We start from the raw sequence: 57671 nt of genomic DNA, 5'->3' as shown, positions 1-57671 counted from the left end.
CATCCCCTCCTAAATTCGATGTTTTTACCTGAGCAGATCCATCTGTAGCACCATCACTTCCAGTAGATACTGCAGCATCTACTGGAGTATCTGAAACGCCGATTACGTTAACGGCAGCAATAATAGACTTTGTTTTTGGGGGAAGGCAAACCCGGTCATCACAAACCTGATAATAAACTTCAATATCCAGATTTTGCTTTCCAGTTTGATCAGTTTTAATAGCAACGGGGATCGTAAAGCTAGCAAAGCTGCTGTGCCAGCCTAGTTCAGCTTCAAAGTTAGGATCGTATTCGATATCTGCTTCGGATTCAACTACATCACCTGCAATTACAAAATTGCTGGATTTTGCCGAGAATTCAGTTGGGAAAGGACCTGCGTCTTCAGCGTTGAGAATAGAATAAAGGTGCCAGTCACCCTCAATTGAAGCATCAATCTTAATTTCAAACACATCCCCAGCGAGAACTTCTTCCGGTGATTCAGAAACACTGAATTTAACAGGGTCAGGAATTTGTGCTTGAATAAAAAATGGGGATAACATCAAAATGATGATCCCCACTAAAACTGTATTAAATGATTTCATGAATCCTAATTTCATTGAATAAACCAAGTGCGTGTTAACAGTTACCACTAATCAAATCTTTACCTTATCCGTTTCATATTGAATCCGGTAACCTTTAGATGATTGCTTCGCTGCTTTTCTTACGAGTAGCAACCCAGTTTATTCGAAATCAGAATTTAAAATCTGAATCGACCAGTTATCACTCGTCTTTAACTACCCAGAACTTAACCTGTGGATTTAGATCTCCAACCAGGTTAACTGTTGCTGTGTATTCACCAAGAGCTTTAACGTCTTGGTCAAGGCTAATGTCTTTTTTGTCAACCATGATTTCACGTTCTTCTAATGCGTCTGCAATATCAGCATTAGTTACTGTTCCGTGAATCTTGTCTTCTTCACCGGTTGTTACCGGAATTGTAAGTGAAGTAACTTCAAGCAACTGAGCCAATTCTTTGGCTTCTTGTACTGTAAATTCAGCTTGTCGAGCAGCTTCTTTTTTCAGTCTGCTAAGTTCTTGTACGGCACCTTTAGTTGCCATAACAGCTTTACCTTTTGGGATCAGGAAGTTTCTTCCATAGCCGTCTTTTACATCAACAACTTCACCAGATTGTCCTAATTTTTCTACGTCTTCTCTAAGAATGATTTTCATAATTCTGTCAACTTTATTTTATCGAAGGTTTTCAGCTACATACGGCAGAAGAGATAAAAAACGAGCTCTTTTAATTGCAGTAGTTAATTGTCGCTGATGTTTTGCGCTAGTGCCGGTTACACGACGAGGGAGGATTTTACCCTGATCGTTTGTAAAACGCTGAAGTGTTTCAGTGTCTTTGTAATCAATATACTCAAGGCCGGCACGGGTAAATTTGCATTGCTTTACCTTACGTTGACCTTTTTTCGGATGTGATGGATTCTTAATCATAATTCAAATTCTTTGTATGAGTGTTATACTTAATCGTCGTTCTCTTCTGAATCGTCGTCTTCATCTTCAATTGCGAAGACATCAGGAACTTCATTTTTCTTTTGAAGTTCGCGATGACGCAACATTTTAGCGTCGTACTTGAGAGTCATAAACCGAAGAATATCATCATCGATTCTTAACTGACGCTCAACAGAAGCGATCGCTTCAGCAGGTGCATCGAAGTACATGTTCACATAATAGCCACTGCCTTTTTTGTCAATGTTATATGCAAACTGACGTAAGCCCCACTCATCAACTTCATCAATTTCTCCACCGTTTTTTTCGATCAGCTTGGTAACTTTATCGACGGCTTCTTTGAACTTATCCTCTTCGAGAACAGGATTTATGATATAGGTAAACTCGTAATAGTTCTTGCTCATTTTATATATGTTTCTTTGGTTGCTTCCTAAGATGAAAGCAGTCGCCCTGGCACTTTGCCGAGCAACAGAGAGCCCAAAGATACACTTTTTTTGTAGTCTATTCCAACTTCTCGAGTATGATTATTCTGACCCAGTCAATAAATTGGAAAGTACTTCTCCATTATTCAATGTGTACACAGAAAAATCACTGTCTAATGAAATAATTGAGTCCAGATTCTTAGTTTCAGCAGCTACCAGTAAAGACGCATCTGCAAAATCAGCAGGTAAATCTGAGTATTTATTCATCCATTCCCTCACATTAACCAGTTGCCACTGTTCCAGATTAAATATTTCAATACCACCTTCCGAAACCCATGAAATAAAATCGAGTTGAGTTTCTTTGTTGAAGTCAAGCATATAAGAAGCTTCGGTTAAAACAGGCCAGGTCGAAATAAGTCTCCCCTGGAAATTCTTCATGAATTCCATCATCAGAACATGGTGCTGATCGCTTTTATCAAACAGGGCAATTATGGGTCCGGCATCAATCAGAGTGCTTATCACGGATCTTGTCTTTTATGCGGGATTTATAACTTGCAGACCGGTCTTTTTCACCACTTCCATGCTTTCCAAAATAACGGGAACCACTTTCAAAGGGCTGATTATATTTTTTCTCTTGTGCCATATATTCTACCAAGGCTTCTTTTATGATTTCTGAACGAGAGACCTTCTTTTGATTGGCAAGGTTCTCTAACTCTTTGTCGATATCTTCAGGTAATCTTACTGATCTCATACTCGTAATTGATTGTTTTACAAAATGTATTACATATTTAGTAAAACCACAAATACCTGAATTGAGTCAAAAAACTAGCTCAGATCCTATCAGGGAGCTACTGAAATGGCCGGAGTTGTGTATCCGCCAAAAGTATTCAGGATATCCATCAACCCACCAGTTGGCAATAGTGGTTCAACTCCGTAATACAGTGTTAGAATAGCGAGTATTGCAATGGTTCCCTTATAAAGCAGTGTTGGATTGAATAGTTCGATTGGCTGATGCTCTTCACGGAAGTATAAGTAAACCATTACCCGGAGGTAATAATATACACTAGCCGCACTGGCCAGTACTCCTACAATGGCTAAACCAACCATATCCGCACTGATTGCAGCTGCGAAGACATAATACTTACCAACGAAACCAACTAAAGGTGGAATTCCAGCTAATGAGAAAAGAAATACAGAAAGTGATACCCCCATTAATGGATTTTTATAACCAAGACCTGCAAGATTTTGAACCTGAGTGAAATCAAGCCCTTTATTGCGCTCGTAGTATGCAATAACTCCGAAAGCCCCGACATTCATAAGGGTATAAGCGAACAGATAAAAGAGTACTGCACTAAATCCTTCAAATGTTCCAGCCGCCAAACCAACCAGTGCGTAACCGGCATGTGCTATACTTGAATAAGCTAGCATTCGCTTGACGTTGTCTTGAACGAGAGCAATGATGTTACCGAAAATCATCGTTACGATAGCAACGGCACTGAGCACCAACTGCCAGTTTAAACCCTCCATAATTGGGAAGGCTCTCGATAGTATCAGAATAAAAGCCACAAATGTACCAGCCTTGGAAGCTGTTGCCATGTAGGCTGTGAGTGTGGTTGGGGTTCCCTGATACACATCCGGTGTCCACATATGAAATGGAACCGCAGATATTTTGAATAAAAATCCTATCAAAAGAAGAGCTGCACCAGCTAAAAAGAGTAGATTTGTACTTGCAGCAGCTCCAATTTCAGGAATACTCGTTGTTCCTGTTGCTCCGTATAGTAGCGCCATTCCGTACAGCAAAAAACCTGTAGAAAATGCGCCTAACAAGAAATACTTAAGAGCTGACTCAGCACCTGCTTTTTCATTTTTAATCAACCCTGCCATCACGTATAAACAGATAGACATGGTTTCCAGACCAACGAAAAGTGTAATCAGGTCATTAGAACCGGCCAGGGCAAGCATACCCGTGGTAGCAAATAAAATGAGTGCGTAAATCTCACCATAATAGTGATCAATACCGCGCAGATAATCCTCCGAAATAAATACACAGAAAAGTGTACCGGTAAGAATAATTAAGTTGCCAAACGCCACAGGTCCGCCAAATACAAGCATTCCAGAGAATGCAGTATCGAGTGTAGTGCCCAGGGACTGAACTGTTAACAGCAATGCAGCTACTAATGATAGTACAGTAATCCAAAAGTTAAGTGGACTGTCTTTTTTGAGAGCTTCCACAACAATTACTACTAAACCAGCTACGGCTGTGATAACTCCGGGTAAAAAAGCTTGTATATCGCCTAAATAATCCATTCGGTAATTTTATAAAATGCTTTCTATTGCTTTGGCCAGGTCTACATCTTTTTGGGTGACCTTATCCCCTGCATCGTGTGTATTCAGGCTGATTTTAACCGTATTGTACACATTAAATAACTGTGGGTGGTGAACCTGTTTTTCAGCTTGCAATCCTACTTGAACTATAAATCCAAGGGCTTCGCTGAAATCGTTAAATTCAAATTCTTTTGAAATGGTGTCATCGCTAAACTCCCATCCATCTAAGGAATTCAAAGCTGCGCTTATGTCCTTTTCTGATAGTGGTTGTGCCATATTATTTGGATACCATTTGTGATTCAACTTGATCTACGTCATAGAATTTTGCGGTCCAGTCAGGTAGCTCTTCAAGCTTAGACTGTTCAATAACAGCCATGCTTTTTGCTTCAGAAGCCTCAATCAATTCGGTTACCTGAGTTTCAGAATACTTTGTGAAATCTACAGGGTGGACTCCAATCCAGAACATGAAAATTACTAATGGAACTAGTAACCCAATTTCACGGCCGTTTAAATCTACTAATTTTTCATTCTCTTCATTAGTCAATGGACCGAACATTACACGCTGGAACATCCATAGCATATAAACGGCGGCTAAAATCACGCCGGTTGCAGCGAGTATAGCAAACACTTTGTTATCGTAGAGTTCAGAGAAAAATGAACCGTTAAGAATCAAAAATTCACCTACAAATCCGTTTAGTCCCGGTAGTCCTATAGAAGCAAATGTTGCAATCATGAACATTACGGTGAAGATAGGCATCTTCTTAGCAATGCCACCAAAGTCTTTGATCATGCGGGTATGTCGGCGATCATAAATCATTCCAACAATAAGGAAGAGTGCTCCTGTTGAAAGTCCATGGTTGATCATTTGAATGATCGCACCCTGAACAGCTACCGTATTTAGCGCAAAAATTCCAAGCACTACAAAACCAAGGTGACTGACTGATGAATAAGCAACAAGCTTCTTCACGTCTTTCTGAACCATGGCTACCAAAGCACCATAAATAATACCGATTACTGCAAGTGTTGCCATCCATGGAGCAAACTCCATAAACGCATTTGGAAAAATTGGAAGACAAACACGGATCAACCCATAAGTACCCATCTTCAACATTATGGCAGCAAGAACTACAGAACCAGCAGTTGGCGCTTCGGTGTGAGCATAAGGCAACCAAGTATGGAATGGGAATAAAGGCACTTTGATACAAAAAGCTAATGCAAAAGCCAGGAATAAATAGGTTTGCTCAACAAGGCCGATGGTGTATATATCACTGGAAAGGAATCTCCAATCGGTTGTGAAAGTTGTTCCAGCTCCCATGGCTGCGCCGGCATCATATCCTAAATAAATCAACCCAACCAACATGATGAGTGAACCCACCAAGGTATAAATGAAAAACTTAATAGTGGCTTGAATACGTCCTGCTCCACCCCAAATTCCAATTAGGAAATACATGGGTATAAGTGAAAGCTCGAAGAAAACATAAAAGACCATTAGGTCAAGCGATGCAAATACTCCAAGCGAGGCTGTTTGTAGCAAGAGGAGCATGCTCAAATAACCGGCCATATGCTTCTTCACAGAATTCCATGAAGACATGATGACGATCGGCCCCATAAAAGTGGTAAGCATGAACAGTAGTAAGCTCAATCCGTCAAGGCCAACCAGATATTTAATATCCAGGGACTCCATCAGGCGGCCACCTTCTGTCAAAAATTGAGGGGTGCCAGATGCGGCAACATCAAAACCAAACATAAGTGGTAATGAGGCAACAAATGTAAGTGCAGTCACCAGCAATGCGATCCACTTTCGGGAAGTTTCACCCTTAATCAATAGGATCAGGGGAATGCCTAACAGTGGTAAATAAATAACGATGTTTAAGAGAGTTTCCATCAACTAATCAGTGACAATTACATTACCATTAAATAGAGAATTACAATAACGCCAATCACATAGGCCAGCGCATAACTGGATACAACACCAGTTTGTACATATCGGAATAAGCTACCAAACAACCGAACGGTTCCAGCTGTGGCATTTACAATACCGTCTACTACTTTCATGTCGAAGACAGCGAGTACTTTATCTGAAAATTTAACTATCGGGTTTATAATCAAGCCTTCGTAAACCTCATCGAGGTTGTATTTTTCTTTCCAGGTTTGGTATAGACCACCAAAGCGAACGGCAAGCTTTGCGTCAGATTCTTCCTGCTGGTTATCATTATACATTCGGAAAGCGACCATAGTCCCTGCAACTGCAATAACAATTGAGAAAACCATAATGCCCCATTTGATTGGCTTGCCGAGTATCAATTCGTAGTCGGCATTTATGTTATAAAGCCAGTCGTGTAGCAAGTTGACGTGTGCAGTTTCCCCGGTGAAAGTCTCAACAATGAAATTCGGCACGCCTAAAAAACCACCTACAGCTGCTAATCCTGCCAAAGTCCACAGAGGAATCGTCATAGTAGCAGGACTTTCATGTAAATATTTTTCTGCGCCTATTGCCTCTTTAAATCTTTGACCTAACTTAAATTCACCATGGAAAGTAGTCAGAGTAAGTCGGAACATGTAAAATGCTGTGAGGAACGCGGTAATCATCCCAACACCCCAAAGTGCCATATACATATAGCTTCCAAATTCTCCCGCACCAGCGTTAGCGGTCATCGCTAGGATTTCATCCTTAGAAAAGAATCCTGCTAATGGCGGTATACCTGCAATTGCTATCGTTGAAATCAAAAAGGTTTTGTAGGTGGAAGGCATATATTTTCTAAGCCCACCCATATTCCTCATGTCTTGAGGATCGAAATGAACATCCTTGCCTTCATGCTCCAATTCATGTTCAACATGATGCATAGCATGAATAACAGAACCGGAACCCAAGAATAAACAGGCTTTAAAAAATGCATGAGTAACTACATGAAACATCGCGGCTGTAAATGCACCGGAACCCAGTGCAAGGAACATATATCCCAGTTGAGATACAGTAGAATAAGCCAGAACACCCTTAATATCGTTTTGGGTGATGGCGATAGTTGCTGCAACAATTGCGGTCAAGGCTCCAATTACGGCGATAATCAGCATCACTTCCGGAGTCATTACAAACATCGGAGACATCCTGGAAATCAGATAAATACCCGAAGTTACCATAGTAGCGGCATGAATGAGTGCGGACACAGGAGTAGGACCCGCCATCGCATCAGGTAACCAAACAAATAATGGAATCTGTGCCGATTTACCGGTAGCACCAATGAACATCAGTAGGCCTATGGCAAAAATGTATTCACTTGAAAAAGCATCAAGATTGCCAAGGATGGCATCAAAGTTCAAACTCCCTACCGTCTGAAAAACCATAAACATGGCAATCAGAAAGGCAAAGTCACCAACGCGATTGTAGATAAAAGCTTTTTTGGCTGCGTCGGATTTAGCCATGTCGGTATACCAGAAACCGATCAAGAGGTAGGAACAAACCCCCACTCCTTCCCATCCAAGGAATAACAGTAATAGGTTATTACCCAGAACAAGATTCAACATCGCAAAGATGAAGAGATTCAGGTATGCAAAAAACTTCCAGTAGCCGTCGTCATCAGCCATGTATCCCATTGAATACAAGTGGATTAGAAAACCAACACCGGTTACAACCAGTGTCATCATGATAGAAAGCTGATCTAAGCGATAGGCAACATCTACACTGAAGCTACCTACATCCATCCATGTAAACAGTTTGAATACAACTGCTTCGGATTCAGCATTCATATTAAGGAAGAAATAAACCGCTATAGCAAACGGTACAAAAACAGCTAGATTGGCGATTAAGCCAATAAGTTGCTTCTTATTTCTATAGTTCTCTGCGAACAAGCCGATAAGTCCGTTGATCAGAAAACCAGCTAATGGAAGAGCAATAATGAGAGAAAACAGCGCCGTAGCGGATTCCATTTATTAAACTTTGTTTTGATTACGATAAAAAACAAAACCGCGACTCGCACGGCTCCGAAATGGTTGGCAAAGATACAAAAAACTATAGGAAGGTAAAGACTGTTTTCTGTGATTTTTACACTAAAAACTATAACCATCGGAAAGTCGGTTCCAGAAACCCAAATTAAAAGCATTGCTGGCAGATCACTCTTCGTCTGCCCTCATTTACAATCTTTAAACGCTGTTAGTTAAAAACTTCAGAAAATTCATTTTAAATATATATTGGGGCTCTTATTTTCAGCGCTCAAATTCCAATGACATACTCCAAAGAAACGGTCTCCAGAATTTACACATTTAAAATCTTGTGTTTTCCACGAACACTCTCTGCTCAAAGTAGTAGCAGACTGTGAATAATCTTGGCATTGCATATAATATAGTATCGCGTTTGTCCCAATTTATATTTCGGCTAATACACAGAATTTGTATGTTTGTAACCATTCGATTTTCAATAACCATATAAACCAGAATCTTGAAGTCTTTTTCTGCTCAAAGTCCGATTGTATCTTTCCTAACCCTGATGGGTTTTTGGTATATCATGAGTGGTTTTTTTGATATTACCCATACCATAATGGGTATTATCAGCGTGTCTATCGTCATGGCGATTAATTACCGGCTGAAGGCTTTTAATTTCTATGAGGATGAAAAGGACGTCATAAAAGACCTGCGATTCCTTTATCTGCCCTGGTATTTTATTTGGTTGTTTTGGCAGATAGTAGTTTCCGGAGTTCATGTAGCTAAGATCTTACTGAGCCCTTCACTTCCAATTGAAACATCATTGGTCAGGTTCAAAGTAAATTACCCTAATCCCCATGCTAAAATGATATTGGGAAATTCCATTACCCTTACCCCCGGTACACTTACAGTAGATATAAATGGTGATGAGTTTATTGTTCATTCAATTTCTCCTGTTTCATTTGAAGGAATTGCCAGTGATAAAATGCCAAAACAGGTTCTAAAATTGTTTACCACAGATCTTCACGACGTGGTATCAGATTTTGAAGTCATTCACAACAAGGAGAACTTATAATGAATGCCTTCTTCCTATATAGCGCCGTCATTTTAACTATTATTATCGCCGTACCGGCTTATCGGGTCATTAAAGGACCTACTGTATTTGACCGACTGGTGGGAACCAACGCTATTGCAACCAAGACCATCGTGCTTATTTGCCTGATTGGATATGTCTTTGACCGCATTGGTATGTTTATAGACATTACTCTCGCTTATGCAATTCTTGGGTTCATCGGTTCTCTGACTATCGCAAAGTACTTCTCATCCGAAAAAACTGATGTCCGATTTGATGATTGATTTTACTTCCATATTGACCATTATATTTGTGGTAGCTGGCATCTTTTTCCTATTAGTGGGAAGTGTTGGAATCATCCGACTGCCCGATTTTTACTCCCGCACCCACGCCACCAGTAAAAGCGATACGCTTGGTATGATCTTAATTATTGTTGGGCTGATTATCTTTGAAGGTTTGACGATCAACAGCGGGAAATTGATGCTTGTTTTGTTATTCATTCTATTGGCCAACCCGATTGGGGCTCATGCAATGGCCCGTGCAGCATATAACTCCGGACTTAAACCTATGTTTCCGGATAATAAAAATGATAAAACTGAAGGCTAGTTAATGTACTGGGAACTTGAACTCATATTATTCATCTTTTTGTTGATTACAGCATATATAGCGCTTGAAGCTAATGACCTTCTTATTTCGGTAGTTATGTTAACCATCTTCAGTTTTTTGATGGCCCTCTTATTTACCACTATGGGCGCTGTTGATGTAGGTTTTACTGAAGCTGTAGTTGGAGCCGGGGTCACCGGAATTTTGTTAATCGTAGCAATTTATCAAACCACATATAAAACAGAAGATTGAAATATCTTAAGCTACTTATCATTATTGCCTTTACCACCGTGCTGCTTTTTGCGGCAACGGACTTGCCATACCGTGGAGACGCTGACAACCAAATGAATCAGGAAGTTAGCATGACGGGCACAGAGGTTCCTGGTAATTATTACATACAGGAAGCCTACAATGATGCCCATACCCCAAATATTGTAACCGTTATTTTAGGTGACTATCGTAGCATTGATACCCTGGGTGAGCAAATTGTAATATTTACAGCCGGACTCATCACTTTTTTACTGCTAAGAAATCGTAAAGAAGGAGAAAGCGATGACGAATAAAGAACAAAGCCCTATTATTTTATTAGGCTCACGCTTTTTGAGTCCCTATATCATGCTGTTCGGTTTTTATGTGATATTTCACGGACACTACTCCCCGGGCGGTGGCTTTCAAGGTGGAACTTTGCTTGCAGTCTCTCTTTTGTTAGTACGAATTGCCAGCGGTACTGAAATTGCCAGCCTTCAATTTAAAGATTATCTGGCCACTCCCTACGCAGCCCTTGGAGTACTTATTTATTTTGGAACCGGGCTCGTGGCCATTTTTACCGGAGGCTATTTTCTTGATTATGAACAACTACCAATCCCTGGTCTGGAAGCAGCCGATTTACGTTACTGGGGAATATTAATCATCGAGTTGGGAATTGGACTTACAGTTATGACAGTACTTGTTCTTATTTATGACAACATGGTTAAAGGAGAAGATTATGCTTGAATTCTTTTTAGGGCATTATGCTTATTGGTTTACCATTATCCTGCTGGCACTGGGGCTTTACGGGATGCTTCTCAAAAAAAACCTCGTGAAGAAAACTATTGGACTTTCCATTTTCCAAGCCGGCGTTATTTTATTTTTTGTTTCCGTGGCAATGAAAGAAGGAGCTACGGTACCTGTTAAAGCATACAACCTACCTGTTAGTGAGGTATCAAACTATATGAATGCGCTTCCTCACACCTTAATGCTCACAGCTATTGTAGTTGGTGTAGCGACACTGGGTGTTGCTTTTGCCTTATTGATCAACATTTATAATCGATATGGCACCCTTAACGAAGAAGAACTTTTAGATAAGATTCAATGATCGGATCCGAAATACCGGCGTTAATACCCGTTACTTATATCCTTTTTGCGATTCTGATTCCCGTAGTTGGACTCTGGAAACGTGAACTCACCTGGCAACTGAGTCTGCTGGGTACTGGAATTGCGACCTTTCTTTCTGCTTGGGGATTCTGGCACCTGATCCAAACCGGCGAAACCATCCGTTACTTTTTTGGTGGATGGGCTCCTCCTATCGGTATTGAGTTCGTTTATGACGGATTGGCCGCATTTATCGTTTTAGTAATTAATGCTATTGCTTTCTTGGTGCTCATTCATTCCAAAGAAATTAGCAAGGTTGAATTCCCCGGAAAAAAAATGGCGTACTACACCGTTTCCATGCTGCTGATGCTCGGCTTCAACGGGATGGTGCTAACCGGCGATCTTTTCAACCTTTATGTATTCCTTGAAATATCTTCCCTGTCTAGTTATGCCTTGATTGCTATTGGAGAAAAACGAGCTCCATATTCAGCCTTCCGGTATTTGATCATTGGAACCGTCGGTGGTTCGCTGTATTTGTTGGGGGTAGGATTTTTATACACCGTTACAGGCACGCTCAACATCATAGACATGCATGCGATGTTGCCACAAGTGATCGGGCATTCTTCAGTCATAGCTGCCCTTGTCTTAATGGTAGTTGGTGTAGGGGTGAAAGCAGCACTATTTCCGCTACACGGTTGGTTACCTGATTCTTACACCTTCGCGTCATCCACTTCATCGGCTCTTATTGCCCCCATTGGAACCAAGGTCGCAGCCTATATTTTACTCCGGGTTGTTCTTTTCTTATTTGGCGTTGAACTGGTGGACGATCAGCTTCCGCTTACCACCATCCTTGGTGCTTTTGCGGGAATTGGGATTTTGTATGGATCCATCATGGCCATCGCCCAAAGCGAATTGAAGAAAATGCTGGCATACAGTTCCGTTTCACAAATTGGATATATCATAATGGGAATAAGTCTGGCAAACCCTTTTGGTTTTATAGGTGCCGTGCTGCACATTCTGAATCATGCCCTGATGAAAGCCCTGCTTTTCCTTGTCTCTGGTAGTATGAGGTTGAAAGAAGGTCATTCTCTGATTACAAAATTTGATAACAGTTATCGCAAGAAATACCCTTGGACTATGGCCGCTTTTACAACAGCCGCTATTTCCATGGTTGGGCTGCCTCCGCTTGCCGGTTTCTTCAGCAAGTGGTATCTCGCCCTTGGTACTATTGAAAACAGCAGCTGGATGCTTCTTGCAGTTATATTGATAAGCTCACTGCTTAATGCCGTGTATTTCTTCCGCATCATAGAAAAAATATATCTCAATAACCCTGAAGCTGAAGAGTCTTCTGAAGAAGAAACCATTCAAAACGACGAAGTGGGTTTCAGTATGATGTTCCCTATGGCTGTAATGGCTATCGGACTATTGCTGGTTGGTATTTTTAATGTCTATATCGTAAATGTAATTTTCACAATGTTTCCGGCAGGATTTTAAACAAGTAATTTACTCAACACATGGAGCTTACGTACATCCCTTTATTTGCTGTTCTTGTATCGCTTGCTGCGGTGCCGTTCATATTGCTGAGTTCAAAGAAGCCGAACTTACGTGAGTTTTGGACGATACTGGCTGGTGTGATTAAGTTTCTGTTGGTACTCACATTATTACCATCCGCATTGCAGGGGAATGTAATAGAGTTAGAGTTATTCGAGATTGCCCCTAACCTTCCATTGGTTCTTAAAGCAGATACTTTTGGAGTTTTCTTTGCCCTGATTGCATCCGGACTTTGGATCTTTACCTCGTTCTATTCTATTGGATATATGCGCGGTCATCACGAGAAAAAGCAGACCCGCTATTTTGCCAGTTTCGCAATTTGTTTGAGTTCCACCATTGGGATCGCTTTCTCCGGTAACCTGCTGACCTTCATCATTTTTTATGAGATGCTGACTCTGGCAACCTATCCTTTAGTTATCCATAGCGAGACTAAGAAAGGAATCGCTGCCGGACGAAAATATCTGACCTACACATTAACTGCCGGACTCCTTTTAATTGCTGCTGCTGGAATCACCTACTCTCTCACCGGAACCCTTGACTTCCAGGCCGGAGGTATCTTTGAAGGCGTTGAGCTTTCCCAAACCATGGCGGTTACTATTTTCATTTTGTTCCTTGGCGGCGTTGGGGTGAAAGCCGGCATCATGCCCTTACACAGTTGGTTACCTTCTGCAATGGCAGCACCAACTCCTGTTAGTGCATTATTGCATGCGGTAGCAGTTGTTAAATCCGGAGTGTTTGGTGTAATCCGTGTAGTTGGCTATATCTTTGGCCCAGAGGTGATGGCTGAATTTGGTCTTAATGAAATCTTAATGGTATTGGCCGGAATTACCGTAATTGTAGCATCCCTCCTCGCCTTCGCACAGGATAATTTGAAGCGCCGGCTTGCGTATTCAACGGTTGGTCATCTTTCTTATATCGTGTTAGGCGTAGCTCTTTTAACAGAAACAGGATTGATAGGAAGTATTATGCATATTTCCTTCCACGCTACCATGAAAATTACTCTGTTTTTCTGTGCCGGAGCTATTATGGTGAATCTTCATAAAAAAGACATCAGCGAACTGAATGGAATTGCCAAGGTTATGCCGTGGACCATGGCTGCCTTTACAATTGGTTCTATGGGATTGGCCGGAATTCCCCCTGTAAACGGATTTGTAAGTAAGTGGTATCTTGCCTCCGGAGCACTTGAGGGCGGCATGATGCTCCCTGTGATTATATTAGTCGTAAGTGGTTTGTTAAACGTGGGCTATTTTTTCCCCATTATACACCGAGCTTACTTCCGCAAAGGTGGTCCCGAACTTGAAGGACACACGGAAGCCTCGCCATTTATGGTAGTTCCGCTATTCAGCACAGCAGTTCTATCTATTTTATTTGGGCTGAATCCCGATTTATTCTTCAACTTTTTTGATATGGCTACCTCTGTAGCATCAAGCATTTTTAATCCTTTATAATTATGAAGAACTGGCACTGGACTATACTTGGTATTTTATTGATTGCGAGCCTGATTCTGGAATTTACTTATCTGGCCGACTACGATTCCCATTGGTGGAATAGCGTCCCTGCGTTTTATGCACTTTGGGGCGGTCTTGGTTGTGCAGCTCTCATTTTTGTTTCTAAGGGATTAGGCAAATTTTTCATCTTAAGCGAAGAAGACTACTATGATGCTTGAGCTTTTTTCTATTCCTGCTGTAATTTTGATATTGGGAGCTTTTGTGCTCCCTCTACTGCCGAAAAGTGTTCGCAGTTCGGCTTTTATCACCTTTGGGGTAATTGCATTGGCTATGGTTTGGACTATGCCCGAAGGCAATCTTATTCAGGTACCCTTTGCAAGCTACGAACTTGACCTTCTTGCTGTTGATGGACTCAGTCGTATCTTCGGAATTATCTTCGCACTCATCACCGTAATCGGTGGTATCTATGCTTTTCATATAAAAGATATCGGTCAGCAGAGCTCTGCACTGGCTTATGCCGGCGGGGCTTTAGGCGTTACCTTTGCGGGTGACTTCTTTACCCTATTTATTTTTTGGGAAATTATGGCAGCGACTTCTTCCTACTTAATCTGGGCAAGAGAAACTGAAGAGTCGGCTAAAGCAGGAATGCGTTATTTGCTTGTACATATTTTTGGCGGCGGTTTATTGTTTACAGGTATCCTTTTGCATCTAAGTAGTGGAGGCTCTCTTTATATAGATAGCATCGAACCGGCTTATACTGCAGCGAATATTTTCATGTTACTGGGTGTAGCTCTGAACACAGCTGTTCCTCCCCTGCATGCATGGCTTGCTGACGCTTATCCAAAAGCTACTATCACCGGTGCTGTTTTCATGTGTGCTCTTACTACAAAATCTGCCGTTTATGTTATGATACGCCTCTTCCCCGGTTGGGAAATCCTGATTTGGGTTGGAGTAATCATGGCTATTTATGGAACCATTTATGCACTGCTTGCCAATGATATTCGTGAAATTTTAGCATACAGTATCATTAGCCAGATTGGATACATGGTTACGGTTATTGGTATTGGAACTGAACTTGCGTTAAATGGAGCAACCGCTCATGCTTTCAACCATATTATTTATAAGTCCTTGCTATTTATGGCTGCAGGCTCAGTTATTTATGCAACTGGCACAAGCAAATTAAGTGAGCTCGGTGGATTAGCCCGAAAAATGCCACTGGTATTAGGTTTATATATGGTGGGTGCCCTGTCTATTTCAGGAATGCCCTTTTTAAATGGTTTCATTAGTAAAACTATGATCTCCGGAGCTCTTGGTGATGCTCACCTGGAATGGCCCATTTTACTGCTTCTTTTAGCAACCGTTGGTACTTTCCTTCACACGGGACTTAAACTTCCCTACTTCACTTGGTTCAAAGAGTCCAAACAAGAGCTTCAACTTTCGGATATTCCAATGAATATGAAAGTGGCCATGGGAATTGGTGCTTTTTTCTGCATCCTATTTGGAGTAGCGCCGAATCTGCTATATAGCCAACTTCCATTCCCAACCGACTTCCAGCCATTTTCTGTGTACAATTTTGTTGAAATGACTCAAGTTCTGGTTTTAGCTTTTGCAGGTTTCTGGTTTCTTAAAAACCATCTTAACGTTTCTTCAACCATTTCGCTTGACACGGATTGGTTTTACCGACGTCCTGCCGCTATTGTTAATACCGTTTTTGTCCAGTTTCCGAACAACCTGTTTGGTATTGCAGAAACGGTTTCTTTAAATCTTGCAAACAGGCTCTCAGCGCTTTTAAAAAACCCAATGAAGATCATACTCCCTTCTTTCGTGATGGGCGGGCGTGAGATTAAATCTGATGGTTTTACCGCCACAATGGGCGCTGCCTTATCATTCATATTATTCGGATTTATCGTTGCCGCCCTGTTTGTATTGTTATAATTACTTTGTCTTCACTTAGTAATGCCTTTTCTTTATATCTTCGGAACACAATAAACAATCGCATAAAACTAAGTGGTTAATCTTTTGAAGGAAGTATCCGCACCAACATTCCTGCTTTTAGTACTTTTTTGTGCTACTCTAATCACTACTAACACATCAGCACAAAATCAGGCTGTTAAGGATTCAACTGAATACGCCTTTTTACCAGCTATAGCTTACGACAGTGACTTGGGGTTAATACTTGGAGGAATTGGTAGCAGGTACCGCTATCAGGATGGAATGAAACCTTTCTATTCTTACATCAACACCTCATTAATTGTAACTACAAAAGGATTGCTATCTTTTTTTGTGGCCTATGACAAGCCCTATTTTCTTAATACCGAAAACCGACTCCAATCTGAGACTTTTATTTCTCGGTTTACAGGGAATCAGTTTTATGGTATTGGGAATTACAGTGAGCTTCCTGAAGCTTTAGTTGACAGCGCTGAGTATTACTTTTTCAATTCCTTCTCAGCAGGTGCAAAATTCACCTTGAGAAAGCCTCTATTCCGCAATATAAATGACTCACAACTTGATGTATTTGGGGTGGCAGGCTTCGAATATCAGACTCCGTGGGGCAATGACTCAACCCAGCTGATTATTGCTGATCAACCGGATGGGATTGATGGAGCATACACCACAAACATTGGAGGAGGATTAGTTTGGGAAGCACGTAATAACGAATTCAATCCAACCAAAGGTGTGTATGCAAAAGCTGGTTTTCAGGTTGCTAGTACATTCTTAGGCAGTTCGTCCAGCTATTTTATGCTTGAAACGGATACGCGTTCATACACTTCTTTCACTATTCTTAAAGAAATCACCTTCGCAAATCGTCTGCTTTTCAGAAATACTACTGGAGACCTTCCTTTTTGGAAACTTCCTGATTTAGGAGGAGCTGATCTTTTAAGAGGTTATCCAGAATATCGTTTTCGGGATGATAATGCCATCCTCCTTAACTCCGAACTAAGGACCTGGTTATTTGAGTTTCCATCTGTTGATGTCAGGCTTGGAGGAAGCCTCTTCACAGATATCGGACGAACATTCCCAAATGGAGAATCCATAGAGAATATTTATAATGATCTGAAGTACACATTTGGCTTTGGAGCGACTGCCTCCTTCTTCACTAACGACTTCATCATGCGGGGAGATGTCGGCTTCTCTAAGGAAGGATATGGGATTTACTTTACCGCTGGTTATTTATTCTGAGTCCAACTCAAAAACTTCACGGAAATAGAAAAACCTTCCTGAGAGAGAAAGGCTTTATTCTAAAAACAATAAGCTGACTTACTTTTACCAGCGAAGTAAGTTAATCTTGCTAACATCAACTGTAAGATTATTACGGAAAATTGCGATGATAATAGCCAATCCAACTACCGCTTCAGCTGCTGCTACCGCTAAAGCAAAAAACACTAAAATCTGCCCGTCAATATTGCCGTGGTAACTCGCAAAAGACACCAGAGAGAGGTTCACGGCATTCAACATCAATTCCACACACATAAAAATCACAATGGCATTGCGGCGTATTAATACACCAACAAGACCAATGGTAAACATGATTGCACTAATTCCTAAAAACCAATCGATTCCTATCATAACTAAATCTCGTCTGTTCTTTTAATTTTATGCTGCGCAATCATTAAAGCACCCACAACTGCCGCTGTTAGCAATATTGCCGTTATCTCGAACGGAAGAAGGTATTTGGTAAAGAGCACGTCTCCTACTGCTTCAACGGTACCAACCGTTGCCATCTCTTCAGATATTGCAGGAAGCATATCGGTTACGCCAGCTAGGCTGTAAAAAATCTGCCCAACTACACCAATAGCCAACAGAACTGCCAGAATATATTTTACTCTGAATTTATCGAAAAGCTTCTCTTCATCCTCTACATTCAGTAACATGATTACGAAGAGGAATAAAACCATGATGGCTCCGGCGTATACCAGAATTTGAATTACGGCAAGAAACTGAGCATTCAGAACGAGAAAAATTCCCGCCAGTGATACCATATTCAAAACAAGGAAGAGAGCACTGTTAACTACATTTTTGTTGATGACCATAGCTAAGGCTGAACCTATTGCTAACGCTGCCAGCATAAAGAATAAATAAACGATCATAAATAATCTGTTTTGTGAGCGCCAAAGGTAGCCATATTTGCTTCCGGCTTCAAGAACTGGGCCCGCAATTTTTGTTAATTATTAATTTTTTTTCAATCAATCTTAAGCCAAAAAGTAAAAAAGACCAATTCCACCAACCATCCAGCAGTAATAAGCAAAATAATGGAATCCTTTTTTCTTAAGAATCAGGATCAGGTACTTAAGTGCAAAATATCCGGAGATAAATGAGGTCAGAAATCCTACGGTTAGGCTCATCAGTTGAGCATCGCTTACCCCCACTTCCAACATCTCTTTAAATTGAAGTAACATGGCTCCAGCAATTACCGGAATAACCATCAGAAAAGAAAAATTAGCGGCATCCTCTCGTTTCACTCCTAAATATAAAGAAGCTGAGATAGTAGATCCGGCCCGACTCACTCCCGGAATCATTGCGAAGGCCTGCGCTAAGCCAATCACAAAGCTCTTGGGAAGGTTGATTTCTTTCGTTGTATCACCTACAAATCGGGTAAGGAACAGAATGAAACCCGTAACTATCAGCATAATGGATACCAGCAGCGGATCCATAAAAATATCTTCAATGTAATCTTTGAGTGTAAAGCCAATGGCCATAGCCGGTATCATACTCACTAAAATGAACCCAATTGTTTTAACTTGTGGGTCATCTTTCTTCTGAGACGGGGATTTTAAGAATCCAATGCCCGACATTAATAAATCACCTAAAAGTTTGCGATAGTAAATGAGTATCGCGCACAAACTTCCAAAGTGAACCACTACTTCGTAGGTTATGCCGGCCTCAAGATCGCCGCCTAAAATATATTTACCTAAAACAAGGTGTCCAGAGCTGCTGATAGGTAGAAATTCAGTGATCCCCTGAATAAGTCCTAATAAAAAAGATTGTAAAACGTCCATTTATTATATTTGTTCACTTTTTGAAGGCGAGAAAATAATCATATCATCAGCTAATACTAAAAAAAGAATTTAGAAAATGAGTGAATACGCAGTAGACATGGAAGCGCTGGGTGAAAAAATTCAGAAAACCAGTGCTTTTATCGAAGACATCAGGATTGAATTAGATAAAGTAATTATCGGTCAGCGTTATATGATTGACCGGCTTTTGGTGGGATTACTCACTAACGGGCACGTTTTACTTGAAGGGGTTCCCGGTTTGGCTAAGACGCTAACGGTCTCAAGTTTGGCCACCGTATTAGATACAGCTTTTCAGCGTATACAGTTTACGCCTGACTTACTCCCTGCCGATCTGATTGGTACGCTCATCTATAACCAAAAAGAAGCGGAATTCTTAGTTAAGAAAGGACCCATTTTCGCAAACATCATTCTCGCAGATGAGATTAACCGTTCTCCCGCTAAGGTGCAAAGTGCTTTACTTGAGGCCATGCAGGAAAAGCAGGTTACCATCGGGGAAAACACATTCAAGCTGGAAGAACCTTTCCTGGTACTGGCTACTCAAAACCCGGTTGAGCAAGAAGGAACGTATCCACTCCCTGAAGCACAGGTTGATCGTTTTATGCTGAAATTAAAGATTGGCTATCCTACCGAAAAGGAAGAGATGCAGATTATGCGTATGCAGGCCAAAACCGGCGAAAAAGTACAGCTTAAAAAAGTGGTTACCGTTGACAAAATTATGGATGCTCGTGCTACCATCAATGATATATATATGGATGAGAAAGTAGAGCAATATATCGTTGATCTGGTTTTTGCCACCCGTAAGCCCAAGAATTACAACCTCGATGATCTGGAGGACTTAATTAGCTTTGGAGCCTCTCCACGAGCTACTATCAACCTCAATCTTGCTTCCCGGGCGCAAGCCTTTATGGAGCACCGTGCATACGTTACACCGGAAGATGTGCGGACTATAGCGATGGATGTATTACGTCACCGTATTATTCCAACCTTTGAAGCGGAAGCGGAAGACATTACCCCGGAAGATATCGTAACGAAGATTATGAATAACGTTCAGGTTCCGTAGGAATATTGAACACTCAATATTGATTTCAGAACATTGAATTTTTAGAGGCGCTTTCGAGCGCCTTTTTTTATTGCGACTGGTAAATCAAAAATCGGTCATTCGATCTATCGGTTAATCGTAAATCAAGCTCTTCGTTATGAACTGGACATTGGGAACCGGAATTTGGTATCAGATTTGTTAAACAATAAAAAAGCCTCGCTCAAATTAATGAACGAGGCTTTAAATTTATCTAAGCTTAGTTAGAGAATTACTCTTCTTCGTCTGAAGATTCGTCTTCCTCTTTTTTCTCAGCTTTAGTGTCTTCAGCTGCCTTTTTCTTGGCTTTAGCTGCGTCTGCTTTTTCCTGAGCTTCAGCTTTTTCTTTCTCTTCCATGTCCGCTTTCAAAGCAGCAAGTCCTGACATTTCACCAAGCGTAGGAGCTCCGGTTTCCATGTTTGAGGTATCTACTTTCTTCTTCGCTTTCTTGGCTTTGTCCTTGTCAGAGTCAAGCTGACTAATTTCGATGTTTTTGCTGTTCTCATCGAAATTCAGAACAAATGCATCTTCTACCTTGTCGCCTTCTTTGTATTCGGCTTCAGTAGATTTGCTGTAGTTCAAGAAGGCTTCAGCGCCTAATGGAAGCTTAACAAATACGCCTTTGTCGGTTGTTTTAACAACTTCCCCTTCAACAGTATTTCCGGGAGCGTACTCTTCAGCATATTTTTTCCAAGGATTGTCTTCCACTTGTTTGTGGCCAAGGGTGATTCGACGGTTGTCGAAGTCAACACCAAGGATAACAACCTCGATTTCCTGATCTTTGTCAACCACTTCATTTGGATGGTCAACTTTCTCAGTCCAGCTAAGGTCAGAAACGTGAATCAAGCCGTCAATACCTGGCTCGAGCTCAACGAATACGCCAAAGTTGGTAAGGTTGCGAACAATACCTGTGTGCTTGGAACCAACCGGGAAGCGGTCCAGGATATCTGCCCATGGATCGTCCTCAAGTTGCTTAACACCAAGAGAGATTTTCTTCTCTTCTTCGTTGATGTTCAGCACTATACATTCTACAATATCATCCTTCTCAACTAATTGAGATGGGTGCTTAATGTGTTGTGTCCATGACATTTCAGAAATGTGAATAAGACCTTCAACACCTTTTTCAAGTTCAATAAATGCACCGTAATCAGCGATAGAAACAACGCGCCCCTGAACTTTATTTCCTTCAGGATATTTCTCGTTGATGCCATCCCATGGATGCGGCTGTAATTGCTTAAGACCAAGAGAAACTCGTTTGCTCTTCTCGTCAAAGTCGATAACAGCAACGTTCATGCGCTGGTCGAGGGATACAATCTCGTGCGGATCGTCAACACGTCCCCAAGATAGATCGGTAATGTGAAGAAGTCCGTCAACACCACCAAGATCGATGAATACACCGAAGTCTGTAATGTTTTTAACAGCACCTTCAAGAACCTGACCGGCTTCAATAGTTTCAAGAATTTCTTCTCTCTGCTCTTCAAGATCAGACTCAATAAGAACACGGTGAGAAACAACTACGTTTTCTGCAGCCATGTTAAGTTTCACAACCTGGAATTCCATGGTTTTGCCTACATAGGCATCAAAGTCACGAACAGGTCGTACATCAATTTGCGATCCAGGTAGGAAAGCATCAATTCCTAATACATCTACAACCATACCACCTTTGATACGTCGCTTGATGTAACCTTCAATAACAACGCCGTCGTCATGAGAAGCTTCGATAGTCTCCCAAGCTTTCAGGATATCTGCTTTACGGCGGGATAGAATTAGCTGGCCTTCTTTATCTTCAACACGATCAAGGAATACTTCCACTTCATCGCCGGGCTGCATCGCTTCGAGAGCCTCATTTGAGAATTCATTAACCTGAATAATACCTTCAGATTTGAAGCCAATATCAACAACCACGTACTTCTCATCAACTGAGACTACACGGCCGTGTACAATTTCTTTTTCTTCAATTTCATTGAGGGTATCTTCGTACATACCCACCATTTCATTGTATTCGTCATCAGAATATTCATCTGATGGGCGCTGGAGGTCTTCAAGTTTGTATACCTCGCCTTCTACGTCGCCAGAATACACATGAGTCAATGTTTCTTTTCTCTCTTCTGCGGCTGTTTCTTTAGCTTCAGCTGCTGCTTGCTCTTCTGAACTTTCTTCAGCTGTTGTTTCTTCTTCCGCTTCAGCTACCGTGGTTTCTTCAACCGTATCTTCGGTAGCTTCCTGTTCCGTTTGTTCTTGTTTTACTTCTTCAGTCATTATGTTTGGTTATAGATTTACCTCACAATTGACTTTCAATTGTGGGATAAGTTATGATTAATTATTTAGTCTGATTGATCAATTCCTTGATCTTATTACTGATGAAAGTGACCTGCTCTTCGAACGTCATTTCAGAAGTATCTACTAAAATGGCATCGTCAGCTTTTTTAAGAGGATCAGAACTTCGGTTAGAATCTTTCTCATCTCTTGCGGCAATGTTTTGCTTCACTTCTTCAAGTGTAACTTTCTTGCCACTCGCTTTCACTTCTTCAAATCTTCGTTTGGCCCGCGTTTCTAAATCTGCAACCATATAAAATTTTAAGGCTGCATCAGGAAAAACCGCTGTACCCAAATCCCTTCCGTCGGCAATATATATGTCGTGTTTTACTGCTTCATGCATTAAACCGTTGACAAATGCGCGCACATCTGGGTTTGAGGCTACCTCACTTACATTCTCAGAAACCTCCATACTTCGTATTTGGTCGCTAACATCTTGACCATTTAAAAAGGAATGAAATGTTTTCTGTTTGAAGTAAAAGGAAATCTCACTTTCTTTCAGCATGTCAATGAACTGTGGTAATTCTTTATTAGAGTTCAAATAAACAAGGGTAGCTACACGATACAACGCTCCAGAGTCCAGAAATTGAATCTGAAGATTTGCCGCTACGGCTTTTGCTGTTGAACTTTTGCCCGATCCTGCGGGTCCATCTATTACCACTATCATATCAGATCAGCTAAATTAAACTTATCTTGTTAATTATTCAATCATTTCTTGTTTAATATTTCCATAACTCTTAATTTTGGTTTCTCGAAAAGAATCGAGGAAAAATCAATTTAAAAGCATATTTCGCAATGCCAATTACTAAACAAGCCGTTAAACGTGTTCGTCAGGCTGAGAAAAGAAGAGATCATAACCGTAACCGACGCTCAAAAATGAGATCGCTTATCAAAAAGGTTTTTGACCTTAATGACAAAGAGCAAGCTGAAAAAGCGCTCAAAGAAGCTGTTTCTTACCTCGACCGAATGAGCGTTAAAGGAATTATTCACAAGAATAATGCCGCTCGTAAAAAAGCTCAGTTAACTAAACACGTTAACAACCTTTAAATACACGTTGGATGACCAACCCTGAATCGAAAGCACTGCTCGTCATTTTAGATGGATTCGGGTTGGCAAAAGATCCAACCGTCAGCGCTGTGGACCAGGCTGACAAACCTTTCATTGATTCACTTTTTGAATCATGTCCCCACTCCAAACTTTCTGCAAGCGGAGAAAATGTAGGTCTCCCAGACGGTCAGTTTGGCAATTCTGAAGTGGGACATCTTAATATTGGTGCCGGACGAATTGTTTGGCAAGAACTCTCCAGAATTAATAAGGCTATCAAAGACGGTTCTTTTTTTGAGAATGAAGAACTTCTAAAAGCTATTAATAAAGCCAAGCCCAAAAATAAGATACATCTTATGGGGCTTTTCTCGGATGGAGGCGTTCACAGCCACAATGAGCATCTGTTTGCTCTTCTCGAACTGTGCAAAAAACACGGTATCGACAATGTGAATGTGCATGCTTTCACGGATGGAAGAGATACTAATCCCGACGGAGGCATTAATTATGCCAAAGAATTTAAATCAAAAGCCGAAGAGATAGGCGTTGGCAAATTGGCTTCTATTGTTGGGCGTTATTACGCTATGGATCGTGATAACCGCTGGGAGCGCATTAAACTTGCTTACGATCTCTTAGTTCATGGTGAAGGTGAAAAATTCGATTCCGCTGAAGAAGCCTTTAAAGCCTCTTATGAAGCGGAAGTCACCGATGAATTTATCAAACCAATACTATTAGATAGCTCTCCCAACTCGCGAATTGAAAAAGGAGATGTTGTCATCTATTACAATATTCGTGGAGACCGTGCCCGGCAGATTTCAAGGACTCTCAACGAAAATAATTTTAGAGAGTTTGATGTAGATGACCTGGATCTCCATTACACCACATTCACTTCTTATGATGAGACTTTTGGGTTTGCTCATGTAGCCTACCCTCCTCAGGAACTCACAAATACTATTGGTGAGTGGGTAAGCGGAAAAGGTTTAAAGCAATTTCGAATAGCTGAGACCGAGAAATACCCGCACGTCACCTACTTCTTTAATGGCGGAGTGGAAACACCCAACGAGGGCGAAGACCGAACTGTGATTCCAAGTCCAAAAGTGGCTACTTACGACCTTCAGCCTGAAATGAATGCTGAGCAAGTGGCTGATGCACTTTGCGAAAATTTAGCTAAGAATGAGTATCAACTTGCGGTGCTTAATTTCGCAAATCCGGATATGGTTGGGCACACAGGTGACATGAAAGCGGCAATCAAAGCCGTTGAAACTATTGATGCACAACTTAAGAGAGTAATTGAAACAGCAAATAAGCACGGGTATCGCTCTCTGATTATTGCCGATCACGGTAATGCAGACTGCATGATTAAGGAAGATGGCAGCCCTCACACTGCTCATACAACTGCTTTAGTACCGGCCATAGTGGTTAATCACCCCGATGATATCACCTTACACGATGGTATTCTGGCTGACGTATCTCCTACGCTCCTAAAGCTTATGGGTGTTGAGCAGCCGAAAGAAATGACCGGCAAACCATTATTTTAACCAATCACTTCGCATTTAGTTTGCATTTACTTTTCCTCGCTACTACCTTCGAGTAGTAATGAACTAAAGCAGTGTTTCAGACGTTTTTTTATCTGAAATTAACAGACTTATTTTAGCACAAAGATTATAGGAACTCGTCTAATGGAGGGAAATTTTTCAAGCAAAGTTCGGGATGTCATCCAATTCAGCCGTGAAGAAGCTTTACGGTTAGGACATGATTATATCGGAACGGAGCATTTAATTTTAGGTATCGTTCGTTTAGGTGATGGAGTTGCAGTTCGGATTCTCAAGAATTTGGATTGTGATCTTTTCAAACTTAAAAAAACAATCGAAGACACCGTGAGAGGTACAGGTGGATCGGTTCAGGTTGGAAATATTCCGTTAACCAAACAGGCCGAAAAAGTACTTCGTATCACGTATTTAGAAGCCAAATTATATAAAAGCGATACAATTGGTACTGAGCACCTTTTATTATCCCTGTTGAGAGATGATGAAAATATTGCTGCACAAATACTGCAACAGTTCAGCATTTCTTATGATGCAGTTCGGGAAGAACTGGATCTTATCATATCAGGAAAATCTCGTGAAGACCATGGCGATTCTTCGTCTATGACAGCGAGTGCATCCGCATCAAAAGGATCCGGTTCTGGATCAGGAAGCTCACGCGAGAAGAAAATGGAAAAATCTAAAACACCTGTACTCGATAACTTTGGCCGTGACTTGACCGAAATGGCTGAAGAAGGTCGCCTCGACCCAATTATTGGGCGTGAAAAAGAAATTGAGCGAGTGGCTCAGGTATTAAGCCGCCGTAAGAAAAATAACCCGGTTCTTATTGGAGAACCCGGTGTTGGTAAAACTGCGATTGCAGAAGGACTTGCAACACGAATAATTGAACGTAAAGTATCTCGTGTACTTTATGACAAGCGCGTAATTGCTTTAGATCTGGCTGCTTTGGTAGCTGGGACGAAGTATCGCGGTCAGTTTGAAGAGCGTATGAAAGCGGTAATGACCGAGCTCGAAAAAACCGACGATGTCATTCTATTTATTGATGAGCTACATACTATTGTTGGAGCTGGAGGAGCCAGTGGTTCTTTAGATGCTTCCAATATGCTGAAACCTGCTCTTGCCCGCGGTGATGTACAGGCAATTGGTGCTACAACTCTGAATGAGTATCGTCAGTTTATTGAAAAAGATGGTGCGCTGGAACGACGTTTCCAGAAGATTATGGTTGATCCGACCACCCCTGAAGAAACCAACGAGATTTTAAATCAAATCAAACCGAAATACGAAAAACATCACAGCGTTCGCTATACCGAAGATGCGATTGAAGCTTGTGTGAAACTCACCGACCGATATGTAACCGATCATTTCCTTCCCGATAAAGCGATTGATGCTTTAGATGAAGCAGGAGCTCGCGTTCACTTATCGAACATCACGGTTCCTCAGAATATTATCGACCTCGAAGAAGAAATCGAGACTACAAGTGTTGAGAAAAACTCAATGGTTAAGAAGCAACGTTTTGAAGAAGCTGCCCGCCTGCGAGATAAAGAAAAACGTCTGATTGAAGAATTGGAAGTAGCTCAACAGCAGTGGGAAAAAGAATCAGAAGACATTGTGTATGATGTTGAAGAAGAAGATGTAGCTTCTGTAATAGCCATGATGAGTGGCGTTCCTGTTAACAAGATTAGCCAGAACGAAGGCCAGAAACTTCTGAAAATGAAGGAAGAGCTTTCCGGACAGGTAATTGGTCAGGACGAAGCAATCATCAAATTAACCAAAGCCATTCAGCGCACACGTGCTGGACTTAAAGACCCAACCCGTCCTATTGGTTCCTTTATTTTCTTAGGACCAACCGGTGTTGGTAAAACAGAAATGGCGAAGGTTCTTTCCAAGTATCTATTTGATAAAGAAGACACGCTCATCCGCATCGACATGAGTGAGTATATGGAGAAATTCTCTGTATCCAGACTCGTAGGAGCTCCTCCGGGATATGTTGGATATGAAGAAGGTGGTGTACTTACTGAAAAAGTTCGTCGTAAGCCTTACAGTGTCATTCTTCTGGATGAAATTGAAAAAGCCCACCCTGATGTGTTTAACATTTTACTTCAGGTGTTGGATGATGGAATCCTGACTGACAGCCTCGGCCGTCGAGTTGATTTCCGTAATACTATTATCATCATGACTTCTAATATTGGAGCACGTGATATCCGAAATATGGGTAAAGGCATCGGTTTTGATGTTGATGACTCTGCTTTCGACTATGCGAAGATGAAATCAACCATTCAGGATGCACTTAAGAAAGTGTTTAATCCTGAATTCCTGAATCGTATTGATGATGTAATCACCTTCCGTCCACTCGAAAAAGCTGATATCTATCAGATTATCGACTTGATGAATGAAGATCTCTTCAAACGAATTAAGGAGCTTGGTTTTGAAATTGAAGTAACAAAAGCAGCTAAGGAATTCATTACAGATAAAGGCTTCGATCAGAAGTATGGAGCGCGACCACTTAAGCGAGCAATCCAGAAATATATCGAAGATCCATTAGCTGAAGAACTCCTCGAGAACAGACACAACGAAGGATCACTCATCAAGATTAAGATGAATAAATCCAGAGATGGATTAGACTTTGATTGGGATGAAGCTGAACCTTCACAGAAAGACGAAGACACCAAATCTAAAGAAGAGGATACTTCAGAAAAGCCCAAAGAAGCTTAGACTGAATTTTCTTTAAGAACATTGAAAGACCTGCCCAATCACTTGTGCAGGTCTTTTTTTTGGACAATTCTTTCTTTAAAGAAATTTAAATCAAAAGCTCACATTTAAGTTCAGCGCTTTATTCAATCCACTTAGCGTATACTGGTTTGCTCTCGTTCTCTGTAACTCGATGGACAGCAATTCTGATTTTCCTAATGATCCGCTATAATCTTGTCTCTCAATGGATCGCGCTTCAATATTAATAGTATGAAGCTCAACATCGGTAAGCACAGAGGCTGTTTCATCGGCAGTTAAGGCCACAATTACATTGTCTTCAGGTACAAATTCTGCAAAATGTAAGTCAGACCGGAAGCTTGTACTTCCCTCCCTTTCACCGCTTAACAACGAATAAACCCCAACTCTGCTGGAAGAGCGGATGGTTATATATTCTCCTTCACCTGAAAATCTAACATCTGCAATATTTTGGTTGAATGTAAATGTACCAAGCTCATTCCCAAAGCGATCTGTTATATTTACCTGATCATCTGATCCGGATTGAGATGAAACCACAGCAATAAACTGGCCATCTTTTGATACCTTCACCAAACTTATAGTCCGATCACCACTGTAGAAAATATTGGTGGTCGTCCAATTTCTGTTTACTACCTGAGCACTGGAGCCTTCTTTTCCACCACGGACGATCTTCGGATTGAATAAAACAGTCGTCTTAAATGCTGGATCAGCGGCTAATTCGGAAATTGATTCTCCCTCGGTACTCTGAGAACTGTTTGAAATCGATTGCTGTACTTTTCCTGAATTGTCATAAAAAAGAAAATTAGCAATGTTTTCCCGGACCACATATCCGCCATTCGGTTTTATATATACTTTTACGGAATTATCCCCGCTCTGCAAATTGTAAGAACCTGTTAGAAGCGGCGTTCCACTTCCTTCATACAAAGAAACACCCGATGCATTTAAGCTTCCCGAAAGCGATGTCAAAATATTAATATCGTTTGAGACTCCGCTTGCAAAACTCAGAGAACTACCATTTATAGCCACTTGATGCCCGGCCACAATAAATTGACTCGGGCTATTACCTCTGGTAGCAGATGACTCTGAAACTCTTAATTGAGAATAAACTGATGTACTAATAAGTGTAAATACGGTAAGAAAAATCGAATATTTCATGTAGTTCTTTTGATTAAATGCACTGCAAAGAACGTGATTTTTCAAGAATATTTCTTCTTTTTCAAAGGCTTTTTATCAAAATTCATATCTTAACTGAAAATCGGAATAAATAAACGTTTATATGGGCTATCATCTAATTACAGGCGGGTGCGGATTCGTCGGCAGAAATTTTGTAAAACGACTTCATAAAACAACCAACGATACCATCTTTTTTATTGATGACTTATCGGTCGGAACTCATCCTTCTGAATGGCTTCCGGATGGAACACCGGCTCGGAAAGAAAATGGACTGGAATATTTTGGAGAAGACGAACGCATGGTCTTTCTCAAACAAGATGCCCGCTATTTTATCCGAGCAATGCTGGATGATAAAGACTACATCAACAAGACCTACGGACTTGAAGTTGATAGCTTTAAAGATGTATTCCACTTTGCCGCTATTGTTGGAGGCCGTGCCAAAATTGATGGCGACCCAATGTTAGTTGCTCTTGATTTATCTATTGATGCAGAGTTCTTTCTTTGGGTGTGCCGCCAAAAACCTGAGCGTGTACTCTACCCAAGCTCAAGCGCTGCTTACCCTGTTGACCTTCAAACAGAGTCTGATGCCATTGCCTTAAGTGAGAGCGACATCGACTTCAAAAATATGGGTCAGCCAGACATGACCTACGGCTGGTCTAAGCTTACCGGTGAGTATCTCGCGCATATTGCAGCTAAATACTATGATGTTTCTGTGACTTGTATCCGTCCGTTTTCAGGATATGGGGAAGACCAGGATCTTTCATACCCTATTCCAGCTATCGCCCGGCGTGCAGCACTAAAAGAGAATCCTTTTGAAGTTTGGGGAACCGGAAAACAAGGACGGGATTTTGTCCATATTGAAGATGTGATGGACTGTACTCTTTACGCCATGGATAACATTTCTGATGGAAAAGCTATTAACATTGGCAGTGGCAAGCTAACCACTTTTCTTGAAATCATAGAAATTTTCACTTCTTTCGCCGGCTACAACCCGGATATTAAAAAGTTACTGGATAAGCCAGTTGGTGTTCACTCACGATATGCCGATATGAGCTACGTGAATAATGACTTGGGATGGAAGCCTAAACTTTCTATCGAAGATGGCATGCGCCGTGTTTATGACGCTGCTGTAGAAAAATACGCTTAGGCTGATGGCAACTATTGTATGCTTTGGACCCGGACCGAAATTTAAAGGAGGTATTTCCAACTATAATACCTCTTTAGCTAAAACTTTGGATAAAAATCCGGATAATGAAGTTCATATTGTTTCATGGACCAATCAGTATCCGTCTATTATTCCCCGGGAATTTGTCGATAAATCCAGTAAGTCTGACTTTCTGGAAGGCACTCGGATTAAGGTGAAGTACATCACAAACTATAACAACCCTCTGAGTTGGAAAGAAACCGCGAAGTACATCAAATCCTTAAACCCTGATAAGGTCATTTTTCAATGGGCTATTTCTATACAGGGAATTCCCATGGGTTCAATCTCAAAATGGCTGAAAAAGCATAGCACAGCAGAGGTTATTTTTGATCTGCATTTTGTTGTTCAAAAAGAAGGCAGCACTATTGATGAGCGACTCACAAAAATGGGTATTAAACACGCCGATACCTACATCACCCACGCATATAAAACGGTGGATGAGCTAAAAGCATTATATCCGAGTCGAAACTTTGATGTCAATGAAACCGGCGAGCGTACTCATTCACCTGAAGCAACTACGGTGATTAAGTTATTTCATCCTGTCTATGATTTATATCAGCCGGATCCTGATTTTGATACCGAAGCTTTCAAAAAAGAATTAGGCTTAAAGAAACATGTTTTTCTTTACTTCGGATTCATTCGAAAGTATAAAGGCTTGCACAATGCTATCCGTGCATTCAAGAAAGTAGCAGATCAGCGGGATGATGTTAGCTTCCTCATTTGCGGTGAAGAATTTTGGGCTACGCTCGATACTTCTAAAATCACCACAAAAATAAAGCGCGGATTGTTTGCAATAGCACAAAAGCTGTTGCTCAAAAACAAAGAAAGCGAACAGGATTACCGTCCACTTAAATTGGTTGAAGAACTAAATCTTCAGGATAGTACCGTAGTTAAGAACGAGTTTATCCCAAATGAAGATGTAAGCAAGTATTTTCAGGTTAGTGATTGCAGCGTGCTCTACTATCTCACAGCTACCCCTTCTGGTGTTGAATCGCTTACCTACAATTTTGAACTTCCAATTCTGGCTACCAACGTAGGTCACTTCCCTGAAACCATTACAGATGGCTATAATGGATATCTTGCCGAAGACCGGAATATAGATTCTATGGCAGAGCAGATGCTGAAGTTTATTGAACACCCCCTTCCTTCTGAAAATGTTCGTAAATCTGCAGAGAATATGAGCTGGGAAAACTACGTTAAAGCCATCCTGAAAGACATCTCCGAATAAATCCGAAATTTTAGGAAAAAAGTGATTTATTCATTTGGTAACCGTCTGAAATAAGTCATATATTTGGAGTCTTTCGAATGAACGGGGAGTGGCGCAGTCCGGTAGCGCATTCGCTTTGGGAGCGAAGGGTCGCAAGTTCAAATCTTGTCTCCCCGACTAACATTGATTTCCTGACTTCATCGTTGGGAAATTTTGATTTTTGACATACTGTAGTTGAGCGCCCGTAGCTCAACTGGATAGAGCAACGCCCTTCTAAGGCGTAGGTTACAGGTTCGACTCCTGTCGGGCGTACAAGCTTTGGCTTACTTAACAAGGCGACATGGCCGAGTGGTTAGGCAGAGGTCTGCAAAACCTCGTACGGCGGTTCGAGTCCGCCTGTCGCCTCATAGTAACATGCTTTATTTTTTGACTTATTGATTTTTATGCCGCGTTCGTCTAGGGGTCCAGGACGCCGCCCTTTCACGGCGGTAGCACGGGTTCAAATCCCGTACGCGGTACTATTAAACGGAGCTCGTAGCTCAGTCGGTTAGAGCGCTAGGTTGTGGCCCTAGAGGCCGTGGGTTCAATTCCCATCGGGCTCCCTTTTTATCTTTTAGCTGTGGACGAAAATCCACGGTTTTTTTATTGAGTATATTTTCGAAATGCCGCGTTCGTCTAGGGGTCCAGGACGCCGCCCTTTCACGGCGGTAGCACGGGTTCAAATCCCGTACGCGGTACGAAACAAAAAGCCTCTTGAGATTTTTCTCATGAGGCTTTTTTTATATCTATGAGTTACCTGCTAAACTTTCTATATCAGCCGGTTCGCCAATCAACAGGAATTCATCGATCTCACTTATAATAGTGTTTCCGTGAGGAATAATGAGTTCACTGCCACGGTAAATGATAGCAATAAGGCACGTTCCTGGTAATTCGATATCCCGTATGGGCTTGTTGATGTACTTCTTTAGCTGTGAATGGTCATTCACACTGATATGAGAGAAATGCTCTTCAGTGAGCAGGCAATCTCTTAGCTTCCTCTTACTGTCTGCTTTCATCCAATTTTCTTTGAAATGAATAGCCTGAACAATTTCAGCAAGATGACCCATCAGACGGATATCAACACCTTGCTCTGTTTCCGGAACCAGTAGAATTGCAAAGAGGTAGTTCTCCTCTTCATTATTGATTTCCTCTAAGTCTGTTTTGGTTCTGAAAACCACCAGCTCAGGTTCAGCTACATACGATACTTTATGATGGCTACAAGCGACACCCTGACCTAATTTTGTAATGCTTATATCCTGTTTACTAGTCAACTCGGTATGTATCACTTTTTTCTCGACTCCTATTCTGCCTGATAGAATATCTGCGGCCTGTTCAAATAAGTCTGCTTCTGAGTGACTCTTTTCCAGATCGATGATTACACAGCGTGCAATTGTTTCCTTGTAAGAAAGATGTTCACTTAGGTTTTTATCGTTAATAAGATTCAGCAGCTCTAAGTCCAGGTCGTCATACCTATTCTTCCCTAAGCGTTGATGCACATGGAATATAGCTCCCCGTCTAGACAGTTCTCCTTTGGTATAGTAGATGTACCACATAATGCACATCACAATAATAAAACCTGTTAGAGAAACGGCAAGGATACCCATTTCAGAAATCAGCCAAATTGAAATCAGCATTCCTAAAATCTGTACCCAAGGATAGAATGGAGACTTAAATCCAGGCTGATATCCTTTTATGTTACTTTCTCTCATGATGATTACAGCAAAGCACATCATTCCAAACAGAAGAAGCTGAAACGCACTTGCTAACTTCGCCACTGCTTCTACATCAAAAATTAGTAAAATTGCCAACATACAAACCACCGTAATTATTATTGCATAATAAGGGGTTCCCTGCTTTCCTATTTTTCGAAAGTTCGCGCTAACCAGTTTATCTCTGGACATCGCAAAAGGATATCGTGAGGCTGACATGATTCCTGCATTACCTGTTGAGGCAAAAGCTGCAACCGCTGCAATCACAATTAGAAGAACACCGCCCGAACCGGGTAGCCACGACATGAATTTAGCTCCTGCGTCTGCTACAGGGGTAAGGCTTGCGTGAAATTCGGCAGGAGTGAGAATCTGCTGCATCACATAAACTCCAGCTACATAAATTAAAGAAGCCGTAGCCAGCGAAAGGATCATCCCGAGTGGTATATTTCGGTCCGGATTCTCAACCTCTTCCGCCACACTCGTAACTTTTGTGAGCCCCGCATAAGAGACAAAAACCAAGCCAATAGTCGCAATAAAGCCATGGATTCCATTTCCAAAAAAGGATTGATCTGAATCTGAAGTCCCTAGTTCGAATCCTACCGCGCCAAGCCCCTGTATTACGAATATTCCCATAATCAGGATTAAGACCGTAACCAATATCCGCTGTAAAAGTGTTGTCTCCTTAGCCCCAAATATGTTCAGAACGCCAAAAATTACCGTAAGTGCAAGGGCCAATGCCGTAAATGGCATATCAACAAAAAGCGCTAAATAAGCCCCCATTCCTATCAGTGCAAATGAACTTTTGAACATTAATGCCACCCAAGAACCGAGTCCGCCTATGGTTCCTATCATGGGGCCTAAACTCCTATCCAAAAAGTAATAGGTTCCACCTGACTTTGGCATAGCCGTTGATAATTCAGCCACACTTAGCATTGCCGGTATAATCAATATACCCGAAGCCAGATAGGCTAAGTACACAGCCTCCCCTGTTTGGGCCGCAGCGATACCCGGAAGTAAAAAGAAGCCTGAACTAAACATTGCACCCGTACAAATGGCGAATACATCATATAAACCAAGTTGTTTTTTAAGCTTTTTCTTTGACATGAAATTCTTCTCTGTTTGATAGATATACTTCTATCAATGTTAATTGTAGATGTTATGAGACTGACCTCAACAAGAGCATATTTAGCCTAATTAAGGAGTTATTTTGGAGTAAAAAGTAACGAGCTGGTAAATAGTTAGCAGCTATAGATACGTTTTACAGTCTGGATTGTGATGAAAAGAATAAAAATATTGGCTACCTAAGAACAAAAAAAGGATTGTGCAAAGGTGTGTATTACAACTGCCTTTAAGCTGTAGCAAGTTGCTTTTTGAACAAAAATTTGTTGAATGTACTGATGAAGCCATTGGCTGTTAATTATGAAATTGCAGTTTAGCTAAATCAGGAGCAAACCTTTTTTGAATACAACAGGTGAGTTGACGCCCAGTTAAGACGCTCCTTATTTATATGAATTGCAAATAACGGAAAAAATAATCTGCAACCAAATCCCAATTTCTAATTAGGCTTATATCTGTTATTGATTACTCGCTCACACGCCGATATCGAGTCTGGAAGAAGAACTATTAGTTCTTCTTTAGCTCTATACCAAGATAGTAACGTGGTGATGAACCTGAGTCCGACTCATTTTGAGCAGTCACATAAAGCTGATAGGTATATTTACCTGCATCAAGGAGTTGCTCACCAACGTAGTCAATAGGTTGAACTACTGCTTGTTCGCCATCAATTTCAGTTTCGAGATAGGCATATCGGTAGGCTTTCTTTACTTCAAAGAAATCTGAGTTCTCGCCCGGTCTTAGAGTCCCATAGGAGACCTCTTCTTTCGGAAATGAAACGGTAATATTCTCCATTTCAAACTCAGAGTTATTCTCAATTCTGATTTTTACAGCCTCATTTCCCTCAAATAAATTGGTATCACAACCGGCTATTAAAAGAATACAGACCAGCAGAAAAAGCTTAGTTATCGTTTTTGAAATCATGAGATTTAGTTTAGTGAGAGGTTAAAATATCAACGCTTTTCTAAAGCATTATAATATGTCACTAAACTTTTTCTCTGATTTTTGGTTTTTGGCTTTCAACATTGTTTTTATTGATCATTTCACCAAGTAAACCCGTTGAGAAGAACTGAACTCCAACCACCATGAGTAATATTCCTAAAAACAGGAGCGGCCGATCACCGATTCCTTGTGAATAAACGAATTTTAAAAACGCCATATACAGATTGATAACACCGCCGGCCAGTAGTAATAACACACCAATGGTTCCAAAGAAGTGCATTGGTTTTTGCAGGTAACGCTGTACAAAAGTGATGGTAATTAAATCAAGAAAGCCGTTCATGAAACGGGAAAGACCAAATTTCGTCTTTCCATATTTGCGTGGATGGTGTTTAACCACCTTTTCTGTAATACGCGTATAGCCTTCTCTTTTTGCAAGCATCGGGATATATCTATGCAGCTCTCCATACAAGTATATATCCTCTACCACATCAGCCCGATAGGCTTTAAGGCCGCAGTTAAAATCATGGAGTTCTATGCCTGCAGCTTTTCGTGTTACATAATTGAAAAACTTAGAGGGAATGGTTTTTGAAAGAGGATCATGACGCTCTTTTTTCCACCCACTTACTAAGTCGTATCCATCTTTGAGCATTTGCACCATTTCCGGGACCTCATTTGGATCGTCCTGAAGATCGGCGTCCATCGTTACTACATAATCACCTTTTACCGTTTCAAAACCGGCTTGCAGTGCTACACTTTTCCCATAGTTATGGCTGAAATTAATCCCATGTACAAAACTTTTTTGTTCGCTCAAAGATTTGATAACAGCCCAAGATCCGTCCGAGGAACCATCATCAACAAAGATAATTTCATAGCTAAACTTGTTGGCTAATGCGGCTTGAATCGCCTTCTCTAATTCGGGCAGCGATTCCTCTTCATTATAAACCGGAACAACGATACTGATATCAATTTGTGTCTGTAAATCTGGGTCTTTCAAAATGTGTTCTTTTATATATGTTCAGAAATGGTTTACTTTCACGCCATTAAAAACGTTCTAAAATACACTTTCTGATTGCTATGAAAAAATTGTATTACTCAATGGGAGAAGTCAGTAAGCTAACCGGACTTGAACCTCATGTTCTCCGGAACTGGGAAAAAACATATACTGAGTTAAGTCCTAAGAAAAACAGTGCTGGAAATCGTGTTTATAAAGAACCCGAGCTCGCACTCATTTTCCGAATTAAGGAACTGCTTCACGATAAAAAATACAGCGCGGAAGGTGTACAGGAAATCTTGAGCGGAGAGGAAGAAATTGAAACTCCACCTCTTAGCGCTGAGGCCCGCAAAGATCTAAACGAGATTAAAGTTTTTCTTAATGATCTTCTAGAGCGTCTTTAAGACTCTAATCTAGCACTCCTCCGCAATACAAGGATCATAAAGAACTGAGCGCAGACCATTATTGCCATTCCCACTAAATGGAGTACCTGTAAAACTCGAGGCATATCTAGATAATACAGCCCTATTCCTATCAATACCTGAAGCAACACCAAAATCACATTCCACTGGCCTAGTTTCATAACTAATCCCTCGGCTTTGTCTTTTTTGAGGAGATAGAAAAGAAACACCCCCGCTAAAATAACCAGCCACGAAAAACTTCGGTGAATAGGAAACATAGCCCCAACTTGGTCAATCCACAGGCTTCTTGGAGGTACATTAGCTACTTCTTTAATTACGTCAATAGCTTCGCGAACCTGCGTCCCAAGTACTAATTGTATCATTGTTAATCCAAATAAAATCCACATCGTCCAGAGTACTTTTTTTCTGAATCTTTCCTCAATCCGGACTTTAAAAAAGTCACTCGTAGCTTCGAAAGTAGCATAAAGAAGTGTCGTTACTATCACCATAGCAACAAGCATGTGAGCTGTAATTAAGCCTTCGTGCAGACCGGTTTTAACAACCACCCCACCAAGCCAACCTTGAAAGAGGACGAGCACAAAAGCTGCTGCAGAACTGTAAAAAACTGTTGGTTTCTTTTTCCGGTAACGTATAGAAAGCAAAAAAGTAGCTGTTATTAGCAAACCAATAACCACTCCAACAAGTCGATTTAGATATTCAATCCAGGTTTTGTAGACATTGAATTGGGATGCATCAAAACCGGCCGGAAGGTCGGCTAAACTAGTGGGAGGTACCCACATACCAAAGCATTTGGGCCAATCAGGGCATCCTAATCCTGCCCCTGCGGCTCGCACTAAACCGCCCACTAAGATCAGAAATAAAGTAGCACCAACTGTAGTAATCGCTGTTTTTTGAAAAGCATTTAATTTCATGGAGTAAAGACTGTCAAGTAAGAGGAATAATATTTAAATTTAAGACTGCTTGAAGCAATTATTTTACCTATCAAAGTTACATGAATTCAGCCGAAGATAACATTCTCATCCAGAGATCTTTTACGAGTGTTGTTGCCGATTATTATCAACTAACCAAGCCTGGCATAACTATGTCTGTGTTGGTAAGTATGCTCGTCGGCTTTATCCTTGGCAGTGGTGCAAACATCAATTTTGTCACCCTCATTCACGCCTTGATTGGAACGTACTTAATTGCAGCCGGAACAGGTGCTCATAACCAATTTTTGGAGCGCAATTTTGACGGCTTAATGAAGCGCACATCAAAACGCCCCCTGCCTGACCAGCGTATCGATTCCACAAAGGGAATGATCTTTTCATTGAGTATGATTTTTTCAGGATTACTCTATTTAATCCTTTTGGTTAATCCTGTAGCCGGTGCCGTTTCTTTCGTTACTACTCTGATTTATTTAGGGATTTACACGCCAATGAAGCGAGTTTCTGCGATCAATATTGCCATTGGCGCTATTCCGGGGGCACTTCCTCCTGTTGGTGGATGGGCTGCTGCTACCGGTAATATTGCAGAACCGGGAATGTGGCTGCTATTTGGGATTATGTTTTTGTGGCAAGTACCTCACGTTCTCTCCATTGCATGGCTTTGTAAGGATGATTATTCCAGCGCCGGCTTTAAGATGCTTCCTAAGCGAGATGAAAAGGGATATAAAACAGTATTTTTCTCTCTGATCTGCACCCTGAGCCTTTTCCCGGTTACGATCGCAATCTATCAGTTCGATATTTCGGGAATGATCTTTCTAGTTTCAAGCCTGATATTTGCTGTAGGCTTTTTAGCTTATACCATTCGATTCAGTTTAAACCGAACAAAGGAGAATGCTAAGAAGATGATGTTCGCTTCAATTGCGTATTTACCGCTTGTTTGGGTTGCCGTATTTATTGATCGGTTTTTTGTGTAAACCTACCCCTCCACAATCTTAATAACTACATTACCGGTCTTCTCGCCAGTTTCAACGTACTGATAGGCTTCTTGTATTTGGTCTAAAGAATAGCTCCTACCAATAACTGCCTCATATCTTCCTTCTTCTATTAACTTGGCAGCAATCCGGATGCTTTCTTTCACATCAAAGGGAACTGGAAACTTTACTTTTTTCCCTGCCGAAAATGATGTTATTAGAGCTAAAAATGGATTTTGGATATAAGGCCCTAATTCTGAAGAGATATAGACCCCACTGTCTTTTAACAGAGGCTTGCACTTTGAGAACGTACTTTTTCCTACTGCATCAAACACATAATGAAAGGTGCCATTGGTCTTCGTAAAATCTTCCTGCTGATAATCGATCACTGTGGAAGCTCCTATTGATTTCATCAGCCCCAAATTCTTGGTATTCGCCACTGCCGTAACCTCAGCCTCCCAGTACTTCAATAACTGAACCAACGCTGACCCAATAGCACCGGATGCGCCATTCACCAATACTTTATCTCCCTTCTTAAGATCTACTTTATTGATGAAATTATATGCATAATGTACTCCTTCAAGAGTTGCGGCAGCTTGTTCATAAGAAACTCCCTGTGGCATTTTTCCAAATTTATCATCTTCATCCAGAACCATAAATTCAGCCTTTGAAGCTAATCCGGTATCGTTAAATCCAAAGACCTTATCTCCTGCCTTATACATAGAAACACTACTGCCCACTGACACTATTTCCCCTGAAAAATCAGTTCCTGGAATTTGAATTTTTGGTTTCTTCATCCCGTGAATAAAACGCATAATAAAGGGCTTTGCTCTAAGAATGGCGCAGTCGGTTCGGTTCACTGTAGAGGCATGAACTTTAACTAACACCTGATTTTGCGCCAGCGCAGGTTTGGGTATCTCTTTCATTACCAAAACTTCAGGCCCCCCGTATTTATCATTTACAATTGCTTTCATCGCACCCCTATCTTAGTTCAGTCAAAACAGTCTCTGACGTTAATTTCCCACAAATAAAAATCGCAGCATATCAGGCACCCTCTTTGCCCAGGCCCTTTCATTATGAACGGCACCTTCATCAATCACAAAATTGATATCATCTTCACTCCAACCCTTATCCAATAAAGCCTGATAGAGTGCCCGAGCACTTTCCACAGAACCCTCTCCTTCTGAAGTCCCCATATCCAGCCAAATATGCTGACCGGTAGATTCGGGCATTTCATTTACTTTCTGAATGATAAACTGCCGATCCCACCAGACTGAAGGAGAAACAACTAACAGTTCACTAAATACATCCGGATGCTCTAAACCCAAATAAAGTGTTATCAATCCGCCTAGGGAAGATCCTCCCAAAGCAGTCCATTCTTTCTCTGGCCGGGTTCTCAAATTCTCGTCTATAAACGGTTTTACTGTATGCAGAATGAAATCACCATACACATCTCCATCGCCACCCATGGTAGGTTTACTGGCTATGATCGTCTGTATTTCACTGCTTTCATTTGCCAAGAAATTGAAGTTGATTCCTGCTCCTGGAAGGTAGTAGGTGCCGTCTTCTTCCGATAATAATTGCTGCCACTCGCTTCCTCCGGGAATCATAGTAAACAAGGTATCATCAACCGATTTGAACTGGACAATATCTCCCTCGGAATTCTTAAAGTCACCTGCATATTTTGAATCATTATCCGGTTCAGAAACCCGCTCTAGTTCGTACCGCCAAACCTGCTGGGTTGGAGTGTATTCATCCATACGGTTTTCCGTGTTCCCAATTCCAACTATGATCAAAGGCTCAATTTCTCCGGAACGAATAAGTTCTTCAGCCGCCTCATCTACCTGCCACTCCTGACCAATTACAGAGGCATCAAAAAGAGCCTGACCATCGTGCATGTAAAGAACAGGATAACGCTGCTCGCTTTCTTCGTATCCCGGAGGCAAATATATGTAGAGGTCGCGCGGAAGAAGACTTCCACTTTCAAAATCCCTGAAGATCTCAACCTGACCTACTATCGTGCTTTCCTGCTCCGGTGGTGTATCTCCCCAGGCTAATGCCTTTCTGTTTTCCTGATTTTTATAGATTACTACTTCATGATTACGGCCCGCCTGCCATCCATCATCAGGATTACCCGTTCCATCTACTTTTATTTTGAAAGAAAGCAGAATACTATCAGCATTTAGGTTGAAGGGAACACCAACTTCATAGATTCCATCGTTATCATCATCAGATGCCAAAAAAGTTGTGCCCCAGCTTAGAGGTGGCTGGTCTCCCCTGATCCCAACTTCCTCTGTAGCCTGATCTAACCAACCTTCCGAAATAGCTTCGGTCATATCAAGGCTAAAATAGAGGCTATCGGAGCTTTGAGCTTGAACTCCAAACGAACCAATACCTACGATTACTGATGATAGAAGAAATGCTCTTAAAAAAAGTCGTTCAACAATATGGATCATTGCAGAGAGATTTAAACAACCGGGATTCTGAATTAGATGAGGCAAATATATGCTTTCCAAATCGCATAATCTGTATAAGGTTTTGAGGTTTATTCTAGCTCATCCTCAGTTATAAAAATACACTCGTTTTCCGTTTCCCTTAGCAGAAGTAGTATTCATTTTTTTCGGGAGAATTAGTGCAGGTGATTAAAGGCGATATAGTTCGGCTACTCTAAATAAGAAAGCGGGTCTTTGGCTTCCCCGTCCAGTAAAATTTCAAAATGAAGAACCGGCGAGTTTGCAAAACCGGATTTCCCTGCTAAACCTATGGTTTGTCCTTTTTCGACTGCTGTTCCCTTTTCTATTTCCTGATCAAAACTATCCAAATGAGCGTATCGGGTAACGAAACCATCCGCATGTTCTAGTATGACCATTTTACCAAAAGTATCTTTCTCAGACGCGAAAATGACTATTCCTTTTTCTGAAGCTTTTACCTGATCTCCTTCCATGGCCTGAAAATCAACTCCGGTGTGCATTCGTTCTTTGTTAAGAAGAGGATGTGTTCGGAGTCCAAAGTTGGATAGTACAACCGCATTCTCATGAACCGGATTAATAAACGATACTTCACGCTCTTTGGAAGTTTCAGTTACTGAGCTATCATTATTTATGAATGAGAGGAAAAGAAGCAGGCTTATGATAATCTTCATGAGGATTCTCTTGGTTTTATTGCGTTAGCAGTGAAATCACGAACTACCAGAAGTAGCTAAATATATCATTGTGATGCAAGAGTTTAGTTTGGAATGGTACTTTATTGAATTCGCATCTCAATGGCCTTAACCCTTTCATATTAACTTTTGCTGCCTTTCTGATATCCGATCAGCCTTTCCCGTGAATTGCATTATAATCCTTAATAACCGTTCGCAGGAAATCATCTCCGCTCATTCCATGGTTTTCGATACCCAAGCGCTCTTCAATTTTCTTGCGCGTTTTTTGGAGCATCAGGAACCAGTTATCGTAATCGTAATGCGACCGTGAGTCTAGCACTTCTTTTATGATTCGGATGTCTTTGTCTTCCAGTTCAGCTACTTGTTTAAATACCGGCTCGTAGGCGCTCGCAACTTCTGCAAACAATGTGTTATCAAGCTTTACTTTCTTACGTTCTTTAATCACGCAGGTCTTTCCAAGAATATCACCGATGCGCTGCCCTTTTCCATTTAATAAAATTACGATAAAGGCGAGCATGCCGCTGGTCATACTGATTTCAACTAAACGAAACATCCATCGCACCAAGTAACCGCTAATGGTGGCCCGGGTCCCATCAATTTTAACCACCCGAATACCCACTATTTTCTTGCCAAGACTGTAGCCATTCGAAACCACTTCACTCACCAAGTGATAAAGCAAGATGGGCAAACCAACTACAACTGTTAGTATCCACACAGAATCTTCAAAAGCCCCGCTTGTTGAACCCACATCATTCACATATCCCCAAATCCATATACTGATGAGGTAATAAATCCCCAGAAAAAACCCGTCCAGAAAAAATGCCAGAACCCGCTCTCCAACTCCGGCCGGTTCGTAGCTTAGTTTTACATGTTGTGAAGTTTCAATTCCTACCATCTCAATCTAAAATTATGCTGATTTCTCTAACCACGTAATGGTTTTGATTTATTATCTTCTGCACACAAACGAGCGCCAATTTAGGCTCATGTACCTTAAAACGAAAGCGAATTCATCAATATGCGCGAAGTAGCCTTCTTACGGAAGAATGCCGACAAGTGGAAGGAGTTTGAACAACTTCTGCAGGCGAAAGATCAGGATAACCCCGATCAGCTGGCAGACTTATACATTGAACTCAGCGCTGACCTCGCTTATGCCCAGGCAAATTACCCGGGAAGTAAAACCGAGCAGTATCTAAACCAGCTCTCAGTAGCGGTTCATGATGAAATCTATCGCTCCAAAAAAGAGGAAACTAACCGCCTGATTACATTCTGGACCGAAGAACTTCCGACTCTCTTTGCTTCCAAACAGAAAGAATTGCTGTATAGCTTTATCGTATTTAGTCTCGCTATTGGCATCGGGGTTTTATCTTCGGTCAATGACCCGTCCTTTGTGCGATACATCATGGGGGATGCTTATGTGAACATGACCATCAGTAACATTGATCAGGGTGACCCACTTGGGGTGTATAAGAAGGCTTCTGAAATGAACATGTTTTTTGCCATTACGGTGAACAACGTCAAGGTTTCCTTTTATGCTTTTGTAAGCGGACTGCTGACTTCAATCGGAGTCGGAATGGTATTGCTAAACAATGGAATTATGGTCGGAGCTTTTATTCACTTTTTTGCAAAGTATGGATTGGTCGGTGAGGCTCTCCGGGTTATTTTCATACATGGAACACTTGAATTATCAGCCATCGTGATTGCAGGAGCAGCCGGATTTGTAGTTGGAAATGGATTCCTCTTCCCCGGAACCCACTCCCGAAAAGATGCTTTTATAAAAGCCGGACGAGAAGGCTTAAAAATGATTGTGGGATTAGTCCCTGTTTTTATTGCAGCCGGATTTCTGGAGTCATTTGTGACCCGCTACACGCAAATGCCACTATGGTTGAGCTTAACTATTATTTTGGGTTCATTAGCCTTCATTCTATACTATTTTGTTCTTCTACCTCATAAACTAAAAACTAAGCAATGAACGACTTTAAACTTCAGAAATACAGAGACCTTGGAGACATTTTAACCGACTCTTTCGGTTACATTCGGGTTTATTATAAAAGTCTGGGTAAAGGACTTCTCTTTTTAGTACTCCCTTTTTATCTGCTTTCCGGTCTATTGGTTGGTGGAGCATATAGTAGTTTTTTCTCAGCTGTTATGGATAATCCTGACGCTTCAATGGATGCACTTATTGGCGGTGATTTTCTTATTGGGATGCTTCTTCTTGCGTTTTCGTCCTGTTCGTTACTTACGGTCACATTAACACATATCAAGTTAGCCCATGAGTATGATGAAGTTGAATTTGATGATCTATTTAGCAGTTTCGGCAGAAATTTCATCACGCTATTCCTGCTCTACTTCATTATCATTTTTGCGATGTTCTTTTCGTTTATGCTCTTCATAATTCCCGGAATTTATGTGGGCATAAAACTCTTTACTGCTCCTGCGGTTGCTATTATTGAAGAGAAAAACCCATTTGAGTCCCTCAGTAGGTCGTGGAATTTAGTTCAAGGTCACTGGTGGTTTACCTTTGCGACTTACCTAGTTATGAATATCATCAGTTCCTTCATGTCTTATATTCTAATCATTCCATTCTCAATTATTATCGGTTTTGTCTCTGCTTCGGGAGCCGGAGAATCAGGAGCTATTGGCACCGGAATGGGCCTTGCATACGGTTTTATCCTTGTTATCGCATCGCTATTTTCTGTTTTGTTATTGATTGCCATGTGCCTTCAGTACTTCAACCTGATTGAGCGTAAAGAAGGCAAAGGACTGCGTGCTCAAATTGAGGAGTTGGGTTGATTGCGAAACTCCTTTTCATATTCCTGTTTCCTTTAACCGTTACTGCTCAGGACTCCGTCCCCGTTCAATTTCAACCCGACAGCAGCGAGGTTAATGTCCGTACTATTGATGCCCAAACTTTGGAAAGCCTCACCGATGAAGATGTTTTTGATTATAACGAAGTAGCTGAAAACCCTGAGACATTATTGAGCCGAATCCAGCAATGGTTCATTCAAACGCTACAATGGATTTTTGACAATCCCTGGGCTTCTACAATTATCAAATTCATTTTCTTTGTTATTTTCGGGCTGGTTTTTGTCGCGCTGGTCAATCACCTGTTGGGCGGAAACTTAACGACCTCTTTTTCTAAGAAAAATGCCCGTCAGTCAGTTTCATTGAATGTAGCTGAATCAGAACTTTCGAAAACAGACTATGACGAGCTTCTTCAGAGAGCCCTTGCAGAGAATCTTTATCGGGATGCTGTTCGGATTCTCTACCTCAAAGCCATTCAGCAGCTCAATAAAAAAGAGCTGATTGCATGGAAACCCGACAAAACCAATCATGATTATCTTAGAGAATTGGGCTCCCACCCTTCCGGAAGCTTCTTTAACAAGCTCACCACTTATTATGAATATGTAGAATACGGGGATTTCAAGATTGATAAATCCGGCTTTGAAACCGTCCGGGATGTATACCATAAATTTCAAGCCCGGGCCGATTCCTGATGTTTAAGAAAGAACGGACATATTATTTTATTTTAGGCGGGCTGATTGCAATCTACGTTCTCGTTCAGATTTTAAGTCCCAAGCCTCTGGATTGGACTGAGAGTTTTTCTGCTGAGGATAAAATTCCTTATGGCGGATATCTGATCCACTCTCTGCTCCCTACTGCATTTCCGGCAGATCAAATTACCACCAACCGGGCCCCGATTTTTGAATATGCAGACACCACCGATCCCCAAAAGAACTGGATATTTATAAACCGAACTTTTGGAATTGATCAATGGGAAACCGATATCCTCCTTTTCCAGGTTGAACGTGGAGCACAGGTGTTTATCGCCTCGAGAACCTTTCAACAGGCTTTTAAAGACAGCTTCGAAATCGGCACAACACTGAACAATCCCCTATTGGGTGGTGGATCTATTACGGATGATGATACCGCTTATGTCAATTTTACTAATCCAGCGCTCAACCAACCAAACGGCTTTCCTTATTATCAAAGCACAACCGAAACGTATTTCTCAAATTTTGATTCAACATTTTCTGTCACTTCTCTTGGCGTGAATGATGAAGGAAATATAAATTACATCAAAGTGAAATTCGGTGAAGGAAACCTTTTCCTGCATTCAAATCCTACCTTATTTACGAACTATTTTGTGCGGGACAGGACCGGAGCTGATTATGCATTAAAAGCTCTCTCATACCTGCCTCAACAGGAAACTATCTGGGACGAATATTATAAAGAAGTGCGATCCGCCAGAGGCAGTGCGGTACGCTATATTGTTTCTGAGGAATACCTGAGCTGGGCATGGTTCATTAGTTTGAGTGGAGTACTTTTGTTTATGATTTTCAGAGCCAAGCGGAAGCAACGGATTATCCCAGACATTGAACAGCCCAAAAACTCCAGTATCGAATTTGCTAAAACTATAGGGAGTTTATATTTGGAGAAAGGTGATCATAAGTTAATAGCCGATAAGAAAATTCGGTTTTTCTATGACTACATTCGCTCCAACCTTGGTCTTGATACTTCAGAAATTGATGCTGATACCAAAAAAGATATTTCCCTTCGATCAGGTATTGATAAAGCAGAAATAGATGGACTGTTTGACCTGATCGACAAGATTTCCCGGCAGGATGAAATCACCCAAAAAGAACTAAAATTGTTAACCGAACGAATTGATGAATTCTATAACCTAAGTCAACGATGAGCACAGAAGAAAAAGATCCCCAAAACGAACAGCCTGAAAAAGAAGATCAAGAAAAAGCACCTTTTGAAAGCCGAATGGACTTATCCGGTGTTGAGAAGCTGGTGAGCAGCATCCGTGCTGAAATTGGCAAAATCATTGTCGGACAGCAGCGTATGGTTGATCTGCTGATTGCAGCCTTGCTGGCAGATGGACACGTTTTGATTGAAGGCGTTCCGGGTGTAGCCAAGACTTTAACCACTAAGCTGCTTGCCCAAACTATAGCATCCGATTTTTCCCGCATCCAGTTTACCCCTGACCTGATGCCGGCCGATGTTATCGGAACCTCTGTCTTCAACCCAAAAACTACTGACTTTGAGTTCAAGGAAGGCCCTGTTTTTTCGAACATAGTTTTGATTGATGAGATCAACCGATCACCAGCTAAAACCCAGGCTGCTTTATTTGAAGTGATGGAGGAACGGCAAATAACAGTGGATGGTAAAACCTACCTTATGGAAGCGCCTTTCATGGTAGTTGCTACTCAAAATCCCATTGAGCATGAAGGTACGTATCGGCTTCCGGAGGCTCAACTTGACCGGTTTCTGTTTCGGATTGACGTTCCTTATCCGTCACTGGATGAAGAGGTTAAAATTCTTTCAGGCAGTTATTCCCGAAAAAATAAGCTGGACATCAGCAAACTAGATAAAGTTATTTCCGGCGAAGAAATCACCAAACAGCGGGATGTCGTTTCATCCATCCATGTAGAACCCGAGCTGATGGAGTATATAGCTCAAATCATCCAGAATACCCGAAACAGCAATTCTGTATCAATTGGGGCTTCTCCGCGAGCTTCCGTTTTTGTGATGAGAGCTGCACAAGCCTGGGCTGCCATGAACGGACGAGATTTCATTACTCCGGAAGATGTTAAAGAGATGATCAATCCTGTGCTCCGCCACCGAATCACCTTGACTCCGGAAAAAGAAATGGAAGGAATGAAACCCGACCAGGTAATACAGATCATCTTGGAAAAAGTGGAGGTACCGCGGTAAAGATTAGAATAAATCCAAAATCAACATGTCATCGCGAGGAGTCCTTTATTTTAGCATGAGCTATTTTTTCATTCGACGAAGCGATCTCTCTAACAACGCTCATAAGCATTTTCCAGGAGATTGCCACAGCCTTTGTTCCTAATGCTCGGAACAAAAGGCTTCGCAATGACGATTTTTATATCACCAAAAAAGTGTCCTTACAAGAATTAACGCTATAAAAATTTCATGAACCCCCTAACCATCTTCAAACAAATTCATCTTAGCAACCTGTTCTTTCAGATGCTTGCGGGAGTCGCTCTGACTTTCCTGATTGGGTATTTTGTACCCATCATCGGGCACCTTGCTGAAGTGTTTTTCTTTGGATTTGTTATCATTTTGGGGATTGATCTTGCATTACTCTTCAGCAGAAAAGACCCTGTTTCAGGCAAAAGGATTGTGCCTCAGCGATTGTCTAATGGAGATGAAAATACAATTCGATTAGAGATCTCCAGCATCTACTCATTCAATATTCAGGCTGAAATTATTGATGAAATACCACACCAATTTCAGTTGCGGGATTTTAGTATTCAGTCTGAATTGGAAAGTAACCAACAAAAGGAATTTACTTATGAACTAAGACCAACTGAGCGGGGAGAATATGATTTTGGGGATATTAATGTGTTCCTGAACAGCTCTGTAGGATTTGTTCGTAGAAAAATTAGTATTCCTGCTCAGCAAACAGTTCCGGTTTACCCCTCTTTTATTCAGATGCGCAAATTTAAGATGTACGCTATCTCAAACCGGTTGACTGACATTGGTATCAAAAAGATACGGCGAGTCGGTCACACCATGGAATTCGACCAAATCAAGGAATATGTGCGTGGTGATGATGTCCGTTCTATCAATTGGAAAGCCACCGCTCGTGCCAATGACCTGATGGTCAATCAGTATCAGGATGAACGCTCTCAGAATGTCATTAACGTAATTGACATGGGGCGAGTAATGAAAATGCCTTTCGAGGGATTACATCTGCTCGATTATGCCATCAACACCAGTCTGGTTATTTCGAATATTGCCCTCATCAAAGATGATAAAGCCGGCTTGGTAACTTTTTCCAATAATGATTCTGTGGTCGTTAAGCCGGAGAAAAGGCGGCCACATATTCAGCGTATTCAGGAAGCACTTTATAATCTCGATACCAACTTCATGGAATCAGATTATGAGCGTCTTGTGGTTTCACTTCGGAAATATGTCAATCAGCGAAGTCTGGTTTTGCTTTATACCAATTTCGAGACTTTTTCTTCCATGGAGCGCCAGCTTCCTTACCTCCAGCGAATTGCGAAAGATCACCTGCTAGTTACCATCTTTTTTGAGAATACTGAAATGACCAAACTACTGCATGAAGAGTCTAAAACGATTGGACAGGTGTACACCAAAACAGTAGCTGAGAAATTTTCCTACGAGAAGAAACAGATTGTGAAGGCATTAAATCAGCGAGGCATTCAGACCATCCTCACCCCACCTAAAGAACTTTCTGTAAATGCGATTAATAAGTATTTGGAGCTTAAGGCGCGCGGGTTGATTTAGGAAGCTGTCAGCTTTGTCGCAATCTATATGAGTGTGATAATTATATCACTATACCACTTGTTCCGCACGCTCTGCGTCGGAACCATCGCTCCGACGCAGAGCGTGCGGAGCGAGATAAACTGACTGAAAGCTAAAATCTGACAGCTAACAGTTCCCCCCTCATCAATAAATAGCCGGGAATCGCTCCGTATCTGCTTTACGCATCACTTCATAAATCGCTTCAAAGATATCCTCAGCATTTGGCTTACTGAAATAATCTCCATCAGAAGCATAAGCCGGACGGTGATCGTGGGCAGTAACGCATTTCGGCTCTGAATCCAGATTGAAATAGCCACCTTGTTCTTCAAGAACTTTATGGAGGATATAAGCTGAACCTCCACCCGGTACATCTTCATCAACAATCATCAGGCGATTCGTCTTGCTAAGCGACTTACCTATTACATGATCCAGATCAAAAGGCATGAGCGTTCGCACATCAATGAGCTCCATGGAAATGCCGGCTTCCTCAAGCTGTGGTATAATGCCCTCAATAATATTAAAGGTAGATCCATAAGAAATTACTGTGATATCTGAGCCTTCATTGACAATCTCAGGTTTACCGAGAGGGGTCGTAAATTCACCCACATTCGAAGGCAAGTTTTCTTTCAGGCGATATCCATTGAGTGGCTCAATAACGATAGCGGGATCATCTCCTTGTAGAAGGGTGTTATAAAATCCTGCCGCTTCGGTTAGATTTCTTGGAACGCATAAATGCACTCCTCGTGCGCCGTTTACAATCATCCCCATTGGCGAGCCTGAGTGCCAGATTCCTTCCAGCCGATGGCCACGTGTTCGTACAATCAATGGGGCAGCCTGACCGCCTTTCGTGCGGTAACGGAGCGTTGCCAAATCATCAGAAATGCCCTGAAAACAATAGAGTAAATAATCGAGATACTGAATTTCAGCAATTGGACGAAGTCCTCTGATCGACATCCCAATACCTTGTCCCAAAATAGTCGCTTCACGGATACCGGTATCACTCACACGGGTTTCGCCGTATTTCTCCTGCATCCCTTCGAGTCCTTTATTCACATCACCCAGTTTACCGGAATCTTCTCCAAAAATGAGGGTGTTTGGATATTTGTCAAAAATGGCGTCGAAATTTTCTCTGATCACCAACCTTCCGTCTACACGCTCGGGTTTTTCAGGATACTCAGGCTTGATTTCTGATACATTCAGCGGAGAATGTGGGGTCTCACTATATAGGTGAGAATTGTACCGTTCTTTATTTTCTTCTCGGGACTTGCTTACAAAGTCTGAAAGTTCATTTCTGGCTGAACTATTCTTACCTGCAGTCAATGCCAGAGATTTACGAGCTGCGGACAAGATATCCTTACGAATTGCATTCGGATAATTCTTCAACTTCTTTGCGAATTCTCCAAGCTTTTCAATGCCGGTTTCTTCCTTCAGCTTATTGATAAGGTCAATTACCGTAGACTTCTCCTGCTTGATAGGATCCATGAAAGCTTTCCATGCTGCTTTCTTCGCCTCATTAATTTCATTTTGAGCTTCTTCTTCCAGCTCGTCAAGTTTTTCTTCCTTGGCAATATCGTTTTCCAGAATCCACTGGCGAAGACGTTCGAGACAGCAATATTCCTCTTCCCACTTCAACCGTTCTTCAGATTTGTAACGCTCGTGAGAACCTGAAGTTGAATGCCCCTGGGGCTGAGTAACTTCCTGAACGTGAATCAGAACCGGCACATGCTCTTTGCGAGCAATTTCTTCAGCTTTCTGATAGGTTTCGATCAGTGCTTCATAGTCCCAGGCTTTCACTCTCAGAATTTCATATCCATCCTCTTCTTCTGTACGCTGGAAGCCTTTCAGGATCTCAGATATATTTTCTTTAGTAGTCTGGTATTGCTTGGCCACCGAAATTCCAAATCCATCATCCCAAACGGACATTACCATTGGTATCTGAAGAACTCCGGCAGCGTTAATGGTTTCCCAAAAAACTCCTTCCGAAGTACTGGCATCACCAATAGTTCCGAATGCAATTTCATTTCCTTTATTTGAGAACTTCTTCCACTCTTTACCTTTCAAAGCTTTTTCGTTTCGATACACTTTTGAGGCTTGGGCAAGACCTAACAGACGAGCCATTTGCCCGGCTGTTGGTGAAATATCAGATGAAGTATTTTTTGACTTGGTTTGATCTTTCCAGTTTCCTTCCTCATCAACTAAACGAGAAGCAAAGTGAGAATTCATCTGGCGGCCAGCTGAATGCGGGTCAGCTTCTACATCAGCGTGAGCATAGAGTTGTGCAAAAAGCTGCTGAGGCGTAACTTGCCCAATCGCCATCATAAAGGTTTGGTCACGATAGTATCCCGAACGGAAATCTCCATTCTTAAAAACTTTAGCCATCGCGATCTGAGGGACTTCCTTTCCATCTCCAAAAATCCCAAATTTGGCTTTTCCGGTAAGTACTTCTTTTCTACCGATCAACGACATATGCCGACTTACCCAACCCAGTTTGAAATCAGCAAGGATTTCTTTTTTCTGAGCAGCGGTAAACTTACTTCTTGTCGTCTTTTCTTTTACTTGAGCCATTATGTGATTTTGTTCTTGTTTTTAGGAAAGCGCCCATCCAAACGGGGCGATATTATACGGAAAAGCGCTTTTTTATGAAACAGTCTCCAGCGCCCCTATCGTTCTTTTCCTATTAAATTTGAGTTAATCCTGCGCTAACAAAAGTATTACTCGGTAAAGCCTCCTTTTGTCATTTTTATAGGATCTAATGCTTTTTCAAGTTCCTCATCGGAAAGATCTGTCATCTCTTTTGCTACATCTTTCAGGGCTCTGCCTTCAGCATAAGCTTTCTTGGCAATTTTAGCTGCTTTATCATATCCAATGATAGGATTTAAAGCAGTAACCAAAATTGGGTTTTTTTCTACCATTGAAGCAATATTCTCCTTCCTTACTTTCAGTCTTGAAACAGATCGGTCCGCCAGATTTCTGGCAGCATTAGCCAATATATTTATAGACTCTAACAGGTTATGAGCCACTACGGGTAACATCACATTTAGTTCAAAATTTCCGGCTTGCCCGGCAATGGTAACTGTAGCATCGTTTCCGATTACTTGCGCACAAACCATGGTAATAGATTCTTCAATTACCGGATTTACTTTCCCCGGCATAATGGATGATCCGGGCTGCAAGGCAGCAAGCTCAACTTCGCCAAGTCCGCTATTGGGACCTGAGTTCATCCAGCGTAAGTCATTTCCGATTTTCATCAACCCAACTGCGATGGTTTTTAGCTGACCACTGAGCTCAACGGGCGCATCCACCGTTGCTTGTGCTTCAAAGTGATTTTCTGCTTCGGTGAATTTCTCGTTCGTTAATTCAGAAATTTTAGCCGCAAACTTCTTCCCAAAATCTTTATGTGTATTGATTCCAGTTCCAACAGCTGTTCCGCCCTGGGGAAGTTCACTAATTCGTTCGAGCGTAGATTCTACCCTCTTTATACCTAGTTCAATCTGGCGGGCATAACCACTAAACTCTTGTTCAATAGTAACCGGCATAGCATCCATGAGGTGAGTGCGGCCGGTTTTAACCACATCAGCATATTCTTTTCCTTTTTCAAGAAAGGTTTTGTGAAGATGCTCAAGCGCCGGAATCAGGTTATTATTTACAGCTTTAACAGCAGCTACACGGATAGTAGTTGGGATTACATCATTGGAGCTTTGTCCGTAGTTGATGTGATCGTTGGGGTGAATATTTACATCCAGATTTTTTTTGAGCTCATTAGCCCGGTGAGCGATCATCTCATTCGCATTCATGTTGGTAGAAGTACCGGAACCGGTTTGAAAGATATCGATCACGAATTCTTTGTCGTGCATTCCATCGATGACTTCCTGGGCTGCAGCCTTTATAGCTTTGGCTACCCCTTCATCAATCAGTCCCAATTCTGCATTTACAGCAGCGGCTGATTTCTTTACATAGCCCAGAGCTTCAATAAACTCCCGGCTGAATTTAATGCCACTTACTGGAAAATTATCGTGTGCACGCTGGGTCTGTGCTCCATATAAAGCGTCTTTAGGAACCTTAACTTCACCCATGGAATCTTTTTCGGTACGAAATTCACTCATTCTTCTACGAATATCTTTTTTAAAATTGAGAATTACGTGTCCCTAAATGACAGAAAAACGCAGAGCGTTCGGGACAAACAAAATTTTACTTTTACACTATTAAGATAAGGAAAATTGAGTGTAGATAGTATGAAGAGGGCGTTAAACTTTGGGGAGTATCACCATTTTTGAAAAAGAAGTTCCGTAGCAGCACAGGCGGAACAAGGATAAACCTGTCAGTTTTTTACAACTCTTTAGAATACATTCTATAAGATTTATCCAGCTCACCGCCAATACGCTCAGCTACGCGAATCATTTCAGGGTTGGATTCTAAAATCCAGCTTAGCTCAGAAACAGTCTTGCCTTCACTTTCTAGTCCATTTTGGATAGAGCGCTGGTGAAGTAAGGCATCGATACCTTTGCCCTGCCATTCCGGTAAAACTCCCATAAGCGCTGTTCGCAGTCCCGAAACTTTTCTTTTCTTCCAGAGTAGTTTAAAAATTCCAAATGGAAAGAGCTTTCCATTCATATCTTTAATGATCTCGTTAATATTAGGGAGACCAATAGAAAATGCCACGGGTTCGCCCTTGATCTCTGCAATATGGGCATAATCGGTATCAATAATCATTTTAAGATCTTTGCCGGCAGCCTGAAATTCAGCTTCTGTAAGGGGTATAAATCCCCAATTTTCTTTCCAGGCTTGATTAAAGATTTCCCTGATAATCTTAATTTCGGAATTCATTTTTCGCAGATTCACAGGCCTGATTTCAATATCAGGAAGCCTTCTCTTAACAATATCCATTGCCCGGCTCATACGGTCAACCGCTACTGTTTCTGTATCTACGATATATGCATACATATCCATCTCTTTAGAAAAGCCGGCATTTTTAATCAGCTCATCATAATAGGGAAAATTGTATGGCATCAAGATATACGGGTCTTTGTCAAAGCCTTCAATAAGTACACCGATGGTATCCATCATACTCGGGCTGGCCGGACCAACGACCTTGTTCATTCCTCTATCGCGAAGCCAGTCGGAAGCCACTCTAAATAAAAGGTCGGCTGTATGCTGATCATCAATACACTCAAAAAAACCAAAGTGACCGGTCTTTGTAGCATGATATTTATTAAACCGGTGATCTATAATAGCTGCAATTCGGCCTACGTCTTTGCCATCTTTCTCAGCTATAAAAAGAGCCATTTCGGCATTTTCGAAGAATGGGTTTTTATCGGTATCGATCAGCTTTTTCTGATCCATTCGAAGTGGCGGAACCCAGTGTTCCTGACCCTCATAAAACGGATATATGAAATTCGTAAATCGTTTCTTCTCTTCTTTGGTTGAAACGAATGTTACCCCAGAACTTTTCATGCGGCCTTGGTAAGATTATTAAATTATTCGGCGGAATGTCCGTTCTGATCGATCACTCCATGCTTTAATCCAACTTTGCGGAATGCCTCCAGAATCTGGTCTAAATGATCATCAGTATGGCTGGCCATATAGCTTGTTCGTAAAAGCGACTGACCTTGAGGTACCGCAGGAGGGATAACGGCATTGGTATAAACCCCAGCCTCAAAAAGATCTTTCCAGAACTCAAAGCATTTCATCATATCACCAATCACAACAGGAATAATTGGGCTTTGGCTACTCCATACATTGAAACCGAGATCGCGTAAACCTTTGCGCATGTAGTTGGAAATCACTTCAAGCCGTTCTAGTCTCCACGGTTCTTCCTGAAGTATTTCAAGAGCCTTAAGTACCGTTGCGACATTTGCAGGAGGCATAGAAGCACTGAAAATATGTGCAGGAGATTTATGCCTTATATATTCTATAACAGGTCGGTCACCAACCAGGAAGCCACCAAGTGAAGCAAATGATTTAGAAAAAGTACCACTAATCAAATCAACTTCATCCGTCAAACCAAATACAGAGGCTGAGCCTCGTCCGCCATCTCCAACTACTCCAATGGCATGTGCATCATCTAAATAAAGGCGCGCGTCAAATTCTTTTGCCAGCTTAACTAAATCCGGCACATTAGCTAGGGTTCCTGACATGGAGAATACTCCGTCAGTAACAATAATCTTACCAGCATCAGGATCTGCGCGTTCTAATAATTTTCTAAGCTGATCCATGTCGTTATGCTTATAACGCATCGTCTTTGCGTTCGAAACTAGCGTACCGACTACAATACAAGCATGATTGTCTTTATCAGAAAAAATAATGTCGTTTCGATCAGCAATGGTCTGAATAGCCCCTTCATTGGTTTGATAACCGGTACTAAATAGAACACAGGACTCTTTGCCCATGAATTCGGCAAGCTTCTCCTCAAGTTCCAGATGACTATCTAATGTTCCGTTTAAATATCGAGATCCGGTGCATCCGGTTCCATATTTAGTGAGAGCTTCTTGTGCGGCTTTTATAGTGCGTTGGTCATTAGTAAGACCCAGGTAATTATTGGATCCGGCCATAATCACTTTTCTACCCTCTATTTCGACGATAGTACCATCGGTTGCTTCAAGGGGTTTAAAATACGGGTACAGCCCCATTGCTTTAACCTCATCGGCTTTCTTAAAATTGAAAGCTTTTGAAAAAATATCTGAATTGGTGGCGCTGGGTTTTTGATCGGCCATTCGGTAATTCCTTAACAAAGATTCTAAATAAACAGCGAAATATAGCCAGTATTAAATTTCTATCAAATTTTTGCTAACTCACTATTAAGTACCGGCTGCTGTAAGTCGTTTTAATTTCGTGCTGAAGATAAGAAAATTATCGGTCTGCTACTGAATTCTATATTCATTTAACTAAGTAAACCGAAATTTCGATAATTGATTCTTAGGCTCTTTACTGATCCTTCTTCTGCTGAACCAACTCTTGGTACTTCTCAAATAGAAGCTCAAAATGGTCTGCCATCGTTCCAATTCCTTCTTCAGCTGTTTTTTGGCAAGCTTTTACCATCTCATTTCTATCTTTTTGAATGATATTGAGCAATGCCCCTTTTAAGGCAGACGCATTTCCAGACTGATAAGTTTCGGCAATGTCCTTATTGGCGATATCTGCGGCTCCTCCTCTAGCAGGCACCACAACGGGTAGTCCGCTGCAAACAGCCTCCGCAACCACAATTCCATAGGTTTCTGCAGAAGAGCCGTGAACAAAATAATCACAAGACGCCAGAATATTGGCCAGCTCATCCCGGTTTTCTGTAAACCCCATTAGCTTCACATAATCCGATTTATTGGCTTTATAGTCTACATATTTCCGGATGGGTCCATCCCCAAAAACAATCAACCCCATCGGCTTTTTCTCAGCAGCTGCTCGAAATCCATCAATCAGTGTTCCCATTCTTTTTTCGGGATGATGTCGGCTGATTGCAATCATCAGGTTTGCTGATTCTGGCAGATCAAATTGAGCTAAAAGCTTAGCTCTCAGCTGTAAATCTCGCCGGGATGGTGAAAAGAAATCTTTATCAATACCGAAAGGCACCGGAACCGGATTGTTAACCCCAAAGCTATCTATGCGTTCCGCAAGCCATTCCCCACTAACAATAGTAGCATCAAAATTATTACTTAGGCGTTGAAGATACTTCCAGTAAAAGCCAAAGAGTTTGTCCACCTTATCGAAGCCCAGCATATTTCCTAAAAGAGTATGCGGATATGCCGCCACCGGATCTTGATGAAAAATAAAAGTTTTAACCGCATCACCTTTCCAACGCCCCGCAAACCAGCCGCCGGTCCAAGGAGAAGAACCCTCTACAACATCAGGTTTTTCCCGATCCAAAATTTCGTGAACGGCTTTTTCGCGCCATAACACGTAGTAGCGCCAGTCAACCGGAAGGCGGGGTCCTTTCACCCAAATGACCCTGCCGCCATATCTTTCTTCTTCTCCCCAGTCTTCACCGGGTGCTACTATCACTATTTCGTGGCCGTGCTTTTCACCCGCTTTTAGTTTCTGGTTGATATACGTTTTTACTCCGCCGCCCTGATCCGTATAAAATTCCGCTACATCAATGATCTTCATGGAATCGGTTATTTTTAAATGTCTTCTTCTGGGATAGGAAGTTCCAACGCTTCCTTATAATTATCTAGCAACTGTCCATTAATTTCATCCCAATCATAAAGTAATGCCTTTTCCCGGGACACCTTTTTCATTTTGTCTCGAAGTTCTTTGTCAGAAACAATGATGGATAATTTTTTCGCAAAATCAGCTTTGTTTTCAGGTTCTGCAAGCCCACCGTTTTCATCATGATCCACCAATGACTTACTCCCTGTAGCATCAGCTACCAGACAAGGCAACCCACTGCTCATTGCTTCGAGAGTTACATTCCCAAAAGTTTCAGTGTGAGATGGAAACAAGAACACATCGCTGCTTGCATACGCTCTTGCTAAATCTTCGCCTTCTAAAAAACCGGTATAGTGCGCTTCGGGCATATGTTCCTGTAATTCACTTTTAGCAGGACCATCACCTACCACCAGCGCTTTGACCTTGGGGTTCTTTGAAGCCACTTGCTGCACACTATGACGGTAGGTATCTAATTCTTTTTCCC

General features: G+C 41.5%; 55 protein-coding genes, 6 tRNA genes and 1 pseudogene (2 of these 62 cut by a window edge). 32 read left to right on the top strand and 30 right to left on the bottom strand.

From position 1 onward, the window contains the following. From CL667_14420 to CL667_14375, 10 genes are all read right to left on the bottom strand, one after another. Window positions 1–580: the 5' end (the start) of a hypothetical protein gene (locus tag CL667_14420; protein MAL18888.1), read on the bottom strand. 1334 nt of this gene lie to the left of the window's left edge; 580 of the gene's 1914 nt are visible here — the first part of the coding sequence; it begins with the start codon at window positions 578–580; its stop codon lies beyond the left edge, outside the window. Window positions 581–758: 178 nt separating this feature from the next. Further along, window positions 759–1205 (bottom strand): 50S ribosomal protein L9, encoded by a 447-nt coding sequence (locus CL667_14415; protein MAL18887.1) that lies wholly within the window; start codon window positions 1203–1205, stop codon window positions 759–761. A gap of 18 nt (window positions 1206–1223) precedes the next feature. Next, entirely contained in the window at window positions 1224–1475 is a 252-nt protein-coding gene (gene rpsR / locus CL667_14410) for a 30S ribosomal protein S18 (protein MAL18886.1), read from the bottom strand. 29 nt (window positions 1476–1504) lie between these two features. Next, entirely contained in the window at window positions 1505–1894 is a 390-nt protein-coding gene (rpsF, locus tag CL667_14405; GenBank protein MAL18885.1) for a 30S ribosomal protein S6, read from the bottom strand. A gap of 120 nt (window positions 1895–2014) precedes the next feature. After that, complete coding sequence (locus CL667_14400) at window positions 2015–2434, bottom strand: pilus assembly protein (GenBank protein MAL18884.1); 420 nt, start codon at window positions 2432–2434, stop codon at window positions 2015–2017. Then, on the bottom strand, window positions 2415–2663 hold the full coding sequence (locus CL667_14395) for a CopG family transcriptional regulator (protein MAL18883.1): 249 nt from the start codon (window positions 2661–2663) through the stop codon (window positions 2415–2417). Before CL667_14395 ends, CL667_14400 begins: the two co-directional genes overlap by 20 nt. A gap of 89 nt (window positions 2664–2752) precedes the next feature. After that, window positions 2753–4219, bottom strand: coding sequence for a hypothetical protein (locus CL667_14390; GenBank protein MAL18882.1), 1467 nt, complete (start codon window positions 4217–4219; stop codon window positions 2753–2755). Window positions 4220–4228: 9 nt separating this feature from the next. Next, the gene (locus CL667_14385) at window positions 4229–4513 is read right to left on the bottom strand and encodes a 4a-hydroxytetrahydrobiopterin dehydratase (protein ID MAL18881.1); all 285 of its coding nucleotides are present in this window, start codon (window positions 4511–4513) and stop codon (window positions 4229–4231) included. A gap of 1 nt (window position 4514) precedes the next feature. Next, on the bottom strand, window positions 4515–6122 hold the full coding sequence (locus tag CL667_14380) for a Fe-S-binding domain-containing protein (GenBank protein MAL18880.1): 1608 nt from the start codon (window positions 6120–6122) through the stop codon (window positions 4515–4517). Window positions 6123–6139: 17 nt separating this feature from the next. Next, a complete protein-coding gene (locus tag CL667_14375; protein MAL18879.1) occupies window positions 6140–8161 on the bottom strand; it encodes an NADH-quinone oxidoreductase subunit L in 2022 nt (673 codons plus the stop codon). Window positions 8162–8669: 508 nt separating this feature from the next. Here CL667_14375 and CL667_14370 point away from each other — a divergent pair. From CL667_14370 to CL667_14315, 12 genes are all read left to right on the top strand, one after another. After that, window positions 8670–9227 (top strand): hypothetical protein, encoded by a 558-nt coding sequence (locus CL667_14370; protein ID MAL18878.1) that lies wholly within the window; start codon window positions 8670–8672, stop codon window positions 9225–9227. Further along, on the top strand, window positions 9227–9508 hold the full coding sequence (locus CL667_14365; protein ID MAL18877.1) for a pH regulation protein F: 282 nt from the start codon (window positions 9227–9229) through the stop codon (window positions 9506–9508). Before CL667_14370 ends, CL667_14365 begins: the two co-directional genes overlap by 1 nt. After that, window positions 9501–9830: a cation:proton antiporter gene (locus CL667_14360; GenBank protein MAL18876.1), complete on the top strand. Its 330-nt coding sequence runs from the start codon at window positions 9501–9503 to the stop codon at window positions 9828–9830. The genes CL667_14365 and CL667_14360 overlap by 8 nt, the downstream gene beginning before the upstream one ends. Before the next feature lie 3 nt (window positions 9831–9833). Then, window positions 9834–10079, top strand: a complete 246-nt coding sequence (locus CL667_14355) for a cation:proton antiporter (protein MAL18875.1) — start codon at window positions 9834–9836, stop codon at window positions 10077–10079. Continuing rightward, window positions 10076–10390, top strand: coding sequence for a hypothetical protein (locus CL667_14350; GenBank protein ID MAL18874.1), 315 nt, complete (start codon window positions 10076–10078; stop codon window positions 10388–10390). The genes CL667_14355 and CL667_14350 overlap by 4 nt, the downstream gene beginning before the upstream one ends. Next, window positions 10380–10820: a sodium:proton antiporter gene (locus tag CL667_14345; protein ID MAL18873.1), complete on the top strand. Its 441-nt coding sequence runs from the start codon at window positions 10380–10382 to the stop codon at window positions 10818–10820. The genes CL667_14350 and CL667_14345 overlap by 11 nt, the downstream gene beginning before the upstream one ends. After that, on the top strand, window positions 10813–11181 hold the full coding sequence (locus CL667_14340; protein MAL18872.1) for an NADH-quinone oxidoreductase subunit J: 369 nt from the start codon (window positions 10813–10815) through the stop codon (window positions 11179–11181). Before CL667_14345 ends, CL667_14340 begins: the two co-directional genes overlap by 8 nt. Next, complete coding sequence (locus CL667_14335; protein MAL18871.1) at window positions 11178–12671, top strand: NADH/ubiquinone/plastoquinone (complex I); 1494 nt, start codon at window positions 11178–11180, stop codon at window positions 12669–12671. Before CL667_14340 ends, CL667_14335 begins: the two co-directional genes overlap by 4 nt. Window positions 12672–12691: 20 nt before the next feature. Beyond that, window positions 12692–14176, top strand: coding sequence for a cation:proton antiporter (locus tag CL667_14330; protein MAL18870.1), 1485 nt, complete (start codon window positions 12692–12694; stop codon window positions 14174–14176). Between the two features lie 2 nt (window positions 14177–14178). Further along, a complete protein-coding gene (locus CL667_14325) occupies window positions 14179–14394 on the top strand; it encodes a hypothetical protein (GenBank protein MAL18869.1) in 216 nt (71 codons plus the stop codon). Beyond that, window positions 14384–16111 carry a Na(+)/H(+) antiporter subunit D gene (locus CL667_14320; protein ID MAL18868.1) on the top strand — a complete coding sequence of 576 codons (1728 nt, stop codon included), beginning with the start codon at window positions 14384–14386 and terminating at the stop codon, window positions 16109–16111. Before CL667_14325 ends, CL667_14320 begins: the two co-directional genes overlap by 11 nt. Before the next feature lie 72 nt (window positions 16112–16183). Further along, entirely contained in the window at window positions 16184–17356 is a 1173-nt protein-coding gene (locus tag CL667_14315; GenBank protein ID MAL18867.1) for a hypothetical protein, read from the top strand. An 84-nt stretch (window positions 17357–17440) separates the two neighbouring features. Here CL667_14315 and CL667_14310 read toward each other — a convergent pair whose 3' ends face one another. The 3 genes from CL667_14310 to CL667_14300 all read right to left on the bottom strand — a co-directional run bounded on the left by CL667_14310 (window position 17441) and on the right by CL667_14300 (window position 19173). Then, window positions 17441–17743: an NADH-quinone oxidoreductase subunit NuoK gene (locus CL667_14310; protein MAL18866.1), complete on the bottom strand. Its 303-nt coding sequence runs from the start codon at window positions 17741–17743 to the stop codon at window positions 17441–17443. Window positions 17744–17745: 2 nt separating this feature from the next. After that, a complete protein-coding gene (locus tag CL667_14305; protein MAL18865.1) occupies window positions 17746–18264 on the bottom strand; it encodes a hypothetical protein in 519 nt (172 codons plus the stop codon). Window positions 18265–18366: 102 nt separating this feature from the next. Continuing rightward, window positions 18367–19173, bottom strand: a complete 807-nt coding sequence (locus tag CL667_14300) for a hypothetical protein (GenBank protein ID MAL18864.1) — start codon at window positions 19171–19173, stop codon at window positions 18367–18369. A 76-nt stretch (window positions 19174–19249) separates the two neighbouring features. On the opposite strand from CL667_14300, the gene CL667_14295 reads away from it, so the two are divergent. Next, a complete protein-coding gene (locus CL667_14295; GenBank protein ID MAL18863.1) occupies window positions 19250–20251 on the top strand; it encodes an ATPase in 1002 nt (333 codons plus the stop codon). Between the two features lie 247 nt (window positions 20252–20498). On the opposite strand, the gene CL667_14290 is transcribed toward CL667_14295, so the two are convergent. Together CL667_14290 and CL667_14285 are read right to left on the bottom strand one after the other, a co-directional pair. Further along, window positions 20499–22526, bottom strand: a complete 2028-nt coding sequence (locus CL667_14290; GenBank protein ID MAL18862.1) for a 30S ribosomal protein S1 — start codon at window positions 22524–22526, stop codon at window positions 20499–20501. Between the two features lie 61 nt (window positions 22527–22587). Further along, the gene (locus CL667_14285; GenBank protein MAL18861.1) at window positions 22588–23250 is read right to left on the bottom strand and encodes a cytidylate kinase; all 663 of its coding nucleotides are present in this window, start codon (window positions 23248–23250) and stop codon (window positions 22588–22590) included. 128 nt (window positions 23251–23378) lie between these two features. On the opposite strand from CL667_14285, the gene rpsT reads away from it, so the two are divergent. From rpsT to CL667_14270, 3 genes are all read left to right on the top strand, one after another. Next, a complete protein-coding gene (gene rpsT / locus CL667_14280) occupies window positions 23379–23630 on the top strand; it encodes a 30S ribosomal protein S20 (GenBank protein ID MAL18860.1) in 252 nt (83 codons plus the stop codon). A gap of 11 nt (window positions 23631–23641) precedes the next feature. Continuing rightward, window positions 23642–25162 (top strand): phosphoglycerate mutase (2,3-diphosphoglycerate-independent), encoded by a 1521-nt coding sequence (locus CL667_14275; protein ID MAL18859.1) that lies wholly within the window; start codon window positions 23642–23644, stop codon window positions 25160–25162. Between the two features lie 141 nt (window positions 25163–25303). Continuing rightward, complete coding sequence (locus tag CL667_14270) at window positions 25304–27880, top strand: Clp protease ClpC (protein MAL18858.1); 2577 nt, start codon at window positions 25304–25306, stop codon at window positions 27878–27880. 90 nt (window positions 27881–27970) lie between these two features. On the opposite strand, the gene CL667_14265 is transcribed toward CL667_14270, so the two are convergent. Further along, window positions 27971–29047, bottom strand: coding sequence for a hypothetical protein (locus tag CL667_14265; GenBank protein MAL18857.1), 1077 nt, complete (start codon window positions 29045–29047; stop codon window positions 27971–27973). A 121-nt stretch (window positions 29048–29168) separates the two neighbouring features. Between CL667_14265 and CL667_14260 the strand changes: the two genes are divergently transcribed. From CL667_14260 to CL667_14225, 8 genes are all read left to right on the top strand, one after another. Next, window positions 29169–30212, top strand: coding sequence for an epimerase (locus tag CL667_14260; protein ID MAL18856.1), 1044 nt, complete (start codon window positions 29169–29171; stop codon window positions 30210–30212). A gap of 4 nt (window positions 30213–30216) precedes the next feature. Next, entirely contained in the window at window positions 30217–31497 is a 1281-nt protein-coding gene (locus CL667_14255; protein MAL18855.1) for a hypothetical protein, read from the top strand. 82 nt (window positions 31498–31579) lie between these two features. Next, window positions 31580–31656 (top strand) — tRNA-Pro (locus tag CL667_14250). 58 nt (window positions 31657–31714) lie between these two features. Then, window positions 31715–31791 (top strand) — tRNA-Arg (locus CL667_14245). Window positions 31792–31810: 19 nt separating this feature from the next. Continuing rightward, window positions 31811–31881: transfer RNA gene (locus CL667_14240), tRNA-Cys, on the top strand. Between the two features lie 40 nt (window positions 31882–31921). Then, window positions 31922–31997, top strand: a tRNA-Glu gene (locus CL667_14235). Window positions 31998–32004: 7 nt separating this feature from the next. Continuing rightward, window positions 32005–32078 (top strand) — tRNA-His (locus CL667_14230). A gap of 62 nt (window positions 32079–32140) precedes the next feature. Continuing rightward, window positions 32141–32216: transfer RNA gene (locus CL667_14225), tRNA-Glu, on the top strand. Between the two features lie 45 nt (window positions 32217–32261). Here the strand turns inward: CL667_14225 and CL667_14220 are convergent. From CL667_14220 to CL667_14210, 3 genes are all read right to left on the bottom strand, one after another. Next, a complete protein-coding gene (locus CL667_14220) occupies window positions 32262–34328 on the bottom strand; it encodes an amino acid transporter (GenBank protein MAL18854.1) in 2067 nt (688 codons plus the stop codon). Window positions 34329–34847: 519 nt separating this feature from the next. Then, complete coding sequence (locus CL667_14215; GenBank protein MAL18853.1) at window positions 34848–35261, bottom strand: hypothetical protein; 414 nt, start codon at window positions 35259–35261, stop codon at window positions 34848–34850. 61 nt (window positions 35262–35322) lie between these two features. Beyond that, on the bottom strand, window positions 35323–36246 hold the full coding sequence (locus CL667_14210; protein MAL18852.1) for a glycosyltransferase: 924 nt from the start codon (window positions 36244–36246) through the stop codon (window positions 35323–35325). 107 nt (window positions 36247–36353) lie between these two features. Here CL667_14210 and CL667_14205 point away from each other — a divergent pair, with 107 nt between their 5' ends. After that, complete coding sequence (locus CL667_14205; protein ID MAL18851.1) at window positions 36354–36674, top strand: hypothetical protein; 321 nt, start codon at window positions 36354–36356, stop codon at window positions 36672–36674. Here the strand turns inward: CL667_14205 and CL667_14200 are convergent. Continuing rightward, window positions 36671–37603 carry a heme A synthase gene (locus CL667_14200; protein ID MAL18850.1) on the bottom strand — a complete coding sequence of 311 codons (933 nt, stop codon included), beginning with the start codon at window positions 37601–37603 and terminating at the stop codon, window positions 36671–36673. The genes CL667_14205 and CL667_14200 overlap by 4 nt on opposite strands. An 80-nt stretch (window positions 37604–37683) precedes the next feature. On the opposite strand from CL667_14200, the gene cyoE reads away from it, so the two are divergent. Then, a complete protein-coding gene (cyoE, locus tag CL667_14195) occupies window positions 37684–38589 on the top strand; it encodes a protoheme IX farnesyltransferase (protein MAL18849.1) in 906 nt (301 codons plus the stop codon). A 2-nt stretch (window positions 38590–38591) separates the two neighbouring features. On the opposite strand, the gene CL667_14190 is transcribed toward cyoE, so the two are convergent. The 4 genes and pseudogenes from CL667_14190 to CL667_14175 form a co-directional block, all read right to left on the bottom strand. After that, window positions 38592–39560 carry an NAD(P)-dependent alcohol dehydrogenase gene (locus CL667_14190; GenBank protein MAL18848.1) on the bottom strand — a complete coding sequence of 323 codons (969 nt, stop codon included), beginning with the start codon at window positions 39558–39560 and terminating at the stop codon, window positions 38592–38594. Between the two features lie 768 nt (window positions 39561–40328). After that, window positions 40329–40922 (bottom strand): annotated as a pseudogene (locus CL667_14185) (hypothetical protein). A 326-nt stretch (window positions 40923–41248) separates the two neighbouring features. Continuing rightward, window positions 41249–41728, bottom strand: coding sequence for a hypothetical protein (locus CL667_14180; GenBank protein ID MAL18847.1), 480 nt, complete (start codon window positions 41726–41728; stop codon window positions 41249–41251). A gap of 169 nt (window positions 41729–41897) precedes the next feature. Next, window positions 41898–42641 carry a transporter gene (locus tag CL667_14175; protein ID MAL18846.1) on the bottom strand — a complete coding sequence of 248 codons (744 nt, stop codon included), beginning with the start codon at window positions 42639–42641 and terminating at the stop codon, window positions 41898–41900. Window positions 42642–42761: 120 nt separating this feature from the next. On the opposite strand from CL667_14175, the gene CL667_14170 reads away from it, so the two are divergent. From CL667_14170 to CL667_14145, 6 genes are all read left to right on the top strand, one after another. Then, window positions 42762–43715: a hypothetical protein gene (locus tag CL667_14170; protein ID MAL18845.1), complete on the top strand. Its 954-nt coding sequence runs from the start codon at window positions 42762–42764 to the stop codon at window positions 43713–43715. Continuing rightward, window positions 43712–44536: a hypothetical protein gene (locus CL667_14165; protein MAL18844.1), complete on the top strand. Its 825-nt coding sequence runs from the start codon at window positions 43712–43714 to the stop codon at window positions 44534–44536. Before CL667_14170 ends, CL667_14165 begins: the two co-directional genes overlap by 4 nt. Next, on the top strand, window positions 44533–45240 hold the full coding sequence (locus CL667_14160) for a hypothetical protein (GenBank protein MAL18843.1): 708 nt from the start codon (window positions 44533–44535) through the stop codon (window positions 45238–45240). The genes CL667_14165 and CL667_14160 overlap by 4 nt, the downstream gene beginning before the upstream one ends. Beyond that, window positions 45240–46442: a hypothetical protein gene (locus tag CL667_14155; GenBank protein MAL18842.1), complete on the top strand. Its 1203-nt coding sequence runs from the start codon at window positions 45240–45242 to the stop codon at window positions 46440–46442. Before CL667_14160 ends, CL667_14155 begins: the two co-directional genes overlap by 1 nt. After that, window positions 46439–47467 carry a magnesium chelatase gene (locus CL667_14150; GenBank protein MAL18841.1) on the top strand — a complete coding sequence of 343 codons (1029 nt, stop codon included), beginning with the start codon at window positions 46439–46441 and terminating at the stop codon, window positions 47465–47467. The genes CL667_14155 and CL667_14150 overlap by 4 nt, the downstream gene beginning before the upstream one ends. 225 nt (window positions 47468–47692) lie before the next feature. Beyond that, window positions 47693–49033 carry a DUF58 domain-containing protein gene (locus CL667_14145; GenBank protein ID MAL18840.1) on the top strand — a complete coding sequence of 447 codons (1341 nt, stop codon included), beginning with the start codon at window positions 47693–47695 and terminating at the stop codon, window positions 49031–49033. Between the two features lie 162 nt (window positions 49034–49195). Here the strand turns inward: CL667_14145 and CL667_14140 are convergent, their stop codons facing one another. From CL667_14140 to CL667_14115, 6 genes are all read right to left on the bottom strand, one after another. After that, on the bottom strand, window positions 49196–51616 hold the full coding sequence (locus tag CL667_14140) for a transketolase (GenBank protein ID MAL18839.1): 2421 nt from the start codon (window positions 51614–51616) through the stop codon (window positions 49196–49198). Window positions 51617–51762: 146 nt separating this feature from the next. Beyond that, entirely contained in the window at window positions 51763–53154 is a 1392-nt protein-coding gene (aspA, locus tag CL667_14135; protein ID MAL18838.1) for an aspartate ammonia-lyase, read from the bottom strand. 223 nt (window positions 53155–53377) lie between these two features. Further along, window positions 53378–54502, bottom strand: coding sequence for a hypothetical protein (locus CL667_14130; GenBank protein MAL18837.1), 1125 nt, complete (start codon window positions 54500–54502; stop codon window positions 53378–53380). 23 nt (window positions 54503–54525) lie between these two features. Continuing rightward, window positions 54526–55761 carry an 8-amino-7-oxononanoate synthase gene (locus CL667_14125; protein ID MAL18836.1) on the bottom strand — a complete coding sequence of 412 codons (1236 nt, stop codon included), beginning with the start codon at window positions 55759–55761 and terminating at the stop codon, window positions 54526–54528. A 211-nt stretch (window positions 55762–55972) separates the two neighbouring features. After that, window positions 55973–57145 carry a glycosyltransferase gene (locus CL667_14120; protein ID MAL18835.1) on the bottom strand — a complete coding sequence of 391 codons (1173 nt, stop codon included), beginning with the start codon at window positions 57143–57145 and terminating at the stop codon, window positions 55973–55975. Window positions 57146–57159: 14 nt separating this feature from the next. After that, window positions 57160–57671 carry the 3' portion of a hypothetical protein gene (locus CL667_14115; GenBank protein MAL18834.1) on the bottom strand. It continues 655 nt past the right edge of the window, so 512 of the gene's 1167 nt are visible here — the last part of the coding sequence; its start codon lies beyond the right edge, outside the window; the stop codon is at window positions 57160–57162.

It is taken from the genome of Balneola sp., assembly GCA_002694685.1.
Taxonomy (GTDB): domain Bacteria; phylum Bacteroidota; class Rhodothermia; order Balneolales; family Balneolaceae; genus Gracilimonas.
Note: the sequence above shows the minus strand (reverse complement) of the source record. Positions and strands in the feature narration are given on the sequence as shown.

What these genes read in the sequence shown, in the direction of transcription:
- CL667_14290 (MAL18862.1), bottom strand. Translation starts at nt 22,526, where the DNA reads ATGACTGAAGAAGTAAAACAAGAACAAACGGAACAGGAAGCTACCGAA.
- CL667_14320 (MAL18868.1), top strand. Translation starts at nt 14,384, where the DNA reads ATGATGCTTGAGCTTTTTTCTATTCCTGCTGTAATTTTGATATTGGGA.
- CL667_14200 (MAL18850.1), bottom strand. Translation starts at nt 37,603, where the DNA reads ATGAAATTAAATGCTTTTCAAAAAACAGCGATTACTACAGTTGGTGCT.
- CL667_14345 (MAL18873.1), top strand. Translation starts at nt 10,380, where the DNA reads ATGACGAATAAAGAACAAAGCCCTATTATTTTATTAGGCTCACGCTTT.
- CL667_14255 (MAL18855.1), top strand. Translation starts at nt 30,217, where the DNA reads ATGGCAACTATTGTATGCTTTGGACCCGGACCGAAATTTAAAGGAGGT.
- CL667_14300 (MAL18864.1), bottom strand. Translation starts at nt 19,173, where the DNA reads ATGGACGTTTTACAATCTTTTTTATTAGGACTTATTCAGGGGATCACT.
- CL667_14305 (MAL18865.1), bottom strand. Translation starts at nt 18,264, where the DNA reads ATGATCGTTTATTTATTCTTTATGCTGGCAGCGTTAGCAATAGGTTCA.
- rpsF (MAL18885.1), bottom strand. Translation starts at nt 1,894, where the DNA reads ATGAGCAAGAACTATTACGAGTTTACCTATATCATAAATCCTGTTCTC.
- CL667_14355 (MAL18875.1), top strand. Translation starts at nt 9,834, where the DNA reads ATGTACTGGGAACTTGAACTCATATTATTCATCTTTTTGTTGATTACA.
- CL667_14125 (MAL18836.1), bottom strand. Translation starts at nt 55,761, where the DNA reads ATGGCCGATCAAAAACCCAGCGCCACCAATTCAGATATTTTTTCAAAA.
- CL667_14175 (MAL18846.1), bottom strand. Translation starts at nt 42,641, where the DNA reads ATGGTAGGAATTGAAACTTCACAACATGTAAAACTAAGCTACGAACCG.
- CL667_14365 (MAL18877.1), top strand. Translation starts at nt 9,227, where the DNA reads ATGAATGCCTTCTTCCTATATAGCGCCGTCATTTTAACTATTATTATC.
- CL667_14330 (MAL18870.1), top strand. Translation starts at nt 12,692, where the DNA reads ATGGAGCTTACGTACATCCCTTTATTTGCTGTTCTTGTATCGCTTGCT.
- CL667_14170 (MAL18845.1), top strand. Translation starts at nt 42,762, where the DNA reads ATGCGCGAAGTAGCCTTCTTACGGAAGAATGCCGACAAGTGGAAGGAG.
- CL667_14165 (MAL18844.1), top strand. Translation starts at nt 43,712, where the DNA reads ATGAACGACTTTAAACTTCAGAAATACAGAGACCTTGGAGACATTTTA.
- CL667_14260 (MAL18856.1), top strand. Translation starts at nt 29,169, where the DNA reads ATGGGCTATCATCTAATTACAGGCGGGTGCGGATTCGTCGGCAGAAAT.
- CL667_14265 (MAL18857.1), bottom strand. Translation starts at nt 29,047, where the DNA reads ATGAAATATTCGATTTTTCTTACCGTATTTACACTTATTAGTACATCA.
- cyoE (MAL18849.1), top strand. Translation starts at nt 37,684, where the DNA reads ATGAATTCAGCCGAAGATAACATTCTCATCCAGAGATCTTTTACGAGT.
- rpsT (MAL18860.1), top strand. Translation starts at nt 23,379, where the DNA reads ATGCCAATTACTAAACAAGCCGTTAAACGTGTTCGTCAGGCTGAGAAA.
- CL667_14295 (MAL18863.1), top strand. Translation starts at nt 19,250, where the DNA reads ATGAGTGAATACGCAGTAGACATGGAAGCGCTGGGTGAAAAAATTCAG.
- CL667_14275 (MAL18859.1), top strand. Translation starts at nt 23,642, where the DNA reads ATGACCAACCCTGAATCGAAAGCACTGCTCGTCATTTTAGATGGATTC.
- CL667_14215 (MAL18853.1), bottom strand. Translation starts at nt 35,261, where the DNA reads ATGATTTCAAAAACGATAACTAAGCTTTTTCTGCTGGTCTGTATTCTT.
- CL667_14120 (MAL18835.1), bottom strand. Translation starts at nt 57,145, where the DNA reads ATGAAGATCATTGATGTAGCGGAATTTTATACGGATCAGGGCGGCGGA.
- aspA (MAL18838.1), bottom strand. Translation starts at nt 53,154, where the DNA reads ATGAGTGAATTTCGTACCGAAAAAGATTCCATGGGTGAAGTTAAGGTT.
- CL667_14380 (MAL18880.1), bottom strand. Translation starts at nt 6,122, where the DNA reads ATGGAAACTCTCTTAAACATCGTTATTTATTTACCACTGTTAGGCATT.
- CL667_14395 (MAL18883.1), bottom strand. Translation starts at nt 2,663, where the DNA reads ATGAGATCAGTAAGATTACCTGAAGATATCGACAAAGAGTTAGAGAAC.
- CL667_14390 (MAL18882.1), bottom strand. Translation starts at nt 4,219, where the DNA reads ATGGATTATTTAGGCGATATACAAGCTTTTTTACCCGGAGTTATCACA.
- CL667_14360 (MAL18876.1), top strand. Translation starts at nt 9,501, where the DNA reads ATGATTGATTTTACTTCCATATTGACCATTATATTTGTGGTAGCTGGC.
- CL667_14130 (MAL18837.1), bottom strand. Translation starts at nt 54,502, where the DNA reads ATGAAAAGTTCTGGGGTAACATTCGTTTCAACCAAAGAAGAGAAGAAA.
- CL667_14270 (MAL18858.1), top strand. Translation starts at nt 25,304, where the DNA reads ATGGAGGGAAATTTTTCAAGCAAAGTTCGGGATGTCATCCAATTCAGC.
- CL667_14190 (MAL18848.1), bottom strand. Translation starts at nt 39,560, where the DNA reads ATGAAAGCAATTGTAAATGATAAATACGGGGGGCCTGAAGTTTTGGTA.
- CL667_14220 (MAL18854.1), bottom strand. Translation starts at nt 34,328, where the DNA reads ATGTCAAAGAAAAAGCTTAAAAAACAACTTGGTTTATATGATGTATTC.
- CL667_14375 (MAL18879.1), bottom strand. Translation starts at nt 8,161, where the DNA reads ATGGAATCCGCTACGGCGCTGTTTTCTCTCATTATTGCTCTTCCATTA.
- CL667_14205 (MAL18851.1), top strand. Translation starts at nt 36,354, where the DNA reads ATGAAAAAATTGTATTACTCAATGGGAGAAGTCAGTAAGCTAACCGGA.
- CL667_14310 (MAL18866.1), bottom strand. Translation starts at nt 17,743, where the DNA reads ATGATAGGAATCGATTGGTTTTTAGGAATTAGTGCAATCATGTTTACC.
- CL667_14140 (MAL18839.1), bottom strand. Translation starts at nt 51,616, where the DNA reads ATGGCTCAAGTAAAAGAAAAGACGACAAGAAGTAAGTTTACCGCTGCT.
- CL667_14285 (MAL18861.1), bottom strand. Translation starts at nt 23,250, where the DNA reads ATGATAGTGGTAATAGATGGACCCGCAGGATCGGGCAAAAGTTCAACA.
- CL667_14145 (MAL18840.1), top strand. Translation starts at nt 47,693, where the DNA reads ATGAACCCCCTAACCATCTTCAAACAAATTCATCTTAGCAACCTGTTC.
- CL667_14415 (MAL18887.1), bottom strand. Translation starts at nt 1,205, where the DNA reads ATGAAAATCATTCTTAGAGAAGACGTAGAAAAATTAGGACAATCTGGT.
- CL667_14180 (MAL18847.1), bottom strand. Translation starts at nt 41,728, where the DNA reads ATGAAGATTATCATAAGCCTGCTTCTTTTCCTCTCATTCATAAATAAT.
- CL667_14385 (MAL18881.1), bottom strand. Translation starts at nt 4,513, where the DNA reads ATGGCACAACCACTATCAGAAAAGGACATAAGCGCAGCTTTGAATTCC.
- CL667_14340 (MAL18872.1), top strand. Translation starts at nt 10,813, where the DNA reads ATGCTTGAATTCTTTTTAGGGCATTATGCTTATTGGTTTACCATTATC.
- CL667_14150 (MAL18841.1), top strand. Translation starts at nt 46,439, where the DNA reads ATGAGCACAGAAGAAAAAGATCCCCAAAACGAACAGCCTGAAAAAGAA.
- CL667_14325 (MAL18869.1), top strand. Translation starts at nt 14,179, where the DNA reads ATGAAGAACTGGCACTGGACTATACTTGGTATTTTATTGATTGCGAGC.
- CL667_14335 (MAL18871.1), top strand. Translation starts at nt 11,178, where the DNA reads ATGATCGGATCCGAAATACCGGCGTTAATACCCGTTACTTATATCCTT.
- rpsR (MAL18886.1), bottom strand. Translation starts at nt 1,475, where the DNA reads ATGATTAAGAATCCATCACATCCGAAAAAAGGTCAACGTAAGGTAAAG.
- CL667_14155 (MAL18842.1), top strand. Translation starts at nt 45,240, where the DNA reads ATGTTTAAGAAAGAACGGACATATTATTTTATTTTAGGCGGGCTGATT.